Genomic DNA, 57,671 nt, shown 5'->3' with positions numbered 1-57,671 from the left:
AATTACATTCTTCTGGCTTTCGCGCATTGGCGCAGATCCGGCAAGGATGCTACGATTGTTCGGCACAGCGCGTTTATCCGCAAATTAATGGCTTTTATCGTTTGCTGCGATACGACCGGAAACGGCATCCCGGACAAAGGCTGCGCCAATACCGTCGACGATGCGTCTCCTGCCATTCAATACGGCTCGGAACAAGTTTATTTGGGCGTGAAGTCATTGTCCGCGATTCAGGCAGGCATTCAAATTCTGCGGCATGCGGGCGATGCGGACGCTAAGGAATTGGAAGTCTATGAGCAGTTTGCTCAGACGGCTCTTGCGACCATCGAGGAGAAGGGGTGGCTGGAGGATCATTATGCCGTCACGCTGTCGAGAACGATGGACGGAACCGTGGATCCGTGGACGGGCGAGCCAAAGACGGGCGAGCTGCTAGGCTGGGATGCTTATCATATTTATACGGTGAATGGCCTTTCCCTGCTCGATATGGTCGGCCATTGTACCGGCTTGCTGGATGAAAGAGTGCGCCTGGACATGGAAACGGCAACGGGCAAAACGTTGGGCCGATACGGCTGCCGCCATACGAGCTATGAAGACACGGAGAACGAAGGTCAATTTATTCCGGGACTCGCCAGTCATTCGGGCAAAGTAGGCTGGGTGTCCATGAATATGCTCAGGGACATCGCTGCAGCCTACCGGGGGCTAGACCTGTTCCATCTCATAGAGAATTATTGGAGCTGGCAAACGACGACCAATACACAGCAAGTAGCCTTGTTCTTCGAAACATTCTACGGCAACAATCTGAGTTTCTATCCAAGAGGCGTAACCGTGTTCGGGTATTTGGATGCGGCAGCGGGCTTCGTGTACGATGCGGTTGCTGGAAAGCAATCTTTTGCCCCGGTTCGAGGGTCGCTGCAAGTGCCTATTCTGTTGTTCGCCGATTGGGAGAAGGGGACGGTTCCCCTTGTTAAATCTAGCTTTGAAGACGGCCGTTTGACTTATCGCGTCGAATAACGCAAAGAACAGAAGATTGCCATGAACTTCGAAAGATTCCCCACTAGGACCGTGAAACAGCCGTTTATATAATAGAAATATAAACAGAGAAGGAGTGGGACCTATGAATAACAAGACTCTAGAAGCAGCTTCGGTCCAGGTAAAGAAGCCGTTTTCGAACAGGAAACGCAAAACCGGAGAGCTGAGTTTCTTTCAATTCGTGAAGAAAAACAATGCCCTCTATATCATGTTGATTCCCGTCTTCATTTATTTTATAACGTTCAAATACGTTCCTCTGCTGGGCAGCGTGATTGCCTTCAAGGATTACAACATCTTTGACGGTTTTCTCAAAAGCAAATGGGTCGGATTTCAATGGTTTAAACTCATGTATACGAATCCGGAGTATGCCCGATTAATTAAAAATACGCTGTTGATCAGTTTGTACCAGATCGTGTTCTCCTTCCCGGCGCCGATTATTCTGGCATGTCTGCTGAATGAGGTGCGCAATATGGGCTTCAAGCGCTGGGTGCAAACGGTTCTGTACTTACCGCATTTCCTGTCCTGGACGCTCGTCTACGGCTTGGCTTACATGATGCTTTCGGTGCAGAGCGGCCTCGTCAACGGCATGATTGAAGGGTTAGGGGGACATGCATTCGATTTCTTGCAATCGCCTTCAGCGTTCCGGTCCGTCGTTGTATCCGCCGGCATATGGAAGGAGATGGGCTGGAGCACGATCATCTTCCTGGCGGCTTTATCCGGCATTAATCCTTCGCTGTACGAAGCGGCCAAAATAGACGGGGCAGGACGCTGGAAGCAGTTCCAGAATGTCACGTTCCCAGGCATCCTGCCCGCGATTACGATTCTACTGCTCCTCAAAATCGGCAACGTCATGGACGTAGGGTTTGAACAGGTGTACATCTTCTTAAGCCCGATTACGTATGAGGTTGGGGAAATTTTGGATACTTATGCTTATCGTCTAGGCATTATGAACGGTCAATTCTCCATGACAACGGCTATTGGATTATTCAAATCGGTCATAGGTTTTGTCCTTCTCGTGGGAGCGAATAAAATCAGCAAATCGACAACGGGCGAGAGCTTATACTAGGAGGCAGCATATGAAAATCAAACAATCCATGGGCGAGAAAACATTCGACGTTTTCAATATCCTGCTACTGGTAATTATGAGCCTGGTTGCCGTTCTGCCGCTCCTGCATGTCGTAGCGGGCGCGTTCTCTTCCAACAATGCCATCATCCAGTCCAGAGTTTCCTTCTGGCCGGTAGAACCAACCTTGCAGCAATTCAAATATGTCGCAGCCAATGATGCGTTCTGGAAGGCCGGCTGGATGACAGTGAAGGTGGTCGTTATTGCCACGGCTATCAACATGCTATTGACCGTGGTTGGTTCATATCCGCTGTCCAAGTTGTATCTGAGAGGCCGCAAAGCCATTATGCTCTTCATTATTTTCACGCTGGTATTCCAGGCACCCTTAATTCCGACGTATCTCGTCGTGAAGGAATTGCACATGATTAATACCATATGGGCTTTGATAGTGCCGGGAGCGATCAGCGCGTTTAACATGATTTTGTGCATTACGTTTTTCCGCAGTTTGCCCGAGGAGCTCTTTGATGCGGCAAAGGTGGACGGAATGAGCGACTATCGCATCGTGTGGCAGATTGTTGTTCCGTTATCCAAGCCCATCATGGTGACGCTGCTGCTGTTCTACGCGGTTGGCCACTGGAACAGCTATTTCGCGCCGCTTCTGTACATTAACGACCGGTATCTTCAAACGCTGCAAATGTATATTTATTTCTTAATTGCCGCAGGCAGCTCGAATGACATAGCGGCAGCGGTGGCGGGAGATACCGGGGGCAAGCTTTTGCCTAAGGCTCTTGAGATGGCGACGATTGTGCTCGCGACTGCGCCAATCGTGGTAATCTATCCGTTTCTGCAGAAGCACTTCGTTAAAGGAGCTACGCTTGGCTCAGTGAAAGAATAACGCGTTATGTCGACATTATGTCTTCATATATAGAAACATACAGGGTCACACATTAAAAAGGGAGGAATTTTCAAATGAACGCTTCGAAAAAATGGGTCAACGTAGCTCTAGCGGTAACAATGGCTGGCGCTCTCGCAGCATGCGGCAACAATAATACAAACAATGCGAAGACGGAATCCTCGGCAAGCCCCGCAGCAAATACGGACGCAACAGAGGCGCCAAAAGCGCCGGTTAAGATTAGCCTGTTAACGACGGACAATAGCCAACCTGTTCCAGGCGGCAATCCGATGGATGATCCTACGATTAAATATTTGGCTGAGAAAACGAACACGATTCTGGATATTACGTTCTTGCCTGCAGCACAGGCGGAAAACCTGAAAAAGGTTAAATTCGCCAGCGGCGAGCTGCCGGACGTGATTTCCGATTACGGCGTGAACGGTGACTTGTACGCCAACAATCAATTGATTCCCTTGAATGACTATATTGACAAATATGGCCCTAACCTGAAAAAGGTCATTCCGCAAGCGGCTTGGGACGGCGTAACCCGTAACGGTCAAATTTACGCTATTCCGGAATCCGCAGCCGGGGATTCGCAAGTCAATCGCATGTTCTTCGTACGCAAGGATTGGATGGACAAGGTAGGCATTACGGAAACGCCTAAGACACCGGATGAATTGTTGACCCTGCTGCGGGCATTCCGGGACAAAGATCCGAACGGCAACGGCAAGAAGGATGAGATTCCATTGTCCGGCCGAGAAAACTTTACATGGATGGATACGATTCTAGGCATGTTCGGAGCCAACGAGTACGGAGCAACGGTCATTAACGGCGAAGTGGTGCCATCGAACACAAGTCCTCAGATGAAGCAAGCTCTTACTTTCCTCAAGCAGCTATACGACGAGAAATTGCTCGACAGCGAATTCATGACGAATAAACGGAATACATGGGAACAAAAAATTCAAAACGACCAAGTCGGCTTATGGGTCCACGATCCAAATCTCGGCTGGGACTGGCAGGATAAATTAAATAAAGCGCTGCCTGGCAAAGGCGCAGTCGTGGAGCCTATGTTGTCTCCTAAAGCACCGGGCGTGGAACATGCTGGTTTCGGCATTTCCGCTTATAATAAAACGTTTTCCGTTACCAAAAAAGCGAAAGATCCGGAAGCCATCGTCAAGTTCTTCGATTGGCTCGTTACGGAAGAAGGACAGGAATTTGTTACCTTCGGTATTCCGGATGTCACGTACACCAAAGACAGCGCAGGCAAAATTACTTATAACCAGCAAAAAGATACCGACGACAAAACGGCCCTCTGGAGAAGCATTACGTTTAATCTAGCCGGTTGGAATCCAAAACTGAAAAAGGTTCAAGTCGGGGACGAAGCGGTAGCTAAATTGGAAGAGTTCTTCACCGTAGGCAAGCAAGAAGGGCAACCAAACATTCTGTTAGGCGCTCCGACGTTCAAATCTTCGCTGCCTGAGATCGGCGAGTTCGCGGTTCCCGGCACCATGTTTATCGAAACGGCGGCAAAAATCGTCATGGGCGACCAGCCTGTAGATTACTTCGACGAGTACGTGAAAAATTGGAGATCGCGCGGTGGCGACGATCTGATCAAGCAAGCAACGGAATGGTATAACGCGAACGGCAAGAAATAAGGGGAGCTAACAGCTGAAAAGTGAAGACGGATCGTCTTCACTTTTCGTTTATCTCAAAATGTAAGCGTAATCAACAATGGTGGACAATTACATATTGAAGGGATGAATTTATGAAATCCTTACGATTAAAAAGGTTTGTCAGTCAGATTCTTGTTGCCAGCCTGGCGTTTACCGCGCTGAACGGTTCGATCCTTATTCAGCCGCAACCCGCAAATGCGGCGACCAATGCGATTTTCTCCGAAGCGGATGCTTATGTGGACGGGGGGAATCCTTCCGCCAATTATAATGATCCTAACTTCAATTTATTGAGCCTCAAGGAAGATTCCAACCTATCCGTAACAAGACGAGTGTTTATGCGATTCAATTTAAGCGCGCTCCCGTCCGCAAACGCGCTAACGAAAGCGGAAGTGAAAGTGTATGCAAAAGCATCGGCGGCTGCCGTTTCCTTAAACGTGTATGCGGTTGATGATAACGCTTGGGATCAAACGACGATCAACTGGAATAATAAGCCTTCTTACGGAGCGAAAATAGGTACAATCAACGTGGGAACAACGGAGGGTTATTATTCCGTCGACCTGACCGAATACTTCAAGGCGCAGAAATCGCTTGGCATAGCTTCCATTATGATTGCCAATTCGACAAACACCCAAGTTCAAATATACGATACGGAAAGACCGTACGATACGCAAAGACCGAAGCTGGAATATGCATCGGACGATACGCCGCCGGTCTATCAATCTAGCGCGGTCGGAGCAGACTTCAAAGACATTCAATTAACGTATAAAGAAGCGCTTGCGGTGAATGACGGCGTTATCCTGAAAGATCGGATCTATCTGGCGACGGACGGCGCGAACTTTAATCCGCTTGGCGCGGACGACACGGCCGCGATCAGCGGTAACGGCATTCGAGTAAGCCTGCAGCAAGCGTTAAGCGGATCCATGAATAAAATCCGAGTGGCGGGTTCGTCGGTAAAGGATGCCGCCGGCAACATCTTGTCCGCGCCCGTCACGACGGAGGCGCTTATCGGCATGCAGGATGCCAGCGCGCCGGCATTTCTGTCTGCAACGGTTGGTAATAACGGCAAAAGCGTGGCACTTGCTTATGACAAGCCCATCCGCATGGCGGGCACGGCGGATCAACTGAAAGCGAGCATAACGTTATCGCAAGACGAAGGGGCAACGTATGCTTCCCTTCAATCTGAGGATCAGGCAGCTATCAACGGCAATGTCCTGACGATCACCTTTAATCAAGCGCTTATAGGCATTCGGAATAAGCTGAAGGTTGTTTCCGGTGCCCTGCAAGCTACGGGCAATGCGGCACCGACGACGGTTGATACGGTCACGGCGAATTTGAACGGCCTTGAGCAAGGCAGAACGATAACCGCCATGGAAGACGCGAGAGTCGACAGCGGTGCCGCCAACTTGTCCAGCAACTACGGGACCGAATCCGCGATGCTGCTTAAAGAGGGCGGTTCCACCTTCAATCGCCGCATTTTCTTCAAATTTAACGTGGCTTCTCTTGGCATCAATAATTCGGCAAAATTGCGATTGAATTTTACGGATGCGGGCGCTGCGGCCGAACCGTTGACTATATATGCGGTTGATGACGCATGGTCGGAATCCGAGCTTACCTACGCGAATCAACCCCTTTACGGTTCCGCGATTTCCGCGTCCAGCGTAGGGGGAGGAAACGGATGGTATGAATGGGATGTTACTTCCTACGTAGAGCAGCAGAAGCTGGCCGATGGCATCGCTTCCTTCGTCCTATTGGGCACGCCTTCGGTTAATCGGACGGTAAGCGGCAAAGAAAGCGGAGCGAATGCCCCGCAATTGGTCGTCAATTACGATAATGAACCGCCTTCCTATGTGGATAGCGTTGTCGGCAATGAGAACCGAACCATTAATCTGCAATTCAGCGAGAGCCTTGGCAATCGGGCGGCAAGTCCCGCCGCTTTGAAAACCGCCGTTACAATCGCCAGGGACGGAATGAACTTCGCCGCGCTTGAAAGCGGTGATCAAGTAACGATTAACGGAACGAAGCTGACGATTACCCTGGTGGGCCGGTTAAGCGCGCCTGGGGCCAAGGTGCAAGTGGCCGCAAACACATTGCAGGACAGCGGGCAAAACGTACTCGCTTCGGTGGTAACAACGAATGCGCTCGCATATGACGTGACGGCTCCTGTGCTGAATCCCGTTCTTCTAACCGATCAAACCGGCAAGCAATTGACGCTGTCGGCGGATGAAGCATTGCTTAGCAATATGGCTTCAGCAGAAGATTTAAAGAATGCCGTCAAATTTTCCGCGGACGGCACAAACTTCCTGCCATTAGCCAGCGGGGACACCGTGGAGATAGCCGGCGGTAAACTCAAGGTAACGCGGGCGTTGTCTTTAAGCGGGGATTCGAACAAGCTCCTCGTCGCGGCGAATGCGCTCAAAGACGCAGCTGGGAATGTCGTGGCGCAAAGCTACCTATCCGATGCCGTCGCCTCGGATATCAGCTCGCCGCAAATACAATCGGCTTATCCATCGAATTTCAACAAAAAGCTTACAGTTGTTTTCAGCGAGAATGCGTTTAATAATCTGCCTAACGATGCCCAACTGAAGCAAGCTATTCAGTTCTCCGCGGATGGCGGAGCGAGCTACCGCGCATTAGGCGAAACGGACAAGGCGATTCTGAGCGGAAGCACTCTTACCCTGATTTTGAGCGAGCCGTTAAGCGGCAGTCAAAATAAGGTTCGCATTCTGGCGGGTACATTGAAAGACGCGGCCTTGAATGTGACGGCGGATGATTTGACCACGGCTTCCGTGGAGGCTGCCAACACGGTTTACCCTTATCTGCCGCCGCAACAAGCCGATTTGAAGAAGGCCATGTCTGATTCCGCGAATATCGTCTTTGGCAACAAAGATGCGGCGGAAGGCTCGGGGATCGAGCTGAAGGCGGCAAAGGGACTCAGCTTTATTGCCGAGGAAATCGCATCGGGTGACAGGAATCCCGTTTATATCGATCGTTATGTATCGACCGTGAAGAAGATGCTCAATACGCCGACCAACATGCCTAACCTTCAGGGAGGCCTGGATTCGAGATCGCAATCTCCGATGCTGTACAGCATCGCGCTCTTGTGGAATGACCAAGGGGTTATGAGCTTGTTTACGGATACCGAGAAATCCAAGCTGCTGACGTTGTTCAAAGCCGGTTTAATCAGCACGGCGTATACGCTGAATGACTACAATGAGTCAGGGAATCCGCGTCCGGGCGATCGCCTCGCGATGAACGGGGATCCCAACAATTGGAACGGAACAGGCGTAAACTATTGGGAGCCGAATCTGACCATTTTCTTCACTTCGTCTTTTGTTCTGGGCTTGGAGAACGTGAAGGATCTTCTGCAAAATTACGATCATGCCGCATTTATCGCGGAGCTGAAGGCTCAAGGCTTAACCAAAATCAAAGAATCGTTCGAGAAAACGACGAATTTCTCTACGGCAGCGACGGAAGCGGAACGATTGGCGGAAAAGGCGGATAAAGTACAGCGTACGATCAAGCCAAGCAATTGGTCCTTCAAGGGAGTAACCTTGGAGCAATATTTGCAAAATCCGTTTAAGCTCCATGAGGCTTCGCAGCGCAAGTCATGGACGCACTTGGCGCAGGAAGGCGATTATATGGGACAGCTAGGCATGGGGCATGAATTTGACGCGGTTGACTCAAAAGGTTCCCGGCAAAGCGCAAGCTATGTGGTGCTCGGCATCGACCCAAGCTTGCAGAATACGAGACTGATGAACTACTTTGGATTCATGCATGCACCGGGTAACGAAGCGGCAGCAGCCGATATCGTCAAGCTGCAAAGCGTAGGAGTATCCGACTACTACGCGAAGGTTGTAAACGGGTATTTTACCCAATCCTCTTACGAAATCGTAACCAGCTACTTGCCGGAAAACTTCTATATTAACAGCATGATGTCGATGGGTTACTTGAAGCCGGCCCTATTTAACGACACGTTCAACTATGACGGAGCGACGCGCAATCTGGCCGATAACTGGATCATGAAGGAGGGCAGCTGGCAGGCGGTAAATGACAGCATCGTTCCTTATAACACGAAGGATCCCCTCTCGCATATGACGGGCGCCAAGCCCGTGGACGAGAACGAGAAGCTCCTGAAGCAAAGCGATGCGGCGGGAAGCACAGCCATTTATACGAAGAAAACCTATGACAATGTCAGCTACTTCGCTTGGATCAGAGATATGAGCGGAGGAGAAACGGGACTGCTCGGCAGAGTCCAGGACGAGAATGATTTCTATCTCTTCTCTTATAGCAATGGCAAGCTTGCGATTAAGAAGAAGGCAGAAGGTCAATTCACAATGCTCGCAGAGAAACCGATGACTTTAAATGCTGAAACGGCTCATCGACTGCGCGCGGTTATGAACGGGAACAGCCTGGAGCTGTATGTAGATGGTATACCGCAGCTGGCGACGACAGACGCTTCATTCGCCTCCGGCGCCGTTGGTCTCTATACGAATGAAGCCAGCGCCAAATTTGACGGCGTGCTCATTCAGAATGCCAGCGTGCATGCACCGGATTTCCAGTCCATCGCTGTAGGCAATGCCAAGTTGTCCTTAACCTACTCGGAAGTACCGGGAGCGACTGCATACAAAGTCAAATACGGAACGCAATCGGGCCAATATACGAGGACGCTCTTGACGACAGGAACGAACCCCGTCATTACGGGGCTAAATAACGATACAACGTATTATTTCGTCGTTTCGGCGATTGACCCAAGCGGGGAAAGCGCGAATTCTCGCGAGTTTTCTTTAGCGCCTAAGGTGCCTGATGCCGTAACGCCAACCATTACGAATATCATTTCGGATGGCAACCGATTGATCGTCAATTTTACGACCGATCCGAAGAATACGTCTTATACGCTGAAATACGGCCTAAGCCCAGGCAGCTATACGAAAGTGATCGACAACATTTCGACTTCCGGTTATGCCGTGAACGTTCCCGTCTCCCAAGCGCCTTATTACTTCGCAATCGAGGGACGCAACGCCAACGGCGCAAGCAGCCTCTCTAACGAGTGGATGGCCATGGCGAACGCAGCGACGCTGTTCTCGGATGATTTCAACGACGGCGAGTATGCCAGCGATTGGGTTCTTTCCACCGGTTCGCCGGTCATGGAGAACGGTAAAATCAAAACGGCAAACGGCAATCCCGAGCGTCTATGGCTGCCGCAGGGGTCAGACTGGAGCGACTATACCGTCTCCGCGACCTTTACGCTATTGCCGGATGACACAACCAAGGAAGTAGGCTTGCTCGGCAGAGTCAATACGGCTGCCAATTACTATGTGGCGGATTACAAGTACGACAAAACGGCGAATACCGAAAAGGTCATGCTCAGAAGAAAGGTCAATAATGCTTTCCTCCCGGATCTCGCTTTCGACTTCACGCTGAATAAGCAATTGCAGGTGCACAAGATGAAAGCCGTCTTCGACGGCAGTCGCCTGAAGCTGTATATAGACGACGTATTGGCTTATGACGTTACGGATACGTCGTTGACGAAAGGAACGGTTGGTCTGTTCTCCGTTCTGACGCCGGTTTACTTCGACGACTTCCGGGTCGAACAGTTAAACGGCTTAAGCCAGCCCGTGATGACAAGCATGGAGACAAAGGAAGCGAAGACGACGGCGGTATTTGGCCAAGTCGAAGGCGCGCAAGGCTATACCATTAAATACGGTACACAATCGCATGCATATACGAAACAGCTTAGCGTACCGGAGAACCGCTACTCAGGCAGCGAAATTCCAGGTCTTGATGCAGGCACGACGTATTATTTCACGGTGAGTGCAGTGAACGGCGTCTCGGAGAGTCCAAATGCCGAAGAGTATCGCTATACCGTTCCTGCCGTCACTCCATCAACGCCGCCTACATCCGCAACTCCGTCACCGGACAAGGGGAATATCGTTCTGACGCCGGTATTGGCTGACGGCACGGCTCAAGCGAATGTGGACGCGGCGACGCTCATACAAGCTTTCGGGCAAACAGATGCCAATCAGCAAGGACATAAAATCGTCAGTGTGACAATGAGCGAGCTGGCTGGCGCTACTGCCTACAGGTTGGACATTCCCGCATCCGGTTTCCTAAACGGGAATGCGGGCAACGGTAAATCAGACAAGGCCGTAAACCTAATAACCCCATTCGGCACGGTTACCGTGCCGGATAACATGTTCAAAGCAATTGACTTGAAACAAGCAACTGTTGTTGGAATCTCAATCGGATGGGCGGATTCCTCGCTGTTAAATGCCGATGCAAAACGGAAGATCGGAGATAAACCGATCATTGTATTGCAAGCGCTGCTGGACGGAAAAGCGGTTGCTTGGAAAAACAACAACGCGCCGGTAACCGTCAGCATTCCGTATACGCCAACCGCGCAGGAATTGAACCATCCGGAGCACATTGCCATCTGGTATATCGACGGCGCTGGACAGATTATCAAGATGCCGGCGAGGTATGACGCGGCGAGTGGTGAGCTGACCTTTACAACAACCCATTTCAGTTTGTATGCGGTAGGGTACGAAGTGAAGACGTTCAAGGATCTGGACCAAGCGGCATGGGCGAAAGAAGCGGTGGAAGTGTTGACGTCTCAGGGTATTGTAAACGGAACTTCGGATACAACCTTTAATCCGAACGCCAACATCTCGAGAGCGGATTTCCTCCAGCTTTTGATAAAGGCGCTGGGACTTACAGCCGATGTTGAGACGAACTTTGCCGACGTTCATCAAACGGACTATTATTATGAAGCTGCCGGAATAGCTCTGACACTGGGGCTCAGCAACGGCGTAGGCAACGGCCGCTTGAATCCGGCGGAAGATATTTCAAGGCAGGACATGATGGTTATGGTGGAACGAGCGATGCGCCTGGCAGGTAACAATCCGGGCAGCGGCACGTCTGCCGATCTGGCAGCATTCAACGATGCGGCGCAAGTTGCCGATTATGCCAAGAACAGCGTGCAAACGTTGATCGGAAGCGGGTTGGTGCAGGGCTCCGGCAGCCTCCTCCGCCCGCTTGGCACAACCACAAGAGCCGAAGCGGCGATGCTCCTGTATCGTGTGTATAACCAGTAAAGCGGGTAATCAAGGGGATAGTCATATCCCCTTGATTCATTGCAACTTATGAATGCGTTTTCATTTGGGATGAGCCATGGAGGGAGGTGATAGTCGAATCAGTTGAGAACAAGCCACTCTTTCAGGCATGCTGCTATTGATTTAGTCATCCATTTATTTAAAGGAGGCCAATATTTATGGCAATCAAAAGAAAATGGACTTTAGGAATGCTTGGTCTTGTCAGTTCTGTAACGATTTTTGCTTCAGTAGCATCCGCAAGCATCATTGCCAACATTGACGTTGAAGGAGCTTCGATCAATTCCACGAGCTGGGACTTGACTGACAGCGGAGTGACATTCGAGGAGAAAGAGCTGGATCGCAACAACATGGTTATGCCTTATTTCTCGACATGGACGCCATCCGGAACGGGCTCAAGCCTGAAGCTGCAGGCTAATCCATATACAGCCGGCGAGAAGCAGAGGAACGAATATTATGCCGCAAGAAATCAGCCGTTCGGAGAATGGCGGTATAACGGGTTTCAGATCGGAATTCCATCCGACAGCGCGCTGCCGACCAACTGGGTTGTGCTTGATCAATTCCATCAGGACAGCTATTACGTTTCCCCGCAAGGAGCGCTTGAATTGGCAAACGTGAACGGTAAGCTGACCTACCAGTTCAAAATTCGCAATAAAGATTACTACAACATCGACGGCGTCAACGGGCCAAGCGGGAACGCTCTTACCCTATGGTCGCAGGAAGTAACGACGGATCAATTCAACTCTATTGTAATTGGCTTCAAACCCGATGCCAGCGGCAAAGGCGGGGTGAAGATCTGGTACAACGGCACACAGGTCGTCAATTGGACCGGCTACCTCGGCTTCCCGGCAGGCTTTCAAGGCAAAAACTTCATCAATCAATATTACAATTCCTTCGGTATGTACCGAGGAGCACAGAACAATACGATGAAGGTCTATTACGACAATTACAAATGGGGCACAACGTATAGCGATGTGGCTCCTTAATAGTCAGCAATTACAGGCCTAGCAGCAATTAATCGGCTTTTTTTATGCGCAGAAACATCTGACGATCGGCCGTTTCTTTTTGCTTTGAAAAATTCCAGATGCTTAGCTTGGCTTCCGATCAACGGTACTGTTCGGTCTTTTTGTGCTGCATGGCTTTCGAGGGGCTATAGCCCCGTTCCTTCTTGAATTGCTTGCTGAAATAATAAATGTTGGGATACCCGAGCGCGTCAGCCACCTCGCTAACCGTCATTCCGTTCTGGCTCAGAAGTAGCTCCGCGCGTTCAATCTTCTTCTCAATAATGTAGCTTTCAATCGTCTGTCCCATTATTTCTTTGAACTTCGCGGAGAAGTAGCGCGTAGATAAGAATGCTTGCTTCGCAAGGTCTGCTATGCTGCCGGCTTGGGCGGGATTTTCGCGGATCGAAGCGGCAATCTTCGTCATTGTATCGATATGCGGGTTCCGATAACGCGGCACTGCTTGCTCGAGAGATACATATTCTCTTTCAAATTGAATGAGCAGCAGCCGCAGGAGCATCTCGGCTTCTTCCGCGGAGCGATGCGTTTGGAACGACATCACATGAACATACCTGTCCAGGTAAGCCTCGAAGGCAAACGAAGAGATAAAATCGCAGTGGGAAGGGAGGGAGGTTAAATAATGGTGCGCGTTCTCCGTCTCGAAATGCATATAGGTAACGAGTAGGGGCTGGTCGGGATTGTGCCAAGCTTCCACGCGGTCGCCCGGCCGGAACAAATAACATTGATGGCGCTCAACTTTTCTCTCTTCTCCGTTCAGGACGACTCTTCCTTCCCCTCTCCATACGTACCATAGATCGTAATCGTTGAACGGAATATCGCTCCGGTTCCACTTCCACGTGCGTTCGCAGGCCATTTTCCCATACGATTCTCCTAACTTGAACGTAGGTATCAACTCCATCTCCCAATCAGCTCCCATCTATATTGGATTCATCAAATTGTATAAATCGTTTATTGAAATATGACATTTGGATTGTTCGCCATTTACTATACCATTGAAAATAGAAAGCGACAAATTTGATAAATGGTGGTGCATGGGATGAAGAGAAAAATAGACTTGTTAACGCCTCAGGAAATATCGGAACGGCTGTATCGGTATGAAAGCATTTCTAAGACTTATTCGAGTCTTGATGTACTGGGGGAAGAAGAATGGAAGGAGTACAAAGAAGCCGGCTACTTAGCCGTTGATTGCGTGTTGGGGCAACAGGAAGTACAGAATGCAATCGAAGCGCTGATGTCCATGATATTCTCAGATACGAAAGGCGCGGCGATTCAGTTCAGCAAACCTTCAAGCGAGCTGAAGTCTAATGAAGAGAGAGAACTGGCCGTGCGCAAAGTACATCAATTTGTGGAATGTGATGATCGGCTCAGACATGTGGCTTATCATCCGGCAATCTTGCGCGCGGTTGAAGCGATTCTGGGAGAAAAGCCTAGGCTCGTGCAGGATATGGCCTTGCTGAAGCCGCCGCACGGCGGAGGAGAGAAGCCTTGGCATCAGGATATGGCGTACGGAAATCTTGCTTACAATAAACCGGTAGTCGGAGTGTGGATTGCGTTGGACGAAGCCGCGCTTGACAACGGGTGCATGCACGTGCTGCCAGGTTCGCACGCCGACGGGGCAACTCCGCATTATGCCGTACGCGACTGGCAGTTATGCGATACGCATGTTGCGGTAGAGAAGGACGTGGCGGTTCCGCTTCAGTCGGGCGGACTTCTGTTCTTCCACGGCCTGCTGAAGCACGGAACGCCGTATAATTTGTCGCCCAAGCGGCGGCGCGCTCTGCAATTCCATTATGTCGCCGAGTCCGCAGAGAAACTTAGTCCGCAAGAATATAAGCGGACGTTCACAAACGAGATGTCCGGCGCGGAGTGTTGATTGTCCTTCCAGCGTAGATTAATGGAACGATCACGAAGATAAGCGGATTATTTCCGAAGATTGCATAAGCTTTATCATCCAGACAATCGTACGATCAACTTGTAAGCTAATTCCATCTAAGGAACGGGGTTAACAGGTTATGAATGCGAACAGCAATCAACAGGCAGGCATTGAAACAAAACAAACAGCAGGCTGTACAGGCGGGAGAAGTAAGCTAAGAACATCTAGTCCCATGCCTTCAACACCCCACCCATGTACAAACGCGAATTGCATGAAACCATGCTCATTCGCCGCAAAGTAAAAGGATAAGCGTCAAACGGGCGACAAGTGAATGGCTTATAACAAAAGCATTTAGAACATACAAAAAAAGCCCCGGCATGGGGCTTTTTTTGTGTTACAGATAATGGCTATACGGGACAATAGCCGGTTTGCCCGAAACCAAACCTAATATAGTGATAGGAATCTAAAGATCTTTGATTTTAAAAAAAATGCAATCATGTAAAAATATGATCGGAAGAAGAGTTTGGTAAGCAAAAATTGACAACGCTTCCAAGGGGATATATAAAGCGCCATACGAGTAAATGAGCCATAGGAGGTGCGAAACAGCGAACCTGTTACTCATGTAATTATTATGCTAATAGATTCACAGCCATTACGAGGAGGAAACAAGGAATGATGATGAAACAAAGAATAAGAAAAATGACTTCATGCATCTTAGCGCTTACACTCATGGTTTCCCTTATAAGCATTGGTTTTCAGCAATTTAACGGCAAGGTATCCGCAGCCGCGGCAATCTCCCAGAATCATACCTTTGAAACGACGGACCCGAATTTCGGTTACTTTCAAACGGATGCCGAAATAACGCCGGTTCCGTCCATGTTTGCTACGGAAGCTTCTTTCTCCAAGAAAATCGTAAGCGACGATAGCGGTAACCGGTCACTGGAAGTAACCGTTCCGAAGGACGCGCAGGGCAAAACTCGGTTCTACTATGGACCCAATGCAGGCTTGCAAGCAACAGGCAACCGGTTCTCCTTTGAAGGCTCTCTTACATTCAGCAACCAAGCCAAAGAATTCCGTCTGAATGTGATTCCTGGTGACTGGAAGCAAAATCTTCCGATTGCTAAATTTCTGCCTAGCGGAGATATTCAGGTTAAATCGGGAACGATAGCGCAATCGACTTACGTGAAGCGAGGCACCTGGTCGGCAAATACGACTTATAAGGTGAAACTGGATCTCTATAACGATATCAATAAATACGATTTATTTATAACGGACGCGTCCGGGACAACAACGATGCTTGCCAGCGGCGAGCCGCTGATGAATTACGATAGCCACGGTTTTCTGGCAACTGGTGTCGTGTACTACAATATCGAAGCGGTAGGCACCGCGGCGGAGACCGATACAACCGTACGTTACGATAACATAAAGCTTTCATACTCCGATGATGCAAGAGATGCCTATATCCCAGCATCTGATACCAATGTGTTGAGAACGACGACGTTCGAAACGACGGATACGGATTCCGCTATTGCGGGAACGGCTACCGGGTCGGTTATCAATACCAATATTCTGGACGGGAAATCGCCATCCGTAATGAAGATTGTCGAGGACGGCGGCAGCAGATGGGTGGACGTAACGACGACGCAAGACGAACCGGGGGATATCGGCTTCCCGGTATTCGAATCATGGGGAGCGGATACGAAGCACAGCAGCTATACGCTTGAAGCGGATTTCAAGCTGAAGGATGCCAACGCCGACTACTACTTAAGATTAATTGACGGTTCTTGGGGCGTGAAGAGCAATAACCTGCTTATTGCTAGAAACGGCAAAATTTATGCCCGTTCCTCGGCTACGGGTAACGGCGCGTTGGCGGCTAGAGGAACATGGGAAGTAGACAAGGCCTTCTCACTTAAAATGGTCGTGCATGTTGACTCGCTGAGTTATGATCTATATCTTGTTCAGAACGGGGTTACGACCAAGCTTGTAAACAACGAGCCTATACAAAACTCCAATTTGTTCAAAACCAACGGATTAGCAGCATGGATGCTTAATGTAGATGCGGGCACGCATAGCAAATCCACGATCCTGGTCGACAATATTAAAGTATCCGTATCCGATGCAGCGGGAACAGCTCCAATTGTGAATGCCTCCCCCGGGTCCTTAATTGACTCTGCTCCTGTAATCGGCGTTCCGGTCAATTATTATGTCAGCCCTACGGGCAGCGATTCTAATGACGGCAAATCTGTGAATACTCCGTTCCAGACCATTCAAAAGGCAGCGAATCTTACCGCGCCTGGCGATACGGTGTATTTAATGGATGGTACCTTTACGTACAGCGGCGGCAACCGGATGGTCACCATTACGAAATCCGGAGCTCTCAATACGGCAACCAATCAGTCTGCTTATATTACTTACAAAGCGGCACCTGGCGCTCATCCCGTCCTATTCTCCGATAACGCATGGGATGTCATTCTTATTCAGGCTAGTTATATCATCATCGACGGAATCGAAATCAAAGGAAATAACAAGAATCTGACGCTGGCAGATGGTGAGGCAGCCTATAATTACTGGTACGAGCAAACGACGGCAGGCTTGCCTGTAAACTATGGAGACCCTAGGTTTACAAAAGCGAATACGAACGGGATCAACATCAACAGCGGAACCAATCTGGACAATGGCTTGCCGCCAAACCATCACATCACAATCAGAAACAGCATTGTTCATGATCTGCCTGCCGGCGGTATAGGCTCAGCCAATGTCGATTACATCACCATCGAGAATAATCTCGTTTACAACAATGCTTGGTACACGATGTACGCCTGCAGCGGCATCAGTGTACTGGGCGGGGTAGATGTCGATAATCAACTGGGATATAAAAGCATTGTGCGCAATAACGTCGTCCACGATAACCAAACGAATGTGAAATGGAATCAAACAAAGGGTTACTCCGACGGGAACGGCATTATTATCGACTATAACAAAAATACCGGTGCGAAATTCCCGGCGTACAAAGGAAAAACCTTGGTGGAAAACAATATTTCCTATAATAACGGAGGCTCCGGTATCCATTCGTTCAACTCCGCCAATGTAGACATTATTAATAACACGGTTTACAACAATAACCAAAATCCTCATTTGACTTATGCGCAGCTGTTCGCGAGCAGTTCGGAGAACGTTAATATTTTCAATAATATTGTCTACTCGAGAGATCTGCGTCCAGGCGAGACTAAGTATGACATGAATAATGCAAGCGGCAGCGAATTTGTCATCTATGCCAACAACATTTATTACAACGGCGGCACTCCGTCGGTTATGGGAATCAACGATGTGGTAGCGGACCCTAAGTTTGAGTCGCTTGATCCGAAGGATCCCGGCTTCCTCCATGTGAAGTCGGATTCTCCGGCTGTTGATAGAGGAACTAGAACGCTGGCGCCTGCAGTAGATATTGCGCAAGCAGCCCGTCCGCAAGGAGCGAAGACTGACATCGGGGCTTACGAAACGAACTATACAAGCGCAAACCCTATTGGCAATGACGTGACGGATATCGATGCCATAAGACAGTCAATGATTTTCGTTCCGGAAAATGGTCAAGCGATTTACGGTACTCCAGTCATTGACGGAACGTTTGACGATGTGTGGAAAACGGCTCCCGTTCTCAATGTTAACAAATATATCGATAATTCCACGGCCCCGGTAACTTCTGGCGCTACTTCAAAGGTACGCGTGCTATGGGATGAAGATAACCTTTACGTTCTTTCGGAGGTTACGGATCCCGTGCTTAGCAAGAAGAACAAAAATCCTTGGGAACAAGACTCCGTTGAAATTTTCTTGGATGAGAATAACACCAAAACAACCTCTCATCAGGACGATGACAGACAATATCGAATTAACTTCGACAATGAAAAGACGGTAGGAGCGAAAGGCAATATCTCGGAATTTACAAGCGCAACGTCAAAGACTTCAAATGGATATCTGGTAGAAGTCAAGATTCCGTTCAAGACGATAAAAGGCGCGGAAGGAAAAGTAATCGGTTTTGACTCCCAGGTTAATGATGACAACGGCGTAGGTTCAAGAACAGCAACAGCCATCTGGAGCGATAATCAAGGAAACGGTTATTCCAGCACGGCAAGATGGGGCAATGTAACGCTGCTCGCGCAGGGCGCCACTAATCCTGTGGTGACCGAGGTTCAGCCGGTTAACGTTACGACCAAAGCGGGAACCGCGCCAACACTGCCTACTACCGTTACGGTCGTCTATGATAATGCAACGACATCCGCTGCAAATGTAGCATGGGATGCGGTTCAATCTTCAAGCTATGCGGAAGCGGGCAGCTTTACGGTGAACGGTACAGTAGAGGGAACTACAATTAAAGCCGTAGCTAATGTAACCGTCCAGTCGAAAACCATTGAATATGCAATTGCAATAGGGGCTGAACAAAACGGCGGTGCCGGCAAGACTAGAAACGTTACGATAACAGGCGAGAAATCGAGTGAGCTTGCAGGCAAATATCTGATTGTCCAGTTTACGGAAGGAACAGGCGTTAATGCGCATGTGTCTGTTGTCATGATTGCGGCTACTAGCCAAGCAACAGCAATCTCTTATGCCAAAGCAGGGTTAAAGGTAGACGTGTGGCTGGCTAGCGGAATGCCTGCTCTTGCGGATTCCAACCTAGGGGTTACCGTGCACGCGCATGCATCAACGTCGAACTAGACAAGTCGTGAGAGGAGGAAAAAAGGGCACATGACAAAGAATACAATCTCATTGTTAATGGTTGTTATTTTAAGTTTATCTTTGTTTCCTTTGTCGGTATTTGCTAGCAGCGCGATTACAAGCGCTGGATATGCTGACGGAGTGATAGCTATCCAAGGAACGGGCTTTAATGCCGGAACGGCTTACTTGGTCAGAGTAGTAGACACCACGAATAACAGCGTGCAAGCGCTGGAGCAAGCCGTTGCAAGTTCGGAAGGGAAAATTGCGGTTAATATTACGACTGGGGCTTTGTCCAATGTCGATCATTACCTGGTCCATATTAACGAATTAAACGGTGATCTCGCAGCCAGCAAGGAAGTTACAGCTGTGACTGTCACACCGGGTACACCGGATTCCGTTACGCCGCCTACTCCTACTGGTCCCGCGGGAACGATAAAAGTTGCGGTATCCGTAGATAGCAACGGCGCAGCCACGGCAACCGTAACAGACAGCCAGCTTTTGCAGGCTGTCACTGGAGCCGAAGGAACAACAGGGGGCAGCAAGTCTGCTCCCGTCATCATAGAGCTGCAAGCAGACGCAAACGCAAAACACCTATCCCTCGAATTGTCTGCCGCATCTCTCTTGGCTCTCGCGAATAGCAAGATTGAAACGGTGACTGTCAAGGCCGGCGGCGTTACGTTGAACCTGGATAAAAAAGTTCTTGAGGCAATCAAAGGCTCGCTTACAGGCGCAAATGCTTCCGGCAAGGTGCGTATCTCCATCTCCAAGCTGGATGCGGCATCTCAGCTTGCCAAGTATCCTGCACAAGCACAGCAAAGCCTGAAGGACAAGATTGGCGACAGACCGCTGTACAGCTTCGAAATTACGGCAGGCAATCAAACCGTCTCTGATTTTAAAGGCGGTACTGTAGCGCTCGAGCTGTCCTATTACGCGCTTGCCGGCGAGAATCCGCATGCGATTGTCGTCTACTATGTAGACCAGAATGGGAATTTGAATGCGCTTGCCAATAGCCATTACAATCCGACTGCACAAACGGTAAGCTTCAGGACGAAGCATTTTTCAACCTATGCCGTTGGCTATGACGAAAAAACATTCGCCGATGTATCCGAGCATGCGTGGTACAAGGATGCAATTGCATTTGCGGCAGCGAGAGGGATTACTAAAGGGATCAGCCATACTCAATTCGGGCCTGACCTTAAGATAACCCGAGGAGATTTTCTGGTTATGCTGATGAGAACTTACGGCATTGAAGTTGACGCAAGCGCAACAACTAATTTCGCGGATGCGGGCAACACCTATTACACGGCTTATTTGGGATCGGCAAAACAACTAGGTCTGGTGACGGGAGTTGGCAACAATCGCTTTGAGCCGGGAGCCAGCATCAGCAGGCAGGATATGGTCGTCATGATTTACAATGTGCTGGATAAGATGGGCGAGCTGCCGTCGGCTCTTACAGGCGGCAAAACGATCAACGATTATAATGATAGCGCTGAGATCGCAGCCTATGCGTCTAAAGCGATGAAGGTTTTTGCGGAAGCCGGCTTTATAGCGGGAAGCAATGGGAAATTAATGCCGCAGGGCTTCTCCACAAGAGCGGAAACCGCACAAATCTTATACAACATCATGACAAACGGAACGGTTAACCAATAGCGACAGAGGAGGATGTAATCGTGACGGTAAAAAGGTACGACCTCGTTTTGCTCAAATGGCTTTTGATTGCAAGCTGCTTGTGGATGTTAGGTTTGAATATGCCCGCCAAAGCGCATGCGGCATCGCCCGTTACTTACTATGTGAGCGTTGACGGAAACGACAATAATACGGGCTTGGGGCCAGAGCCAACCAAAGCGCTTCGGTATATCCAAACCGCTGCCAACAAGACGAATCCCGGGGATACGGTATACGTCATGAACGGCACCTACTGGGATAACGGGAACCCGATTCTTACGATTACCCGTTCCGGAACGGCCAATGCTTATATTACTTATAAGGCTTATCCGGGGCACACTCCCGTTCTGCGCGTCAGCCAAGGCGCATGGCATCATATTCTGGTAAAGGGAGCTTCCTATATTAACATCGAAGGCTTCGAGATTTACGGGTGGAGCGAGAACTTATCGAATACGGAAGCGTTATCCTATGAGAATACGAATACGCTTGGGAACATCGGCAAATTCAATACGAACGGCATCAGCATCGTGAAGAATGCGGATGTAAGCCCGACGGTGTATTCCTCGCACATCAACGTTCTGAACAACAAGGTGCATCATGCGCCAGGCCAAGGGATTGGAGCGGAAGAGGCCGATTATATCAATTACACCGGCAATACGGTGTATAACAATTGCTGGTTTACGGCTTGGGCGCAAAGCGGCCTCAATATTTTCCACTCCCGCAATACGGACACCAGCACGGGGTACAAAAATTTCGTGTCTGGCAATTTGGTGTATGGCAATCAGACCAATTACAAATGGCAGAATCACGGCGTGTATTCCGATGGCAACGGCATTATTATCGACGATAATAAAAACTCGCAAATTAGCGGAACGCCTTATACCGGAAAAACGATTGTGGAAAACAACATCTCCTATTTGAACGGCGGAGCGGGCATTAATATTTTCAGTTCGCAAAATGTGTATGTCAATAACAATACGACTTATGCGAACTCTCAGAGCACGCATTTGGATTATGGAGAAATCATCGGGAATTATTCGAGCAATGTCTTTGTCGTGAACAACATTTTGTACGCGAACGGAGAGACGGTAAGCAAAGCGAATGATTCCAGCGGTAATCCGATCGCATCGGTCTATTTCAACAGCAATATCTTCTATAACGGCGCTGTTCTCAAAACAGGCACGGGGAATGTAACGACGGATCCGCTGTTCAACAATCTAGCATCGAGAGATTTTCATTTGAAAGCCAATTCGCCCGCTATTAACAGCGGGGATAACGGGTTTAAGGCAGCGCTTGACTTTGACGGTATCAGCCGTCCTGTTGGAGGAACAGTGGACCGGGGAGCTTATGAATATCATTAAGATGTCAAAGTTTGCTGCTATCCGTTAGAAATTCTAAGCTTTAAAGGGCTGTTCCCAATATAACTGGGACAGCCCTTTATGCTGCATTCTACATCATTTGAAATTCTTCCCGGTAATCCTGAATATACCGCCGCATAGTTATCGGCTCCCGTCCGATCAGGCGTTTAAGATCGGGAGTTACTTTTTTGGCAAAGCCAATTTTAGCTGTAAAATAGATTCCTGCCATCACATTAATTTGATCCTGAGGAAGCCCATGAGACTTCCAATAGGCTTTAAAGTCTGCCGCGGAAGGATTTGCATACTGGATAGCCGTTTCCCAGATTTCGGACATCAGCTCAGCAACTTGTAGATAGGTCAAAGCCTCGCTGCCTGTGAGATCATAAGCTTTATTCTCATGGCCTTGTTCCGTAAGTGCTTTAACCGCTACTGCTGCGATATCACGAACATCAATGAAGCTTGTTTTACCATTGCCAGCTGGTACGTATATCCGCCGGTCCTCTCTGATTTCAGCCATATGGGTGGTATTCAGATTTTGCATGAAAAAGCTGGGACGCAAAAAGGTGTACGGGATGGCGGCTTTCAGTATTCGTTTCTCTATTTTACGATGCGGGACGAAAAATAGCGTTTGAGCTCCCAGTAAACTGAGGAACACAATATGCTTGACGCCTTGTTGCTGAGCTTCCATTAATAGAGGCTCGAAATATCGGGGATCGTCAATTGCAGGAGGACGAATCAGAAAAACTCTCTCAATTCCGAATAATGCCTGTTTAAAGGTCTCGGGACGCATCAGGTCGAATTCGATTTGCTCGCCGTATTCAAATATCGGTTCTCCTCCAACTTTGCGGACGGCGGATTTGAAAGGAATCTTCTTCTCATTAAGTTGTTTGGCAACCTCGCTTCCTACATTGCCGGTTACTCCTGTGATTAAAATAGAAGGGTTCAATGGGATCCAATCTCCTTACCACAATAAATTACACCTAAACACTATTATAGCTAAAATAAGAGAAAACCATAAATGACTACTGTTTGTGGGCGGACAAACAACTTGGCATAAGAATTTGACTTACTGGCTCAGGATTGGAGCGAATAAAAGCGTCAATCTCTGCTCTGCTTGGAATACTGTCTTGAGCCCCTAACTTAGTGACGGCTAAAGCTGCCGCAGCGGATGCGAATTTTACTCCTTCACTGAGTGTTTGACCATTCATCCATGTGGATGCGAGTGCGCCAATAAAGGTATCGCCAGCAGCAGTTGTATCAACCGGCTGGACCGAATATGCCTCGAGATGAGTAATTTGCTTGGATTCATCAGCAAATAAAAGACCTTTGCTTCCCATCGTCAAGATGACACGGCGAATACCGTCGAGCAGAAGTTGAGAAATAGCCTGAACAGCATCATCTTCGCTCGAGATAGGAACAGTGGTCAGTAATTCTGCTTCTGTTTCATTAAGAATTAAAGTATGAATAGAACGAAACAAGTCACTTGGCATGGCAAAAGCAGGTGCTGGATTCATCCATACCGGAATTCCGTACTTCTCCGCAATTTGGATAATCGTCTGGTTCAACTCCCATGGAATTTCGTTCTGAAGTAAAATTAATGCGGCATCATGCCATAGTTGAGCGGGGAGATCCTGGGCCGACAAATGTTTGTTGGCTCCTGGAGACAGAACAATATAATTTTCTCCCTCGCTGTTAACTGTAATAAATGCTAAGCCAGATCCGCATTCTTTGGTGGAGACGTTCTCAATGCCTACGCCCTTGTCCTGCAAGGATTGAAGAAGTATCGTTTTATAAGCATCGTTGCCGACGGCTCCGACTATTTGGACACTGGAAGAGGCCATGGCTGCAGCTGCAGCTGCAGCTTGATTAGCGCCTTTTCCGCCAGGGTGATACTGGGTATGCAGCCCTTCGACCGTTTGACCCGGAAGGGGAAAGCTTTGTATTTCATTGACAATGTCCATATTAATACTGCCTACCACATAGATAGATTTCATTAAGAATCGTTCCTTTCGCTTCTATTACTGGCCATTATAAGGCCTGAATCTTGGGATGGGTATGTCCGCCAAGCAATTCACAAGAAATGAGAATGAGTCGCATATTTTGGGAAGAAATTCAGTTCGTTCTCCAATAGACTTGAAGCAAGATAGCATTACACTACTGGAGGTATTTAGATGGCTGGATGGGTTGGTCTAAAAGATTTATTGATCGCGGAAGTGAAGCAGCGCAGCGACGAGGCATGTTTGGTGGATGGATTCCCGGAACGGATCGATGCTTCCGGGGACAGCCAATCGGAGTTAATGAAAATTTATGAAGAATTATGTGCTTTGGAGCCAGAGCAGCCCAATCTTGATGAACCTGATGAACTGGAGGAGATCCGGCGGCTTCGCCCGAACGGACCTCGCCAATTGGACAAAGAGCTCAGTCATGAACAATGGGCAGATAAATTTTATGGCGCATGGCTCGGAAGAGCTATTGGCTGTGCGTTAGGAAAACCGCTCGAGTGGCCTAATTTCATGGCTGGGTCGCATGGCAGACCAGGATGGGAAAACGTGTACTTATGGTTCAAGGGAGCCAATGCTTGGCCGATTAACGGTTATACCCCGGGTCAATCCACAGCAAAGGATGAATTTGGGATCGAACTCGCTGCCTGGGGCTCCGCAAGTACAAGAGAACGAATTTCCTTCATGGAAACGGATGATGATATTCGCTACACTGTGCTTGGATTAATCATGCTGGAAAGAAAAGGTCTTGATTGGGATTCCTGGGACATAGGCAAGCTTTGGCATGAGGTCCTGTCCTATAATCAGGTTTGCACGGCGGAAACACAGTCTTATCTGAATTTCGCGCAAGCCACGTATCATTATGGGGAACAAGGCAGACCGGCAGATTGGACGCAGAAGAAAGAATGGGTCCGCACTTATTTGAATCCATACCGCGAGTTTATCGGCGCACAAATTCGGGCAGACGGCTTCGCTTATGGAGCAGCCGGCCAGCCTGAGCTGGCGGCAGATTTCGCTTGGCGGGACGCTTCTTTCTCGCATGTTCGCAACGGCATTTATGGTGAAATGTTCGTGGCTGCCATGATTGCGGCTGCATTCGTGGAATCAGATCCGGTAAGAATCGTTGAGATCGGGCTAAGCGAAATCCCTGCAAATTGCCGTCTCGCACAAGATATTTATAAAGCGGTGGAAATCGCCCAGAGTACAGAAGATCAGCTCATATTGGTTGAGAAGATTTGGGATGCCTTTAAGCACTACGATCCCGTGCATACGAACAATAATGCTGCTCTGGTAGCGGCATCTCTCGTATTTGCGAAAGGGGACTTCAATAAGGCTATCTCTACCTCGGTATTAGGCGGATGGGATACCGATTGCAATGGAGCGACAGTAGGCTCCATCATGGGCGCATCGCTTGGAGCCAATCAGTTGCCAAGACATTGGGTAGAGCCTCTCCATGATACCTTGTATTCGGCGGTTATTGGCTTCCATCCGATTGCCATTTCAGAGTGTGCCAGAAGAAGTCACGAAGTCTATTTGAAATTGAAGGGACAGCAGAAAGCAGGCCATTAATACGATATGGATTGACGTCCGAGTGAGGGAGCAGGATTCCCCATTCGGGCGTTTTTCAGTTACAATGAGTAAAAGCTGAATCATATCTTAGGAAGGTACGGCACATGATACTGCACATTACATATGAGGATAATGAACTTCCCATTAACAGTTTCAGATGGACGCCAAGCTTCGAGCTGGAGACGCAGCATCACCATCAAAGCTTTGAGATGGGACTATGTCTTTCAGGAAGCGGGCAGTTCTATTTTGGCAACACCGTTTATCCCGTAGTCCCAGGGGATATTTTTGTTGTGAATATACTGGAGAATCATATCGCCCAATCGGATCAAGGCTTTCCTTGCGAGTTTTTATTCCTTAACTTTGATTCGGGGCTGCTTGCCAAGGAAGAGCCTGAGCTAATGGTGCCTTTTCGTTATTATCCGTTTCATTTTCAGAACCGCTTACACGGTAACACCGATAGTATGGAACGTCTGCGGACGATGATAAAGCAAATTTATGCGGAGAAAGAAGAGCGTGCTCCGGGTTATCGGACGGCGGTCAAAAGCCTGCTGATGACGATCTGCGTGGAGCTTCTCCGCATGTCCAAGGAAGAGATCAGCAATACGACATGGCTCGATGGCATGCGAAACTATGAACATATCAGACCGGTGCTGCAATATATGGACGAGCATTACCAGACGGAGATCAGCTTATCCCAATTAGCTTCGTTATTTCACATCAGCGAGTCGCATTTATCAAGATTGATATTGGAAGCAACAGGCAGAAAGTTTAAAAGCTATTTGTCGACGCTTCGCATACAACATGCCAAGCGGCTATTAGCGACGACCATTATGCCGGTAACTGAAATTTGCTACGAATGCGGGTTTCAAAGCATGGCTACTTTTTATCGCAATTTCAAGCAATTTGTAGAAATGTCGCCAGAAGATTATAGGCGCGTCATGCTGACGAAAGTGTGAGGTTGATAGACAAACAGCCGCAGAAGCTAATGCTTTTGCGGCTGTTTGTTATGGTTATATCCTAAGTTATGCTGCCCGATGCATCCCGGTATTCCTGAGGTGTCATTCCGAAATACTTCTTGAACAGCTTAATGAAATAGGGCGGGTTCTGATAACCGATTTTGCTGCAGATCTGATAGATGCGATCATCCGTCTGCTTGAGCAAATAAGCGGCTTTTTCCATCTTGAGACGGATAATATATTCGCTTATATTTTCACCTGTCTCGGTTTTGAAAATTTTGGACAAGTACACCGGATGCATATGGATATGATCGGCAATTTTCTGCAGCGTAACATCCTCAGCCAAATTGGCATTAATGTAGCGCTGGATCTGCTGGATCGAACTGTTTTTGGCGGTTGCCATCGATTGATTCATGTCTTCATAGAACAGCTCTATAACCTGAAGCGCCCACTCTTTCAACTGCTTCACACTAAGAAATGGCTTATGGGAAACGAAGGGCTCATAGGCAGCTCCTAGAAGCTCTTCAAGCAGCTTACCGTTCTTGTGAGCGCCATACGCAAAAGCAGCACCGAGTTGGAAAAATACTTCCGTCAGCTGTTCATGGGAATCCAGGCCGTTAGACTCCATCTCGTTTGTAATGGCTTCAAGCTTGGATAGGGTCATATCTCTTTGACCCATATCCAGAATTTGCATCATGGTGGGGGTCTCGTACAAGCTATTGATGGATCGGATAGACGTACCCGTAGTCAGGTTATCTCCTGTGGTCATGAACATATCCTGATCAGTGCCGACGCTTCGGCGTATCGTTGCAACGCAGGCTTGATACAAGCCGGATACGTCAGTGTCGAATATCCCCCACGAGCTTATGACAACGGAGATTTTCCCTTTAAGGAAAGTCCGTACGTTTTCTTGCAGCTTCAGCATCGTTTGTTCCAATAGAAGAGATAATTGCGCTTCGGAGTCAGGGTAAGCAGCTAATTTCTCGGCTTTGCTTGCTTTCATTTTAATGAGAAGCACCAGATAGTCATAAGAATCTTTCGCTGCTACGAGATCAAAATGTGCACCGAAGGTTTCTTCAGCAATGTTAAAGATGGCATATTCGAACAGGGCTAGGCTGCTGGAATCAAACTTGGAGAACCCGTCCTCCAGTCGAAGGACAGCGATGGCAATGGAGTCATCCCCGTTCATGGGGATACGTAGAAGTTCCAGCTTGGACTGAAGCTCTTCTTTGCCATAGCGCTTACCCTTGATCAGATCGTTAAGCAGGTTAGCCCGCAGCAGAGGGGCTTGCTCTTTTAAGGCAGCATACACTTTTTTCTGGGTCAAAAGCTCTGCCCACTCTGCAGTCAATATATCTTTCATTCGAGCAACGGCTTGTATGATATCTTCGTCGCTTGCCGGTTTAATTAAATATTCCGTGACCTGAGAGGACATCGCTTGTTTGGCATAATTAAAATCTGCATAGCCGGAATGGACGATGCATTTCATCCGGGGATTGGCTTCGCGAATCGTTTCAATCAATTCGAGCCCGCTCAGCTCAGGCATACGAATATCGGTAATGACGATGTCTATAACATGCGTATTGATGACTTGAAGAGCTTCCTTGCCCGAATAGGCACGGTAGACCTGCTCGATTCCGATCTCTTCCCAGTTAATGGTCTCAGCCAGAGAATCGACAACCAGATGCTCGTCATCAACAATGAGTAATTGATACATAGCTAGCCCTCCTTGTTCGTAATCGGCCATACAAGTGATGTTTTCAAGCCGCCCAGCGCGGCTTCTTTCATTTCTATACGTGCATCAAGGCCGTAGTGAAGGAGCAGACGCTGGGCAACATTCCACAGCCCGCATAGGTTGTCTTCATTGTTTGATTTCATAATGCGATGCAGGAGAGCAACACGTTCGTCTAGGTCAAGCCCAACCCCATTATCTTCTACAGACAGCCGGTAGTATCCGTCTTCCTGGCAGCCGTTTACTCGAATCCAGCCCGCTTGTGAGAGGGGAGCTAGTCCATGTATGATGGCGTTCTCAACCAAAGGCTGCAGGATGAGCCGCGGCACTTCAAGTCCTTGCATATTGTCCGAGCATTCGATCTCATAGTTCATTTTGTGCATGCGCAGCTTATGAATCTCCAGATAATTGCGGATGAGCTCCAGCTCCTCCTGAATGGTGGATGTAGGATTCTCCAGTCGGGTGGCATAGCGGTAATAGGCGCCTAGATTCAGCGTCATGGAGATAACCGCGGCCTCGTTGCCCATCTTGGCGCTGTATTGAATAAAGTTCAGGCTGTTGTACAGAAAATGCGGATCAATCTGCGATTGCAGATGCTTAAGCTTTGCCTCCTGCAGCCGGATACGCGATTCATAAACGCTTTCGATTAACTCCTTAATCTGGTGAGCCATCGTGTTGAACTGATTGATCAGGAACTGGAATTCATTTTTTGACGTGTAAGTAATTTGCGCATTATAATCCCCTCGTGTAATTGACCGTACGCTGGAGACTAGCTTCAGGATCGGTTTTTGAACATTGCGGTAAATGAGAAAGGACAGGGTTAAGGCTAGTCCAATCAGGATGGCTAAAGAGCCCATAAAAATCTTGCTGGAACGTGAAATAGGCGCCAATACATCATTGATGGGCAAAAAATCAATTAGGTACCAATTAAGCGAACTGGATAACTGATAGGTGACAATGTATTTCTCGCCGTTGATTTTAACGGTTTCATTGCCTGACTTTGTCAATGCCGACTCATCCAAATGCTTTAACAGGATAGAGACCTTCGACATATCCGAATAACTGTTCATGATGGGAGCAAGTCCTGGCTTATATAAAAAAGGCTCATGAATGCTGCCATTGCTTTTGAAGTTGTTCAGCATTTTGATAATGTTTTGAGTCGGAAACGAAATTTCGGTCAACAGGCGATAGGAGGACACTTCCTTATTTTCCATTAGATTAGGCTCCACGAAATATCTTAGAAAATAAGGCGAACTTCCGTACCTGTAATCCGGGGCCGTATAGGTCCAATCCGTACTCAAATGCTTTTGGAGAAAGGATTCATTATAGGTGATGCTTCCCGTATTGGAAATTGCCTCCTTGGCAGTGGGAGAATAAACGGCAATTTGATTTTCCCATGCCATCGAGGAGCTGTTGAGCTTTAGCTTCTCTTGAATATTCGATACAATTAGGAATTTGTCATAAGGATAATGAACCTCTTCATAGTTGAGGTAAGACCTTACAGTGGAATCCCGTTCCATAATAAGGGCAAATGTAGAGAGTTGGTCAACCATTGTATCCATTTGATTCGTTAATAGCTGCATATTAGAGGAGCTTGATTTTAAGATTTCCTTCCGAACTACCAAATTGCTCGTTTGATTCGTGTAAAAGTTGAGGGCAAGCAACGGCAGAAGTATACCGATTAGAATAAAGTTAAACTTGGCAAATGTGCTGAATCGAAGTGGCATAGATACCTCCCAAGTACATAAACTGCTGATTTATTCGACATAGGCTTATCATATCGGGAAACTTCTACGGATGGAAGGGCAGCGCAAACATGTGGGAACGTTTTATGTAAAGTGATTAAGAAAACATATCGAATCTTAAATTCGTCTTCTATCAGCCGGAAAATGAGGGTGATAAGATTTAAACATAGACAGAAGAAACGACATAAAGGAGCGAAAACTATGCTCGGAAGAAAAGGCATACTGTATGCGATGTTGCTGCCAGGCATCCTGCTAACTTTCATTTTTCACTACATGCCGATGATTGGACTGGTCATATCCTTTCAGAATTTCAAGCCTTGGTTAGGAATTACGGGGTCTGAATGGGTGGGGTGGGATAACTTCCGGACTGTCTTTCAACGGGATGACAGTCTGCAGGTCATCTGGAACACCTTATTCATAGCATGCGCCAAAATTATAGTGAACCTGGTAGTTCCTGTCGTGTTTGCTTTACTCCTCAATGAGGTGCGGCAAGCGCGGTTCAAGAAGACGATTCAAACTCTGGTGTACCTGCCGCACTTTTTATCCTGGGTTATCCTAGGCGGGATCGTCATTGATATTTTATCGTCAAAAGGCATTGTAAACACGGTCATCCTGCCGACATTCGGGATTGATCCGATACTCTTTATGGCTGATGGCAACTGGTTCCGATTTATTGTCATTGCCACGGATTCATGGAAGGAATTCGGTTTCGCCACGATCGTCTTCCTGGCTGCGCTGGCGGGCATTGATCCGTCGCTGTACGAAGCCGCGGAAGTGGACGGTGCAGGACGCTGGAAGATGACCTGGCATGTGACGCTGCCGGCTCTCGTGCCTATCGTAATCGTGGTAGCCACATTGGCGATGGGGAATGTACTTAACGCCGGTTTTGACCAAATCTTTAATCTCTACAATCCGCTAGTGTATGAAAAAGGCGATATTATCGATACTTTCGTCTACCGGGTAGGCCTTCTCAGCAGTCAATTCGGTCTCGCAACCGCTATAGGATTATTCAAATCTTTAATTGGATTCATCATGATCATCTCAGCCTATCAGCTGGCATCCCGATTCGCGAATTACCGCATCTTCTAGGAGGGAGACTATGTATTACAAATCGCGGCCTTACCGGCTATTCTATGCTATTAATATTGTCGTTCTTTCCCTGGTTTCCATTCTTTGCTTGATTCCGCTCATCCACGTGCTGGCTTTATCCTTCAGCAGCGGGGTTGCGGTCGAGACCAATCAGGTGTCGTTATGGCCAATTGGGTTTAATCTGGATTCTTACAGCCGGACATTCGCCGACGGTGCGTTTCTCGGAGCCTTGATGCATTCTGTATTCCGAGTTGTCCTTGGTGTAAGCATCGGTATGCTCGTCACGATCTTGACGGCATACCCGCTGTCGAAAATGGACGGCGGCGCCTTAAAGGGCGGAAAACTCATTGCCTGGTATTTTGTTTTCACGATGCTTTTCAATGGCGGTCTTATACCGAATTATATCTTGATTCAGAAACTCCATTTGATGGATTCGATCTGGTCCTTAGTACTCCCGGGTGCGCTCAGTATTTACAACATGATACTGATGCTCAATTTCTTCCGGACGATTCCGAGAGAGCTGGAAGAAGCAAGCTTGATTGATGGAGCCGGTCATCTGACGACATTGTTCCGGATTTATATTCCGGTTTCGCTGCCCTCCATTGCTACGATCGCGTTATTTGTGACGGTAGGCAACTGGAATGCCTGGTTTGACGGGCTTATCTATATGCACAAAGAGAACTGGCCGCTTAGCACTTTGCTGCAAACGATGATTTCAGCTCCGGATCTAAGTCAGAAATCCGTTTCTGAATCGGAGATCGTGAATTTGACAGAGCGTTCGCTCCGTGCAGCAAAAATCTTCATTGGTGCCTTGCCGATCCTGATCGTGTATCCTTTCCTGCAACGTTTCTTCGTTAAAGGCATCGTTGTAGGCGCCGTAAAAGGCTGATACCTTGGTTTCACGCTTTATTTTCATATAGCATTCATGAAGTTGACAAAAAGAGAGGGGTATTACTATGCGTAAGAAGTTATCAAAAGCAACCGCCATCCTGCTCATTACCACGGTTGCATTCAGTACGCTTGCAGCTTGCTCCAATGGAGGAAGCAACTCGGGCAATTCTCCATCCGAGGCTGGCGACAATGGATTTGCCAAAGGGAAATTTGATTCGCCTGTGACACTGACAACCATCGGCTGTATCAATTCTTCCTACAAATTCAAAGAAGGCGAGTCTCTCGAGAACAACCTGCACACGCAATATATGAAGGAAAATCTGAACATTGATATCAAATACAAATACGTAACCGCTGCCGATCAATGCTCGAACAAGATTCGGCTTGACATGGCTGCGAACGATCCTTTGCCGGATGTGATGTCGATAGCAGATCCGCAATTGATGGCCGATTTAATAGATTCGGGTAAAATGATGGATATTTCCGAGGCTTTCGAGAAGTACGCTTCTCCCGAATTGAAAAAAATGTACAGCGTTGACGATAGCTATTGGGCGCAAGTCGTTAAAGACGGGAAGAAATACGGAATCCCAGTATTGGCCAGAGCGCAGCAGAATGATCCACTTTTGTGGATTCGCACGGACTATTTGAAAAAGATGAACATGGAAGCGCCAAAAACATTTGATGACCTTGAGAAGCTTATGGATGCAATGGTAAATACGGATTTAGGCAAAGGGAAGAATAATCCGCCTCTGGCGATTAGTCTTAAAGGCAATGGAGGCAGCCTCTGGGACGGTCCCGTATCCTGGCGTGGAGATGCAAGCTGGATCTTCGGCGGCTTCGGAGTTATTCCGACTTATTGGAACAAATGGCATGGCGATCAGTTGGAATATGGATCCATTCAGCCGGAAATGAAGGATGCGCTTGCCTTAATGGCAGACTGGTTCAAAAAAGGATATATTTCTCCGGACGTAGGTCTCATTGATGTCGGAAAAAGCGATGAAACATTCCGTACAGGTCAAGCGGGAATCACAGCAGGTCCTGTCTTTACTTCAACCGTAGTACGCAATTATGTTCAGAAAAATGATCCAAACGCGACGGTGTCGCCATTTGAAATTCCAGCTGGTCCATCCGGCAAGGCAGGCCGTCACTTCACGCCAGTGCCGACTGGAGCATTGATGGTGAGCAAAGACTACAAACATGTAGACGCCTTGTTCCTTTATCTGAACAAACTGGTTGAAATCGGGAATCCGGCGTCTGGAAGCGAGTTTGAGAAGGGCTGGAAGGAAGGCTACGACTATGTCATGAAGGATGGCAAAGTTTCTAAATTAGAGGCTGACTTCCCGGACAAGATTGCTGTTAATCCAAGCAAATACTTCTTGACTGGTCAACCGTTAATTGACACGCAATTGGAATTCGATACCCAAATGAAATTCTATAACGGAGAGAAACCTTCTACTCCATACGAACAAAGCTTGTATGACTTGATTCCTGAAAATGAAAGACAAAATCCGAAAACAGTGAACGACTGGCTTGGCGCTAAATTGGTTGCAGATCAAAAATCTGCGTCCATTGCCAACCTGTTCCTTGGACCGCAAACCGAAACGATGAAGTCCAAAGGGGAAGCGCTTAGCAAGATGGAAAGTGAAACGTTCCTCAAAATTATTTATGGCAAAGCTCCAATCGATGAGTTTGATACGTTCGTGAAGAACTGGAAGTCGATGGGCGGCGATAAAATTACGGAAGAAGTAAATGCCTGGTACGAAGCTGTTAACAGTGGCAAATAAGTGATTGAATACAGCCAGCTTATTCAATAGCTGGCTTTTTCTAGGACGCAGGGGGAGTCAATCAAACCTCTGAGTCCTATCTTATGGCAAGGAGTGAAAGCGCTTAATTAGTGCGGTATCCATTTCAAGAAAGGATGATCATAATGAGGAAAATCGGTTTATGGCTGTTGCTGCTTACTCTGGTATTAAGTACGAACTTGACTCCCGGCCTTTCGGGCAAACATGCATACGCTGCTGAGGGGTTCTTGTATGACACGGAGTCGGCATCGGGAGATATGGAGAATGGCTCCGGTCTTACCTGGACGAATGTACAAGCTGCCGTGGCAGGGAATTATATCATTCATATCCATTACAGCAATGCGGAGTCTGAGCCCAGACCGTTCAGCTTAAGGGTAAACGGGCAGAAGTATGCCACTTTTTCGGGGATTCCAACGAGTGAAGAAGACACCTCTGGCGAGAACACGCCAACTGCGATCGTGCTGTTGAATCAAGGCTCGAACACGATTAACCTTTCTCCGGAAAGCGAAGACGGTCCAAAGGTTAATTCGATTGAAGCGATCCCATTCGCGACGATTGTTGAAGCGGAGAATGGAGGAGGTGCTGCTCATTCCGGCGTTACGATTGCCGCCAACTCCGGCACCGCTCCAGGATTCTCCGGCACCGGTTACGCAAGCATTGCTTCAGGCGTTAACGGATACATGTTATACAATAATGTTGATGTTCCCCAAACCGGGATCTACACGATGAAAGTAAGATACAGTCTGGGCAATACGGCACGGCCTTACGCGATAACCGTGAATGGAGAGAGGATTCAAGATGCCAAAGGGGCTTCAACAGGCTCATGGGCGAACTGGCAGTATGAAGAAATAAAAGGAATCCGCTTAAACGCAGGTGCAAACACTTTAAAGATTGAGCGGGTCGGGACGAATGCAACGCCGGTCATCGACAGATTCGAATTTGTTAACGAAGCCATACCCGATCTGGGAGACCAGACATTCCGTACAACGACTTTTGAAGCATCGGACGTGGATCCTGTCATCGCCGGAACAGCAACGGGGGCGACATTAAACTCCGCTCTGATTAGCGGCAGTGCTATCAAAAGCAGCTCCGCCAGCACGGTCAAAATAATCGACAACGAGGGGTCCCGTGTTGCAGAGGTAACAACCCCTACGTCCAAACCAGGGGTTATAGGTTTTCCTTTCCATTCCAGCTGGGTGGCGCCGGTTTCGATGAAGAGTTATACATTGGAATCCCGTTTTCTGCTGAAGGATGAACAAGCCAATTACATCTTCAAGCTGATAAGTGCTTCCGGTATGGAAAGCTCGATCTTTACATTTGGAATGGATAATCAGATCTACGCCCGCTCTAACGCAACAGAGTCAGGCGCAATGGCCGCAAGAAGCAGCTGGAGTATAGATAATTGGTACAAAATCAAACTGATTGTTCATCTGGATACAAAAAGCTACGATATATACTTGAATGATACGCGAATCGTGAACAGTGAGCCTTTGCAAAACAACGCTTACTTAGGCGGGCTCAAGGGTTTCATGATGGAAGTCAAAGACGGCGCGCGGCAGGAAACCAAAATCCTGGTTGATGATGTCCAGTTATCGGGTTCCAATAACCCTGGTACGGCTCCGGTTGTGAACACAGACCCCGGAGCGATCTTTGAAGAGCAGCCTTACATTGGAGAACCTGTTCAATATTATGTCAGCCCCGGCGGACTGGATAACAATAATGGATTAAGCATGACGACCGCTTTCAAGACCATTGCGAAAGCGATCAGCGTTACGAATCCGGGTGATACCGTCAACCTCATGCCCGGAACCTATTCTCCGGTGAACGATGCCAATAATTTCGTGCTTATTAATCGTTCAGGGGCGAGGGATGTCAAAACCGGCGACGAGCATTATATCACTTATAAAGCGTACGACATGAACAATAAACCGAAGCTCCTCCTCCCTCCAGGAGTTAAAGGGGTATGGGACATGGTTGATGTCTCGGCCAATTATATTATTCTGGATGGGCTCGAGATTGAAGGAAACAACCGGAATCTGACGCTAGCGGAAGGGGAAGCCAATTACGAGAGTATTGCAAGCGGAGGTTCCGACTGGTCGACATACGCGAAGACGAATACTAATGGAATCACTCTAAATGGCCATCATCTTGTCGTAAAGAATAGCGAGATTCATCATATGTCCGGTGGCGGTGTTGGCGGCGGCGGAGATTATATCACGATCGACCATAATGACATTTATTCAAACTCTTGGTATTCCTTTTACGCAACAAGCGGCATCAGCTTTATGAATGATAAGGATTACGATAACAATACGACGGATTATAAAATTATTGTCCGGAACAATCTGGTGCATGACAACGAAACCAAGGTGAAGTGGGAAAAGACGAAGGATTATTCGGATGGAAACGGCATTATTTTCGATGTCGATGAAGCTTATAAAGGGAAAAAGCTTGTCATAAACAACATTGTCTATGACAACGGCGGAGGCGGCATTCATGTTTATCGCAGCAATAACGTTCATGTTATAAACAACACGGTCTATCACAACAGCAGAAGTCCTCACTTGAAATATCCCAATATGGATGTGCAATCCGGCGACAATGCCATTTTCTTGAATAATATTTCGATTGCACGGGATGAAGAAGGGGAGTATGCCAATGGCAGCGCGGGCTGGAATAATCTGTTTGCAAACAATTTATATGGCGGTTTAACCCGGTTTCTTGGACAAAACGACAAGGTTGCCGACCCTAAATTTGTGTCCGTAGCCGATGGAACTTATGATTTTCATCTGCAGCAGGATTCCCCGGCTAATGATACGGGCACCCGTACGATGGCTCCAACTGAAGACTTCGACGGGAATGTTCGTCCGTTTGCAGGGGCTGGAGCGAATGCGAGAGTAGATATCGGTGCCTATGAAACGGCGTGGAATAATGCTTCTTTCCTTGAAGATGATACGGTGCAAATTACGGAACCTACCCCGGAAGTGCCGAAAGCCACAACGGCAGCAAAGGGAACGCCGGTTATTGACGGGGTTATCGATGATATTTGGTCTACGACACCAAGCAATCAAGCGCTCTATTTAAGCGACCCGACGAAAGGTTATCCATTGGCAAAGGTGCGATTGCTGTGGGATGAGCATCAGTTATACGTGTTAGCGCAGGTAGAGGACCACAATTTGAATGCCACAGGCGGAAATTTGTGGGAGCATGATTCCATGGAGTTTTTCATAGACGAGAATAATGCGAAAACAGTAACTTATGAAGCAGATGACAGTCATTATCGCGTGAACTATCAGAATCTCAGAAGCGCGGGCAAGAACGCTACCGCTGACAGCTTTACTTCGGCGGCCAAGGTTGTTGACGGCGGCTATATGATTGAAGCGGCTCTTCCTTTGCGGACGATTACGCCAACCGTCGGCACGGTAATCGGATTTGATTTTGGAGCGAGCGATGACAGCAATTATGACGGCATTCGGGATAATGCAACGATGTGGAGTAACCGAAAGCTGAATTCGAATGCATCTACGTCTTTATTCGGAAATGTGACCTTGGCAGCTCCACCGGCGGTGGAGCCTGGAACCGGAACCGGGAGCGGCAATGGCGACTCAGGCGGTGATACGAATTCACAGGTGACGGTACCAGACCATTCGGAAATCGAATTGAGTCCGGCATTAACGGGCAACAAGGCTTCTGCAGAGCTCACCGAGGAGATGCTTCAGGCGATGTTGGCCAAAGCAGCAGCAGATGACGAGGGAAATAAAAAAATAACTGTGCGCATCAAGGAAACGGCGGGTGCACAGACCTATGTGCAATCCATTCCCGCGGTGTACTTTAAAGGAATGCCGGATTCTAATCAATTGGAGCTGCATACGGCATTAGGAACGATCCTATTGTCCGACCAAATGCTGCAGGGAATAGATTTGGAAGGAGCATCGAAGGTTGAACTCAGCATCGGCTCCGCTGACCGTTCCAGACTTTCAACTGAAGTGAAGAGGAAAATTGGCGACAAGCCTGTCATTGATTTGGCCCTATTCGTGGACGGCAAGCAAGTAACATGGAAGAACAAGCAAGCTCCTGTCGTCGTTTCCATTCCGTATAAGCCAACACCGGATGAGATGAAGAAGCCGGAGCATATCGCGATTTGGTATATAGACGGTGAAGGTAAAGTCGTCAAAATCCCTTCGGGACGCTATGATGCGCGCACCGGAATGGTTACGTTCACTACCAATCATTTCAGTACGTTTGCCGTAGGTTTTCAGATCTCTAGCTTTTCGGATCTTGGGCAATTCGGTTGGGCAAAGGAGCCGGTTGAAGTATTGGTATCCAAAGGCATTATTAACGGTACGAGTGAAACAACCTTTGGTCCAGGCAAAAGGATAACAAGAGCGGATTTCATCTCCCTATTGATCCGCACCTTAGGAATAGAAAAAGATATAACTTCAAATTTTGCCGATATTCAAGCAACGGATTATTTCTACAATGAGGTGGGTATTGCCAAGGAGCTTGGGATTGCAAAAGGGCTGAGCGATGGCCGTTTTGGTCCGCGGCAGGAGATCAGCAGGCAGGAAATGATGGTTCTGACTGCAAGAGCTTTGCAGGCTGCGGGATATTCATTGCCAATCGCGGCGGAGGAGAAAAGCTTGGACAGCTTTGCCGATGTTAATCTGGTATCCGAATATGCCAAGAGCAGTATGGCTGCACTTGTGCAAGCTGGAATGGTCCAAGGGGAGAGAGGCAATCTGAATCCAATAGGCTATTCAACCCGCGCAGAAGCGGCCGTGCTGATCTATAGAGTTTATCAACTTCTGAAATAACCTATAAAAAGTCTTGTGCGCAGCAAGAAGTTCACTGCGTGCAAGACTTATTAACTTGAGGTGACTTATGAACAAACCGACAATCCTGCTTCGTTCATCTTGGCAGACTGTGAATATTGGAGATATTGCGCATACTCCCGGCGTATTAAAGCTGTTGAATACTTATATGCCTGAGGCGGGGGTTATTCTATGGGCATCGGATGATTTCAACGAAGAGGTTCTCGCCATGCTCCTCAGACGCTTTCCTGAGCTTCAAGCCGTGCAGGGACGTATTGGCAATGATGGCCGTGCATCCAATCCGGAGCTGCAGAAAGCGGTGGAACAGAGTGATTTTCTGCTTCACGGCTCTGGTCCATTGCTTGTAGGCCATGAGGATGTGAAAGCATACCGGCAGCATACGGGCAAGCCGTATGGTGTCTTTGGCATCACTTATGGCGGTTATAATGAATCGAATTGGCCGGCTATGCAGCAGCTCTTGTCAGAGGCAGCATTCGTCTATTTCCGCGACTCCGTTTCACTGGCGAAAGCCATAGACGATGGCATTTATTGTCCCATTATGAGGTTTGGGCCAGATGGCGCTTTCGCAGCAGATTTAAGAGATGACGCCCGGGCAACGGCCTTTTTAAACGAAAAAGGTCTGGAGGAGGGTCAATTTATTTGCTGTATTCCAAGGTACCGCTATACGCCGTTCTGGACAATAAAGAACGTTTCCTTCGATGAAGACAAGCATGCCTATAATCAAGCGATGAAGGAACATGATCATGTTGAGCTCAGGCAGGCCGTTATCGAGATTGTGAGGAATACTCCCTATAAAGTGCTGATTTGTCCGGAGGATATGACCCAAATGGAACTAGGCAAAGAAATGCTGTGGGATCAGCTTCCGGAGGATATGAAGCCAAAAGTCGTTTGGAGAGACCGATTCTGGCTGACGGATGAGGCCTTAAGCGTATATGTGCGTTCGGCTGGACTGTTCGGCAATGAAATGCATTCGCCGATTATGTGTATTGGCAATGGGATCCCGGCTATCGTATGCACGTTCAAAGAGCAGACCTCCAAAGGATACATGTGGAGGGACATCGGCCTTGACGAATGGCTGTTTGATTTGGATCTGGAACAAGACAGAAATAGAATTGTCCCTGCAGTTCTCCAGTTAGCGATGCACGGGGAGGCTGCCAAACATGCTGCTGCCCAGGCACAGCAGCGTGTGCAGGCACTCCAGCACGAGATGGTGGATACTTTGAAGCGGGCTATAGGTTAACGGAACATGATGATGGACTATGAATTTTTTAACGGTTTTACTCCTCGAATTATAGAGGTGGCTATTCGAAATAAACAGGTATGGGAACAGCTTGACTATCAAATAGCAAGGGAACGGACGGGTGTACACTCGCTTGCTTATGTGTACAGCGGAGAAGGGGTGCTTGCATTTGACGGCGAAGAGAAGTCGATTGGTCCCGGAGACTTATTTCAAATCTGGCCGGGACTCCCTATGCGATTAACCTCCAGTCGTTCGAACCCTCTTCATTTCTATTCCTTTCTGTTTCAATACCGTACGATTCAATGGGAAGGGGGCACTATGCTCAGCCGCGAGGCGTCCGGGAGACTGCCGTTGCAGCTTGGCAACGCAGGGTCCGAGCAGATGGTGCTTGAATCTGTATTTCGGGAGGCCTATGAGCTCTGGCATGATAAAAACAACGGCTATGAATGGCATGTCAAGCTGCAATTGTTAAATGCGATTCAGCTTATCCAGAGGCTAGGAGCCAATCGGGAAGATCATCCGGGTGCGGTGACCGCCGTTCAGAAGGCTATTCAGTATATGAAGCAGTCATTCAAAGAGAATCTTACCCGTGATCAGCTGGCAGAAAGCATTTCCTTGTCCCCGGGCTATTTCTCCGTCTTATTCAAAGCGCATACGGGCATTAGTCCCATACGTTATTTAAACAAAATCAGAATTGATCATTCTAAGCTATTGCTTAGAAATACGGATCTGCCTATTAAAGAAATTGCGGAGGAAAGCGGGTTCGAGGATTCCTTCTATTTCTCCAGATTGTTTCAGAAAGAGACGGGAATGTCCCCAAGAGATTTCCGAAAATCATAAGCTTTGAAGGGCATGGGAATCTGACAATAATCCAGATTCTCATGCCTTTTCTTCATGTACGTTAGAGTCCCCGCATTGTAAAGTAAAGCTAATAAAGCGATTACACTTTTTGCGGGGCAAAGGAGAGGTTCCCATGACTAAGCCGAAAATTATTGATACAGATGTGCATAATGCGATTGCCAAGTCCGAAGATTTACTGCCGTTCTTGCCGAGAGTATGGCATGATTATTGGAAATCGGCCGGAGCGGGCTACGGAGGCGGCTGGCATTCGCCAATAGGCGTATTGCGTTCCGATGCCATACCGCCGGGAGGCGGCTTGCCTGGCAGCGATCCGAAGCATATGCTTGAGCATCATTTTCACAAGTACGGTATTGATTACGGTATATTGACGGGCTCCGGCATTCTGGGGATCTCACTCAATCCTAATCCGGATTACGGGAACGTTGTCGCCAGCGCGTATAACGATTGGCTTGTCGAGACATGGCTCAAGGCCAGTCCCGTCTATAAAGGCTCGATTCTGATTAATCATGCGGATCCATTGGCGGCGGCGAAAGAAATCGACCGTATGGCCGTTAACAAAAACATGGTGCAAGTTATCATGTGCAGCGGTTCGCGGATGCTGTTTGGTCAACGCTTCTATCATCCGATCTATGAGGCAGCCGAGCGTAACGGCTTGCCGGTGGCGGTTCATCCCGGAACGGAAGGAAGAGGCATTGCGGGTGCGCCTACGCCATCCGGTTATCCGACCTCTTACCTGGAATGGCATAATATATTGCCTGCTAACTATATGGCGCATGTCAATTCTCTTGTATGCGAAGGCGTATTTGAAAAGTTTCCATCTTTGAAGTTCGTGGCGATTGAAGGCGGTATCGCATGGCTGCCTCATCTCATGTGGCGAATGGACAAGAACTATAAGGGCTTAAGAGATCTGGTGCCGTGGCTGAAGCGGCTTCCATCCGAATATATCAAGGAACATATTCGCCTGACGACTCAGCCGATTGAAGAGCCGGCCAACAACGAGCATCTGAATCAAATTCTGGATATGGTCGATGCCGGCAGAACCGTCATGTTCTCATCCGATTACCCGCATTGGGACTTTGATAATCCGAAGATGGCGCTTCAGCCGATTCGCAAGGAGCTTCGTCAGCGTATTTTGGTGGAGAACGCGATCGAGCTTTACGGTCTACACGAAGCTCCGCCTGCTGCTGTGACAGATGCTGAAGCGGCTTGCAGCAAGGAGGAGTAGCAAGATGGAAAAAACGCAAAATCGTTACGAAGCGGCGACGGCCAAAGAGCTGCGAAATGCCAAACGATTGATCGTTACAGTCAAGGGAATGGAGATCGGCTTATTTGCGGTAGGCGAGCAGTTTTATGCCTGGCGCAACATTTGTCCCCATGCCGGCGCCCCGGTATGCCAAGGTCCGGTATGCGGGACAAGGCTGCCTTCCCTGGTCTATGAGTACAAGTATGGCAAAGATCAAGAAATTGTCCGTTGTCCGTGGCATGGCTGGGAGTTTGATTTGCTTACCGGGCAGCATTTAGTTGACGAGAAGGTAAAGCTGCGCGGTTATAAGGTTGAGGTGGAAGACGACAAGGTATATGTCGTTATCTAATTTAATATAGACGGAGGGTATACATTGTTGAGCATACATTCAAAAAACAATCCCGTTGATTTTCTTATCATCGGCGGTGGTCCGGCGGGATTGTTCGCTGCTTTCTATGGAGGGATGCGCCAAGCCTCTGTGAAGATTATTGAAAGCATGCCCCAGCTTGGCGGTCAGCTGTCTGCGCTTTATCCCGAGAAATATATTTATGACATTGCAGGGTTCCCGAAGGTAACCGCCCAGGAGCTGGTTGACCGGTTGAAAGAACAGTTAAGCCATTTCGCAACAGACATTGCTCTCGAGGAGAAGGTATTGAATGTCATCAAGCATGACGAGAGGCTGTTCGAAGTTGTTACCGATAAATCTTCCCATTACGCAAAGGCCGTCATTATTACGGGAGGCGTCGGAGCGTTTGAGCCTAGGCGGCTGGAGCTCCCCGAAGCTGCTATTTTCGAAAGTAAAAATTTGCATTATTTCGTAGATGATCTCAAGCGATTTGCCGGGCAGAAGGTGCTGATCAGCGGAGGCGGGGATTCGGCTGTCGACTGGTCGCTGATGCTGGAACCGATTGCGGAGCAAGTGACGCTGGTCCATCGCCGGGACAAATTCCGCGCGCATGAGCACAGCGTGCAGACTTTAATGAATTCCAAGGTTAACGTTCTGACGAATAAGGAAATGACCGGACTGTATGGCGACGCTGGCATCGAAGCCGTGACCCTTCTGGATACCAAGACGAAGGAAGAGGTTCGCCATGAAGTGGATGCCGTGATTGTGAACTATGGATTCGTATCCTCGCTTGGTCCTATTGCAGAGTGGGGAATTGATATTCAGAGCGGATCAATCGTAGTCGATACCCGCATGGAGACAAGTATACCGGGCATTTTCGCCGCAGGCGACATAACAACTTACCCGGGCAAACTGAAATTGATTGCGGTCGGCTTCGGAGAAGCGCCAACCGCGATTAACAACGCCAAGGTTTATATCGATCCGGATGCCAAGCTGTCACCGGGTCACAGCAGTCATATGAAGCGTGCATAAGGAAGTGGAAAGGTGTATGTAATTGCAAACGATATAAAGTCGCCATCCCTGAATCTGCCTGATGGGCAGCGTGTGCCGTTTGATTGGAAAGCAAAGCCTGTCCTGCCGGATGGCTTAACGATTACCGAGCTGCATTGGCATTCGCAGGAGTTGTTAGAGACGGATCATGCCAGGCTGCGAATCACGGTGGCTGTCGATGTCCGGGAAAATAAAAGAATTGAAGTGATCGCCTTGCGTACTAGAAACGTGCTTGGTACGCTGGATATCCGATATGCTCACGTATTCCAGATATTCGAACTGCCTTTAGGACTAAATGAAGCGCTGATCGCATTGAAGGAAGGAGTAGGGCTTCGCATGATAGACGGAGAAGCCCCGCTGTGGTTTTTTGCAGGTAATCCTTCCACGAGCAGCATCGAACCTGTGCATTTGCCGCATTTGATGATAGGAGATGCCAAGACGCCACTGGAGTCGTTCGAGGACAGGTTTAATTCGCTGGCCAGCATACAGCCATTCGGCTGGATGGAAGGCTGCGTACTTGACGGGCTGCTGGACGCTGGATTTAATTCTACCGCTCGCCGGCATTTGGAGCTGTTTGTGAAGAACAACGATCTGGTCTATGAGGATCCAAGAAGCAGACCTTCGGATGGCTGCTTCTACGGCATTGAATCTACGCTGCCGATCGCAATGTTGACGAAGTTAGACCCTACTCATTCTCTGGTAGACTGTGCCGTTCAATTTATGAAAGAGCATACCGACCAGGAGGGGATTATTAAGGACGGCGATACCCTATCCGCGGAAGGCAGCTATACGATTGCGTACCCGTTATCCGTTATCGCCGCGCACCGGGGGGATCGTGAATTGGCATGGCTCGCCTTCAAACAGCTTGAGTTAAGAAGAGCATTGTTATGGGAAGGCGGGGCGTTATATTTAAGAAGGCAGGATGACGGGACGCGAAGCTTCCGTAATTGGGGGCGGGCGTATGCGTGGCATCTGCTTGGGCTTATCCGCACGCTTGAACAATTGAAGGACAAGGAGCTATTGAACGGTGAGCAACTGAGATTCATTGAAGAAGAATATAGCGAAACGCTGCGAAAAGCATTTGAATTCAGAAGCGCAAAGGGGCTTTGGAGCTGCTTTGTTGATGAAGTGGAGAGCGGAGTCGATACTTCGGCTTCTGCCGGAATTGCGGCGTCATTAGCTATTGCTGACCGCATAGGCATTCGCTTATTTAATGGCAAGGCAGATGCAGCTCATACGGCAGCCTCGCTATGTCGTTATTTAACGCCGGATGGGTTGATGACCGGTACGGCACAAAGTAACAAAAACGGCGAAGAGCTTCAACGGAGCGGATATAGGGTTATTTCGCAAATGGCGATGGGGCTGTTGGGACAATTATCAGCGGCGGTTTCACATGAATAGGACGGAGAACGCGGGTTGCTTGCAGCTCGCGTTCTTCCATATGGGTGCACCGCTTTTCAAGCTATAAAAACCATGTTACTATTGTTCGTACAAACGTAATTGGAGTACGACTGCGACAGGCAGCGGAAATAGCTAGAGCGAGGTGGACCATGCAACGAATTAATCGGGATTTACCGATCCCTTTATACTATCAGATTTATCAGCTGTTGGAATCGGAGATTACAGACGGCTCCAGGCAGCCTGGCGATTATTACTCAACGGAAGCCGAGCTTCAGGAAAGATTTCAGGTCAGCCGGGCAACGATACGAAACGCGCTTACGATGTTGGAAAAGGGCGGCCATGTGACTAGAATAACGGGCAAAGGGATTCATCTTGCTTCTGAGAAGGTCAAAGTGGATCTGCTTCACTTGTTAAGCTTCAGCGAGGAGATGAGACGCCGCGGCATGAGTCCGGGTACCAGACTTCTTGGCGCAGACAGAATAACCGCGCCTCATTCGATTGCCGGCGCCTTGCAGCTGAAGGAACACGAAGATTCTCTTGTTATTAACAGGATCCGTACGGGCAATGGAATTCCTATTGTCTATTCCCAGTGCTACTTGTCGGCAACAATCGGAATGACTCCGGAGATGGACTATACAGGATCTCTCTACGAATTAATTCACGTTCAGACCGGCAGAACAGTAAATGAAGCGCTTCATGTGATTGAAGGCGCTGTGCTGGAAGGGGAGGAAGCCGAACTTCTTGAGGTCGCTTCGGGATTTCCCGCTTTAAGATTCCGCAGAACGGCGTTCGACATGGAGGGCAAGCCTCTTGTCTACGAGGAAGGCATCATTCGTGCCGATCAATATTCTTACGAAGTACGTCTTAAGAGAGGCTGAATAGCTGAATATAAAGCCAATAAGGAAAGACAGATTCTATTCTGGTTGCAGAGGAGGATCTGTCTATTTCTTTGTACGTACAAACAAAATAAGATATAGACAAATAAAAAGAAGGCTATTATAATGAACCCGTAACCGATTGTACGTACAAACGAAATAACGAAATAAAAAGGGGAGAATCATGTTTCTAGGTATTGATCTGGGAGGGACCCACATAAAAGCTGTCCTCTTGAATGAATCGGGACAGGTGGTGCATGAGAAGCAATTGGCAACTTGCGCAAGCGAAGGTACAGCTGCTGTAATGGCCAAACTGTCGGCTCTTATTGTCGATGCCGATCGAGGTTTCCCCGGTGAATTGCAGCGAATCGGCCTAGCGGTACCGGGAGTTTTGGATCAAGAACGAAAGCGGGTTGTACTGCTTCCCAATTTTCCGGATTCCTGGCATGGATTTGAATTAAGAGAGCACCTGATGCTAGTGACTGGCCAGGAAGTGGAATTAATAAACGATGCCAGGGCAGCTGCTTTTGCCGAGCTTAATCTAGGCGCTGGCCGCGGGATTTCCGATTTTCTTCTCCTCGTTCTGGGTACGGGCGTTGGCGGAGGGGTTGTTCTTAAGGGAGAACTGATCCTGGGCAGCCGCGGCGTCGCAGGCGAACTGGGACATCAAGTTATTCAACCTGATGGTTTGCTCTGCGGCTGCGGCAACCGCGGCTGTCTTGAAACGATTGCAAGCGGCCCGGCTATTGCATCGGCTGCTATTCGGGTATTGAAGCAAGGTCTGCCAACTCTTATGCGGGAGCTGGTACAGGATGATGTGAGCAAGGTGAACTCCAGCATAGTTGACGAGGCAGCAGTCAGAGGCGACCGGTTCGCCATCGATATTCTGAAGGGAGCCGCGAATGCTCTTGTACAGGCTATTCGCAATGGCATAGCTATCTTGAATCCCGGAGCCGTAATTATCGGTGGAGGCGTAGCCCGATCGGGGTTCTTATTGGATTTAGTGCGCAGAGGTTTGGAGAGCAGGGTAATTCTATTCCCTTCTACTTTAGGCGGCGTCGATGTCGTTGAGGCGGTATTCGGGACGTATGCCGGGGCTGTAGGAGCAGCTGCTTGGGCTATGTCACGAAGAACTAGCTGAATAACCGGAGGTGAGCTACTAGATGAAACAGCAAATGGCAAGAACCGTGCTTGGCGATGTGCCGGCAGACCAATTGGGAATTGTATATGCCCATGAGCATTTAATCATTCAAGGCGGCTTAGGTGTGATGAAGAATAAGGATTTGCTGCTGAATCAGGTCGATTACGCGGTGGCTGAGGTTAAGGAATGTATGCAATACGGCGCACAGTCTTTTGTCGATTATATGCCATTGGACAGTGGACGTCATCCTTCCGCGCTTGTTGATATCGCCAAGCAGACAGGTGCGCACATCATTGCGGTGACCGGTTTCCACAAACCGATGTATTATGACGATCTTCATTGGATTTATCATTATTCCGTTGACCAAATTGCCGAGCTGCTTATCCAGGAATGCGAAGTCGGGATGGACCGATACAGCTACAATGGACCGTTAGTGGAGCGGCTCGATGCTAAAGCGGGCGTACTAAAAGGAGCATCCGATTATAACGTTATCGCCCCGGTGTCCAGAAAGCTGCTCGAAGCGGTGGCAATCGCCCATATTGCCACAGGTGTGCCGATCGCTACCCATACCGAGCATGGCACTTGCGGTCTGGAACAAATCGAGCTGTTGGCGAAGTTTGGGGTCGATCCGAAAAATGTAATTATCTGCCACATGGATCGTAATCCGGATCTTTATCTGCACAAAGAGCTGGCGGCGACTGGCTGTTTCTTGGAGTACGATAATGCCTCCCGCATTAAATATCATCCTGACTCGCATAGCGTGGAGCTAATTCGGGGTTTAATTGAAGCAGGGCATGAGAAGCAGCTGATTCTGGGGACAGACTTTGCTCTTCGGTCTTATTGGAAGGCTTACGGGGGAGGGCCTGGCATGTCGCATCTGTTAGCTTCCTTCGTTCCGCGTTTACGGGCGGAGGGCCTCGGCGACGAACAGCTCAACCTCTTGCTGCGCGATAATCCGGCAAATGCTTATTCTCTAAAAAAAGCAGCGAGAGATGAGGTTGTTTAAAAATGATGAGGTTTGCCAACCAGTATGTTCTTGTTGTCGGGGGTACAGGGGGAATTGGACTTGAAGCCGTCAAACGGTTTATAGAAGAAGGCGCCTCTGTTGCCGTTATCGGTCTGGAAGCGGAAGAGCAGTTCAGTGAGGCTCAGAGAAGTTTGCTTACCCATCCGAATGTCATTTATCGGAAGGCGGATGGAACGAACACATCAGAAATGGATGCTGTCGCTATGGAACTGGAGCAGCATTTTGAACGGATTGATATTCTTGTACACGTTGCGGGAATAAGTGCCAGGCGCTTTGGAGACGGGCCGCTTGATGAATGCTCCGAGGCAGGCTGGGATCAGGCAATGAACATCAATGTCAAAAGTGTCTATCAGAGCAATCGAATAGCCCTTAAGCGAATGCTCCGCCAGGGACATGGCTCGATTGTTAATATTTCCTCGGTTCTTGGCATGGTAGGAACTAGAGCACATTTTACTACCCATGCCTATGCTGCCAGCCGTGGAGCTGTTATCTCGCTCAGCAAGTCGGCAGCGGTCTATTACGCCAAGAGCAACATTCGCATTAACGTGGTTTGTCCGGGATTACTCGATACGCCGATGTCCCAGCGGGCGATTAATGATCCCGTCATTCGCGAGGCTTTAACGGAATTTCAGCCCTTGGCGCCGCATGTGGGTTACCCCAGCGACGTTGTTGAAGCAATTCTTTTCCTGGCAAGCCAGGAATCCAAATTTATTACCGGAATTGCGCTGCCCGTCGACGGAGGCTGGAGCGCCCAATAAATATTCAAATAGGGGAGATTAAGAGAATGACGATTTATAATGAGGAAGCTTATAGCCGTCTGGACAACAACTATATGGATGGCGTGAAGAGAGTGATTGAACGCGTTGAACAGACCCAGATGGATGCCATTAACCAGGCGGCAGAGGTTTGTTTCAACAGCATCAATAGCGAAGGGCTGGTTCATTTGTTCGGAAGCGGGCATTCGCGGATGGCCGTGGAAGAGATGTATCCGCGTTACGGCAGCTTTCCCGGCTTTCATCCCATGGTTGAGCTAGCCTTAACGAATCACCACGCGGTAGTGGGAAGCAATGGACAGCGTCAAGCCATGTTCCTGGAAAATGTAGAAGGCTTCGGTCGTGTCATTGCGGATAATTTCCACTATGGTCCGCATGACAGCATGATTCTTTTCTCTCACAGCGGAGCGGGCAGTGTTGTTGTTGATCTCGCCTTGGCGATGAAGGAACGGAACATTCCCCTTATTGCCGTAACTTCTGTGGGGCATAGCCATCAAAGCCGATCCAAGCACAGCTCCGGCTCCCGATTGTTCGAACTTGCGGATATCGTCATTGATAACGGTGCCGTGCCTGGGGATGCCATGGTTAAGATCGAAGGATTGGACACGCCGGTAGGACCTGGATCTACGATCGGAAATACGATTATCGTCAATTTGATTAAATGCAAAGTGGCCGATAAGCTGACGCAGGCAGGAAAACCGCCGAAAGTCATTACGAGCTCGATTTTTGTTGGAGACGAGGAGTCCAATCGTTTGTTCAATGCTTCTTATGAAGAATACTGGCGGACGACAAGAACAATCTAGCGGAGGAGGAAACAGGCTGTGACGACGATTAAAAAAAACGTTGACGTGCTGGTACTCGGCGGCGGCGCTGCAGGCGTTTGCGCGGCCATCAGCGCTGCCCGCAGCGGACTGAAGGTATTGCTGGTAGAATCGCAGGGTTGTCTAGGCGGCTCTAGAACAGCAACCGGAGTGGATACCTTTTACGGATTTTATACCCCCAAGCAGCAGCAAAGAATTGTTGGCGGAATTCCCTGGGAACTTGCCCAGCAATTATTGAACGCTAATGCGGCATTCGAACGCAGGAATACGTATGGAGCGGGAACCGGAATTACCTATGACGTGGAGCTTTTGAAGGTCGTTTACGAGAATGCGGTGCTGACAGCGGGTGCCGAGCTCTTGTACCATACTTATGCCAGCTTGGTCCATCAGTCGGAAGGTAACATTACAAATGTCGTGCTTGCCAATAAGCAGGGGCTGACGGAAGTAACGGCCAAGATTTATGTGGATACCACCGGCGATGGAGATATAGCAGCCAGAGCAGGCGCTCCGTTTGAGAAATGCGATGCCAATGAGCTTCAATCCTTGTCTACGATTTTCTTTCTGGCTAATATAGATGTTGAAACTGCGCGAACAATCAGTCATGCCGAGCTTTCCGGTAAGATGAAGGCTGCCAACCGATCAGGCGATTACGTGCTGCCGCGGGAAGAAGGCTCCTGGCATGTCACCCCTCATTCCGGAATTATTCAAGCCAATATGGTCAGGGTAAGCGGAATCGACGCCACAGACCCGTATGCGCTTACGCTCGCAGAGGTAGAGGGACGAAAGCAAACTCAGGAGTATGTGCGCTTCCTTAAGGACTGCGTACCGGGATTTGAGAACGGGTCGCTGATTGGCACCAGCCATTATATCGGCGTCCGGGAAACAAGACGTATTACAGGGGAATACCAGCTTACGGAGGAAGATGTTATAGCGGGACGACGGTTTGACGACGGTATTGCCTGCTGCGGGGCTCCGATAGAGGATCATCGCGCCGGAGCGGATACCCGTTGGGTTTATGTGCAGGGCGACGGCTATTATCATATTCCGTTTCGCTCTCTTCTCCCGCAAGGCATCGACAATCTGATCGTTGCGGGTCGCTGCTTATCCGCAACGCATAGCGCCCAGGCCTCTGCCCGCAATTCCGCGCAATGCATGGCAATGGGACAGGCGGCCGGCACGGCGGCAGCGCTTAGTATTGCGCATGGTAAGGCCATAAGACAATTACCCATGATCTTATTATTGAATAAACTTCGTTCGCAGGATGTTATTTTATAGCGTTTGGAAAGGTTGTGTAAAGGCATGAACAAAGTGGGTCATTGGGATCTGGATAAGGATCGTTTGCCGGTCTATCACTATATGGGCGGCTATCCGTTCTTCGCCAAGGATAAAGCAGGTCAAGATGCGAAGCTCCCGGAGGATCCTTGCTTTCTGCTCGGCAACTATCGGGCCACTGTATTCGCGCATGCAAGCGGGATGTATGAGTTCATAACCGGCGAGCGCGGATGGGCCAGGCTGAATCACGCAGGGAAAAACAAAGGATGGAATCAATCCATCCTCCGTATAGCAAGCGGTATTGATCAATCGGCTGCCGAGTATTTATTAGTCGGGGAACATGCCAATCCTTCCATTAAATCGCAATCTCGCTTTGGAGTAGGATATGCCCATTATGGCTATAGCTTTGACGAGCAGGTGGCCGTATCCAAGACCATTTCCATGCAGCCCTCCATGGAGCTGCATAAGGGCAATCCGTCTATGCTTGTTCAACTGAGCTTAAGAAACAACGGTCAATCTCCTGTGAAGGTTAATTATACGGAAAAGCTGCTTGTTCGATACCTGCTGATGAATGATCAATCGGCTGCTCCCGACAAACGTCTTGTGGAGTATCGAAATCAGTTAAGCGTTCAACGCAATCAGACTATCGCGATAGCGGACATTTCTTGCGAGCCGTTAAAGCTGCTTGTATTGCCGGATGATGCAAGGGATAGCTTCACGCATGACGTTGCCCCTCCGTCCGTGTTTATGCATGCGGTTGCAGACCCTTCCCATACAAGCAGGGCAGGCTTCAAGAAAACGGATATCGGGGATGTCTTATTTGCGGAGTTTGAAGCCGAGCTTCTTGCTGGAGAGCAGAAGAACTTCCAATTCATTATCGGTTTGGCCTTTGACCATGCAGGGGACGAGATACAGAATCAAGTCGAACAAATGTTGTCCCATGCTAAGCCGATTAATGAATCAGCGGGTGCTTATGCTCATTTATGGCAACAGGCTCTTCCTGATTTGTCGAGGGAGCAGGATTTAATTCTGCGCTCCGAAATGATATGGAATGCGTATACGCTCGAAGCGATGGCAACGTACAGCCAATACTTCCAAGAAACGTATATCCCGCAAGGCTCCGTATATGCGTATCATCTTGGGCAGAATGCTTCCAATCGAGATCATCTTCAGCATAGCTTACCTCTCATTTATACGAATCCGAAGCTTGCCAAATCCTGTATCCGATATTCGATGAAGCATTCATTAAGTGACGGCGAAATCAAACGGCAGAATATTGGCTTTGGTTATAGCGATCCAGGCGTATATATGGAGAGCGATGCGCAGCTGTACATGTTTATGGCTGTGGCCGAATACTTGAACGTGACGGGGGATTACGCATTCCTTAATGAAAGCATCAGCTATTATCCCGTTGAGCATGACCGCAAAGATGCCGTATTAACGTTTCTCGTCAAGCATTTCGTATACCTAAGAGATGTGGTCGGCAGGGGCAGGCATGGACTGATTAGAATGCTAAACTCCGATTGGAGCGACAGTTTCTTTCATCCTTATTCTCCGAATATTTACTGGAACTTCGCGCAGTCCCATTTAAACACAACGATGGCGCTGGCCGTTATTCCACGGTTATTATGGGAATTAGAACTCTCGAATTCCTTTATAGAGGACAAGGCTCTGCTTCAATCCTTTATTAGCGAATGCAAGGAATACCATGATGCGTTATCCGCTGCTTTTATGACGGATATGCAGGGCAGAACCTTTTCTCCGCGCTGCTATTTATGCGAGGAGGACGAACCTGAGCTGAAGTTCGGCATGGAACATTTATGTATCGAGCCCCAGACTTTTCTGCTGCAGACCGAGAGCTTCCCTGTTGATAGGAAGAAGCAGCTGTATGCCGAGATCAAGGCAAGGGTATTGGATGAAGAGAAATACGGAGCCCGAACAAGAGAGGTTCCTTTATGGAGCAAAGGCGATGGGGAGGATGGGGGAATTTGGTTCTCTCATCAAGGTCCGTTAATCATTGGCCTGTCAAGCTTTGATAAGGAAGAAGCCATTAAACTGTTCAAGAAACTTACTTTTCACCGCTTCGCGGAACATTATCCGGATTATTGGGTAGGTCATTGGACCTTTGCGGACAGCTTGAACTCTTCGGTATCCCAAAGAGAAGGGTTATATCCTTTTTGGGTAGAGGACGCCTTCCAGCCTTATTGCGCTCATGTTCATGCATGGATGCTATTTTGTTATTATAAACTGTTTAACGAGTGAACCGCCGATAAATGAAAACAAGCCCTCCTTTTGCAATACAGCAGAAGGGGGGCTTGTTTTCATACGAAAGGAATCTAACAATTGTCCATAAATACAGATGAAATATACATGTATGCTAGGCCGTCTCTCCATTAGAATTAATCCATAAACATGGGATGAACAGCGGCTGATAATCTAAATGGGGGTATTCAGGATGAATATTACAATTAAAGCGACAGATGATCAAACCATAATAAAAACAAACTTTTGGAATCACATTCACTTCCATCCTACGGATGCCATCGAGGATATTTGGGGCAAGCGCATTCTGGAGAAGGTATCGCAGGATCAGGTTGCCAAGTATGTGCGAATGTATGCCATGCTTGAGGATATTGTTACGAGATCTCCGGGCGGAGAGCTACAGTATGATTTTTCGATGAACGATCACCGGCTTGATTATTTGCTGGGACTCGGCTTCAAGCCGCTCATCTGCTATAACTTCATGCCTCGCGCCATAGCCAAAAATCCGCTGCAGCTGTCCAAGCTGGAACGTTATAAAGGCAAGCGCATTAATTTCTCGGAGCCAGCGGATTACTTGGAATGGCAAGAAGTCGTCTACCAATATGCGAAGCATGTAACCGAACGATATGGCGTTGAAGAGGTAAAGCAATGGTATATGCACTGCTGGAACGAGCCGGATCTTCATTACTGGCTGTCGGATCAAACCTATGAGGTGCACGAGGAGAAGCTCCCCGCTTATTGCCGATTGTACGATCATTTTGCCGCGGGCGTGAAACGCGTGTCTTCCGACATTCGCATAGGAGGCCCTTCGGCTTGTTATAATCGCAGCTTTGTTGATGCCTTCCTTCGTCATACGCGCGAGGGCAGGAATGACGCGACCGGGGAAGTTGGCACGCCTATCGATTTCTTCTCCGTTCATGTTTATTCGATTAACCCGGCTGAGTTCAGCAAAGGCCTGCGGCCAAGCGTAAAAGGAATCGTCGAGAATATATTCCAGGAATACTCCGATATAGCGAAACGGCATGGTTACGGCGATTTGGAAATCATTGCGGACGAATGGGGTGCCGCCAGCAACGGCTTCAGCAATGTCGATCAATTCCCCGATCTGATCTTCAGGGAAACCGAGTATTTCCCGGCCTTCTACGTTCGAATGGTGGATACGTTGATTCGGGAGATGCCCAAACGGCAAATTCCGCTTAGCAAGATGATGATCTGTCTGTCGGGGCAGCATGATCTGGATCGGGATTTCGAGGGGTACCGGAGCTTCTTCACGCTTAATGACTATAAAAAGCCTATCTACAATGGTTACGTTCTTATGGCCAAGCTGGGGGATCGTTTGCTGACACACCAATCGGACCAAATAGAAGCGGGTGTGGGAGTGATTCCGACCAAGGACGATAATGGCTGCTATAAAATCGCCCTTTATCATTCGGATGACGACTTCTCCAAAAAGCTGGGCAACAAGCGGGTCTCGCTCCGTCTGGAAGGCATCGAGGGACGTTACCGGATACGCCACTATCGGCTCGATCATACGCATAGCAATGCCTATACGATGTACAAGGAGCTGGGCAGCCCGTCTCAGCCAACGCAGCAGCAGCGGGAAGCCATTCAGCAGGCAGGGGAATTGAAGCTGTATTATCCGGAGTACACGGCCGATTTACAGGGAAGTTATGAAGAGCATATCGTGCTCACGGGACACGCGGTATCCTTTTTGGAATTAGAGCCGTTGCGTTAAGGAGGATCGTTAAATTGAAATATACTTGGGTGGATAAAGATACATGCATTGCTTGCGGTGCATGCGGTGCAACCGCACCGGACATTTTCGATTACGATGAAGAAGGTTTAGCTGAGGTTATTTACCATGGAGACGGCAATTGTGGAAAAGTAGCAATCGAGGACGAGACGCTTTGCGAGGATTTAATAGATGCACAGGATGGCTGTCCGACAGATTCTATAAAAATTCAAAATGAACCTTTTCATATCGTGTAGTTTAATAATCTCTTCTAATTAAAGCAGATCGAAATCCGTTGCCGGGTGAACATGACGAGATTATCCTCTTCGACCTGTGGGAAGGGGAAGAGCGTACGGTTGCCGCAATATGCGGCTGGTAGAGCCAGATTGGCTCTAATGTTTCATCTTAGGGACAGCTTATGCGGCTGTCCCTAAGATTGTTTCTATTATTTATTTCTTGGCAAGCCGCATAATAATTGCTTCATTGTTGTCAATGGATAATGGAATTCCGTTAACTGATTCATTTGCCTTAACTTCACCGTACCAAACAGAATTTATTTCCCAGCCCTCATGAAGCTGAAGTGTTCCGTCCTGTTTCTCCGGAGAGTAGTTAATCAAGACGAGAATTCTGGAATCTTGCTCGGCGGGATGCTCGGTAATGCCAATATTCGGATTCTCAATCGTAGCTACTCTATGAGAAACAATGGATGACTTTAATATGTTATATATTTTCCAGTAAGGATGCTCCTGAGGCCGGTAGCTCGTTTCTTGCTGCTGAGCCATTGCAAGTTCTATTGGAAGCGACAGGAAATAAATACTGCCTTTCCCGTAGACTGCCTTAGAAAACACTATATTACCATCAGATTCCGTTGCCAGAACTTCACCATGCACAGCCTGGAGCACAAGCCGGAATGCTGCGGGAATCGATAGGTTAACCGATTCATCAGCATCATGAAGCGTGACTTCAGCAGGACGTCCCCTGCGCATCCGATTGAGCACTTTAAGACCCGTTAATTCGGTGAAATTAAGCATATTTGCTCCGTCCATGGAGACATAAAGGGACGATCCTTCGTGAACTTTCTCGAGAAGCTGTTCCCATCGGCGCTTTGGAATGCCCGATACTCCCGTCAAGCTTGGAAGCAGATAGAGAGGGGCATCTTTTAGAGGCTGATCTTCGAATTGATATTCAATATCGAGCCCTGCCTGCTTGGCAAGAATGAAAGAGCCAAGCGCCGTACCCCAGTGATCCTGTTCGGTATTAATGATACACACAGCGTCGATGATTCTAGTCGGCAATGAGGCAATCGGTAGTTCCGAGATCTGCTGTTTGATTCGGGCCATCTCGAGCAATGCCGGCTTAACGCGGCCATCCTCAGTCAATAATCCAAGCTCGCTTTCGCAAGCTACCCAATCATAGGGAGCGTGTTCGAGTTTGGTCTGGTCATTGGCACACCACCATAATAATCCGGGCAATCCATGACTCCATTGCGTCAGCATGCTCGTGCGTGCGAAAGCTGCAGCTACCTCTTCGCTGCATACCATTGGCCCCATCGTGCCCATCTCTTCCGCGAAGCAAGGCTTTCCGCCAATTCCACTGTAAAACAGGCTTTCTGCCGTAGCGTGTACGATAGGACGTATCGTGTTAATCGGGTCGAAGTCGGCATATGGTGTCCAATAAGGATAGGGGTGCGTCGTTAAAATATCGGTTAACTCCCCTTGGTCCTGCATCGTCCAATTCCCTGAGGGAATGAGGCTGTGCATGCCTGAGATAAGCGGCCTGCTAGAGTCGGCGGACTTAATAGCATTGGCAATGGATGATGTCCATAACCAAGCCTCCTCGCGGTTGTTTACTTCTCCCATGACATTGCACTCGTTGCCTAAATCCCAGGCAATAATGGTATCTAATTCTCGCGTATACCTGATGAAATAAGTGACGAATCGACTCTGCCAACGAATGGCATCAGGATCTGTAAGAATAGATCTGCCCTCCAAGGCTGGCGGTACAAATAAACGACCGCTCATCCAGCCAGTGATTAAGCCAACGATAAGCTTGATCTTGTAACGCTCGGCTAATTCAACCAGTTGAACAAACCGTTCCATCATGAGCTCTGACATTCCCGCGCGCCCGGCTTCGGTATCCGGTACATGCTGTTCGCCAAACCGAATGCCTTTGTCCATGCCTTGTGATCCATACAAACGATGAATCGGCTGGAAATCCGGCCATAGCGGGAATACTCGCAATACTTCTACTCCAGAATCGGCAAGAAGACGAAAGTCTCGTTCAACGACCTCGGGTCTCCAGTCGGACCACATTCTGGTGCCGGCATGTGATGCCCAATAGTTGACTCCGAGAAAGAAGGGACTTTGTAATTGCAATAACGAATTAGTGGACATGAAGATAATTCTCCTTTATAACGCTAGTTTCCTCTTCAAAATCATATCGAAAATGACTGCAGCTACGCTATAATAGGGATGATCAAAAATATAACGATTCTATCATGGAGTTGATAGCATGGTGACGCCGGTGTTTGAACAGAATAAAAATCAGAACGGTGGATTTGAGCACCCATTTTATACGGGGAAGCTTGAGACAGAAACGGATGGTTATCACTCCGGCTATCATT

The 57,671-nt window shown here is 48.5% G+C and carries 38 protein-coding genes (2 of these 38 running past the window's edge); 32 read left to right on the top strand and 6 right to left on the bottom strand.

All coding sequences use genetic code 11. From position 1 onward, the window contains the following. From PGL01S_RS01280 to PGL01S_RS01255, 6 genes are all read left to right on the top strand, one after another. Positions 1-1,008: the final stretch of a glycoside hydrolase family 52 protein gene (locus PGL01S_RS01280; RefSeq protein WP_244935479.1), read on the top strand. Its footprint begins 1,170 nt before the window's first position; only the last 1,008 of its 2,178 coding nucleotides appear in the window; the start codon falls outside the window, past its left edge; it ends in the stop codon at positions 1,006-1,008. 103 nt (positions 1,009-1,111) lie between these two features. After that, positions 1,112-2,092, top strand: coding sequence for an ABC transporter permease (locus tag PGL01S_RS01275; RefSeq protein WP_244935475.1), 981 nt, complete (start codon positions 1,112-1,114; stop codon positions 2,090-2,092). A 10-nt stretch (positions 2,093-2,102) separates the two neighbouring features. After that, entirely contained in the window at positions 2,103-2,984 is an 882-nt protein-coding gene (locus PGL01S_RS01270; RefSeq protein ID WP_127490755.1) for a carbohydrate ABC transporter permease, read from the top strand. A 74-nt stretch (positions 2,985-3,058) separates the two neighbouring features. After that, a complete protein-coding gene (locus PGL01S_RS01265; RefSeq protein WP_127490754.1) occupies positions 3,059-4,636 on the top strand; it encodes an extracellular solute-binding protein in 1,578 nt (525 codons plus the stop codon). Between the two features lie 110 nt (positions 4,637-4,746). Next, positions 4,747-11,745, top strand: coding sequence for a CBM96 family carbohydrate-binding protein (locus PGL01S_RS01260; RefSeq protein WP_127490753.1), 6,999 nt, complete (start codon positions 4,747-4,749; stop codon positions 11,743-11,745). Positions 11,746-11,921: 176 nt separating this feature from the next. Continuing rightward, complete coding sequence (locus tag PGL01S_RS01255) at positions 11,922-12,746, top strand: heparin lyase I family protein (RefSeq protein ID WP_127490752.1); 825 nt, start codon at positions 11,922-11,924, stop codon at positions 12,744-12,746. Between the two features lie 118 nt (positions 12,747-12,864). Here the strand turns inward: PGL01S_RS01255 and PGL01S_RS01250 are convergent, their stop codons facing one another. Next, positions 12,865-13,680 carry a helix-turn-helix domain-containing protein gene (locus PGL01S_RS01250; protein WP_164775341.1) on the bottom strand — a complete coding sequence of 272 codons (816 nt, stop codon included), beginning with the start codon at positions 13,678-13,680 and terminating at the stop codon, positions 12,865-12,867. Between the two features lie 138 nt (positions 13,681-13,818). Here PGL01S_RS01250 and PGL01S_RS01245 point away from each other — a divergent pair, with 138 nt between their 5' ends. From PGL01S_RS01245 to PGL01S_RS01230, 4 genes are all read left to right on the top strand, one after another. Then, positions 13,819-14,655, top strand: a complete 837-nt coding sequence (locus PGL01S_RS01245) for a phytanoyl-CoA dioxygenase family protein (protein ID WP_164775340.1) — start codon at positions 13,819-13,821, stop codon at positions 14,653-14,655. Between the two features lie 672 nt (positions 14,656-15,327). Then, positions 15,328-19,365, top strand: coding sequence for a sugar-binding protein (locus PGL01S_RS01240; protein WP_127490749.1), 4,038 nt, complete (start codon positions 15,328-15,330; stop codon positions 19,363-19,365). Positions 19,366-19,395: 30 nt separating this feature from the next. Then, complete coding sequence (locus PGL01S_RS01235; protein ID WP_127490748.1) at positions 19,396-21,015, top strand: S-layer homology domain-containing protein; 1,620 nt, start codon at positions 19,396-19,398, stop codon at positions 21,013-21,015. Between the two features lie 20 nt (positions 21,016-21,035). After that, positions 21,036-22,391, top strand: a complete 1,356-nt coding sequence (locus tag PGL01S_RS01230) for a right-handed parallel beta-helix repeat-containing protein (RefSeq protein WP_127490747.1) — start codon at positions 21,036-21,038, stop codon at positions 22,389-22,391. An 88-nt stretch (positions 22,392-22,479) separates the two neighbouring features. On the opposite strand, the gene PGL01S_RS01225 is transcribed toward PGL01S_RS01230, so the two are convergent. Together PGL01S_RS01225 and rbsK are read right to left on the bottom strand one after the other, a co-directional pair. Further along, the gene (locus PGL01S_RS01225) at positions 22,480-23,334 is read right to left on the bottom strand and encodes an SDR family oxidoreductase (RefSeq protein ID WP_127490746.1); all 855 of its coding nucleotides are present in this window, start codon (positions 23,332-23,334) and stop codon (positions 22,480-22,482) included. 76 nt (positions 23,335-23,410) lie between these two features. Further along, positions 23,411-24,382, bottom strand: a complete 972-nt coding sequence (rbsK, locus tag PGL01S_RS01220; protein WP_127490745.1) for a ribokinase — start codon at positions 24,380-24,382, stop codon at positions 23,411-23,413. A 177-nt stretch (positions 24,383-24,559) separates the two neighbouring features. Between rbsK and PGL01S_RS01215 the strand changes: the two genes are divergently transcribed. Next, positions 24,560-25,957, top strand: a complete 1,398-nt coding sequence (locus tag PGL01S_RS01215) for an ADP-ribosylglycohydrolase family protein (protein ID WP_127490744.1) — start codon at positions 24,560-24,562, stop codon at positions 25,955-25,957. 104 nt (positions 25,958-26,061) lie between these two features. Next, positions 26,062-26,913 carry an AraC family transcriptional regulator gene (locus tag PGL01S_RS01210; RefSeq protein WP_127490743.1) on the top strand — a complete coding sequence of 284 codons (852 nt, stop codon included), beginning with the start codon at positions 26,062-26,064 and terminating at the stop codon, positions 26,911-26,913. 61 nt (positions 26,914-26,974) lie between these two features. Here PGL01S_RS01210 and PGL01S_RS01205 read toward each other — a convergent pair whose 3' ends face one another. Both PGL01S_RS01205 and PGL01S_RS01200 read right to left on the bottom strand, forming a co-directional pair. Then, positions 26,975-28,630: a response regulator transcription factor gene (locus PGL01S_RS01205; protein WP_127490742.1), complete on the bottom strand. Its 1,656-nt coding sequence runs from the start codon at positions 28,628-28,630 to the stop codon at positions 26,975-26,977. Positions 28,631-28,632: 2 nt separating this feature from the next. Further along, a complete protein-coding gene (locus tag PGL01S_RS01200; protein ID WP_127490741.1) occupies positions 28,633-30,372 on the bottom strand; it encodes a sensor histidine kinase in 1,740 nt (579 codons plus the stop codon). Positions 30,373-30,591: 219 nt separating this feature from the next. On the opposite strand from PGL01S_RS01200, the gene PGL01S_RS01195 reads away from it, so the two are divergent. From PGL01S_RS01195 to PGL01S_RS01105, 19 genes are all read left to right on the top strand, one after another. Beyond that, a complete protein-coding gene (locus tag PGL01S_RS01195; RefSeq protein WP_127490740.1) occupies positions 30,592-31,479 on the top strand; it encodes an ABC transporter permease in 888 nt (295 codons plus the stop codon). A 10-nt stretch (positions 31,480-31,489) separates the two neighbouring features. Beyond that, positions 31,490-32,368, top strand: a complete 879-nt coding sequence (locus PGL01S_RS01190; RefSeq protein ID WP_127490739.1) for a carbohydrate ABC transporter permease — start codon at positions 31,490-31,492, stop codon at positions 32,366-32,368. Positions 32,369-32,435: 67 nt separating this feature from the next. Next, entirely contained in the window at positions 32,436-34,154 is a 1,719-nt protein-coding gene (locus tag PGL01S_RS01185; protein ID WP_127490738.1) for a type 2 periplasmic-binding domain-containing protein, read from the top strand. Positions 34,155-34,297: 143 nt separating this feature from the next. Beyond that, on the top strand, positions 34,298-38,986 hold the full coding sequence (locus PGL01S_RS01180; protein ID WP_244935474.1) for a sugar-binding protein: 4,689 nt from the start codon (positions 34,298-34,300) through the stop codon (positions 38,984-38,986). A gap of 67 nt (positions 38,987-39,053) precedes the next feature. Beyond that, the gene (locus PGL01S_RS01175; RefSeq protein WP_127490736.1) at positions 39,054-40,244 is read left to right on the top strand and encodes a polysaccharide pyruvyl transferase family protein; all 1,191 of its coding nucleotides are present in this window, start codon (positions 39,054-39,056) and stop codon (positions 40,242-40,244) included. A gap of 6 nt (positions 40,245-40,250) precedes the next feature. Continuing rightward, entirely contained in the window at positions 40,251-41,084 is an 834-nt protein-coding gene (locus PGL01S_RS01170; RefSeq protein WP_127490735.1) for a helix-turn-helix domain-containing protein, read from the top strand. A gap of 133 nt (positions 41,085-41,217) precedes the next feature. Next, the gene (locus PGL01S_RS01165) at positions 41,218-42,330 is read left to right on the top strand and encodes an amidohydrolase family protein (protein ID WP_127490734.1); all 1,113 of its coding nucleotides are present in this window, start codon (positions 41,218-41,220) and stop codon (positions 42,328-42,330) included. A gap of 4 nt (positions 42,331-42,334) precedes the next feature. Further along, positions 42,335-42,697: a Rieske (2Fe-2S) protein gene (locus tag PGL01S_RS01160; protein ID WP_244935473.1), complete on the top strand. Its 363-nt coding sequence runs from the start codon at positions 42,335-42,337 to the stop codon at positions 42,695-42,697. 27 nt (positions 42,698-42,724) lie between these two features. Then, positions 42,725-43,726, top strand: a complete 1,002-nt coding sequence (locus tag PGL01S_RS01155) for an NAD(P)/FAD-dependent oxidoreductase (protein WP_127490732.1) — start codon at positions 42,725-42,727, stop codon at positions 43,724-43,726. 12 nt (positions 43,727-43,738) lie between these two features. Next, complete coding sequence (locus PGL01S_RS01150; protein ID WP_127490731.1) at positions 43,739-45,145, top strand: glycoside hydrolase family 88 protein; 1,407 nt, start codon at positions 43,739-43,741, stop codon at positions 45,143-45,145. A 149-nt stretch (positions 45,146-45,294) separates the two neighbouring features. Beyond that, the gene (locus PGL01S_RS01145) at positions 45,295-46,023 is read left to right on the top strand and encodes a GntR family transcriptional regulator (RefSeq protein WP_127490730.1); all 729 of its coding nucleotides are present in this window, start codon (positions 45,295-45,297) and stop codon (positions 46,021-46,023) included. 181 nt (positions 46,024-46,204) lie between these two features. Further along, positions 46,205-47,161, top strand: coding sequence for an ROK family protein (locus PGL01S_RS01140; protein WP_127490729.1), 957 nt, complete (start codon positions 46,205-46,207; stop codon positions 47,159-47,161). Between the two features lie 22 nt (positions 47,162-47,183). Then, complete coding sequence (locus tag PGL01S_RS01135; RefSeq protein WP_127490728.1) at positions 47,184-48,167, top strand: phosphotriesterase family protein; 984 nt, start codon at positions 47,184-47,186, stop codon at positions 48,165-48,167. Positions 48,168-48,169: 2 nt separating this feature from the next. Beyond that, positions 48,170-48,946: an SDR family NAD(P)-dependent oxidoreductase gene (locus PGL01S_RS01130; RefSeq protein WP_127490727.1), complete on the top strand. Its 777-nt coding sequence runs from the start codon at positions 48,170-48,172 to the stop codon at positions 48,944-48,946. A 26-nt stretch (positions 48,947-48,972) separates the two neighbouring features. After that, positions 48,973-49,764, top strand: a complete 792-nt coding sequence (locus PGL01S_RS01125) for a sugar isomerase domain-containing protein (RefSeq protein ID WP_127490726.1) — start codon at positions 48,973-48,975, stop codon at positions 49,762-49,764. A gap of 18 nt (positions 49,765-49,782) precedes the next feature. Beyond that, positions 49,783-51,057 carry an FAD-dependent oxidoreductase gene (locus tag PGL01S_RS01120; protein ID WP_127490725.1) on the top strand — a complete coding sequence of 425 codons (1,275 nt, stop codon included), beginning with the start codon at positions 49,783-49,785 and terminating at the stop codon, positions 51,055-51,057. Positions 51,058-51,081: 24 nt separating this feature from the next. After that, positions 51,082-53,316: a GH36-type glycosyl hydrolase domain-containing protein gene (locus tag PGL01S_RS01115; RefSeq protein ID WP_127490724.1), complete on the top strand. Its 2,235-nt coding sequence runs from the start codon at positions 51,082-51,084 to the stop codon at positions 53,314-53,316. Between the two features lie 193 nt (positions 53,317-53,509). Next, complete coding sequence (locus tag PGL01S_RS01110; protein ID WP_164775339.1) at positions 53,510-55,051, top strand: GH39 family glycosyl hydrolase; 1,542 nt, start codon at positions 53,510-53,512, stop codon at positions 55,049-55,051. A 14-nt stretch (positions 55,052-55,065) separates the two neighbouring features. Beyond that, a complete protein-coding gene (locus PGL01S_RS01105) occupies positions 55,066-55,305 on the top strand; it encodes a ferredoxin (RefSeq protein WP_127490722.1) in 240 nt (79 codons plus the stop codon). A gap of 192 nt (positions 55,306-55,497) precedes the next feature. Here the strand turns inward: PGL01S_RS01105 and PGL01S_RS01100 are convergent, their stop codons facing one another. Then, complete coding sequence (locus tag PGL01S_RS01100; protein WP_127490721.1) at positions 55,498-57,441, bottom strand: glycoside hydrolase 5 family protein; 1,944 nt, start codon at positions 57,439-57,441, stop codon at positions 55,498-55,500. Positions 57,442-57,559: 118 nt separating this feature from the next. On the opposite strand from PGL01S_RS01100, the gene PGL01S_RS01095 reads away from it, so the two are divergent. Continuing rightward, positions 57,560-57,671, top strand: partial view of an AraC family transcriptional regulator gene (locus PGL01S_RS01095; protein WP_127490720.1) — the 5' end (the start) only. Its footprint extends 782 nt past the window's final position; 112 of the gene's 894 nt are visible here — the first part of the coding sequence; its start codon is at positions 57,560-57,562; its stop codon lies beyond the right edge, outside the window.

Origin of the sequence: Paenibacillus glycanilyticus NBRC 16618, from assembly GCF_004000805.1 — a bacterium.
Taxonomy (GTDB): Bacteria; Bacillota; Bacilli; order Paenibacillales; family Paenibacillaceae; genus Pristimantibacillus; species Pristimantibacillus glycanilyticus.
The sequence above is the reverse complement of the archived record's forward strand: the minus strand, read 5'-3'. Positions and strand labels throughout refer to the sequence as shown.

Bases quoted from the DNA above. Each gene is read 5' to 3' on its own strand.
- PGL01S_RS01275 (WP_244935475.1), top strand. From the start codon at position 1,112: ATGAATAACAAGACTCTAGAAGCAGCTTCGGTCCAGGTAAAGAAGCCG.
- PGL01S_RS01270 (WP_127490755.1), top strand. From the start codon at position 2,103: ATGAAAATCAAACAATCCATGGGCGAGAAAACATTCGACGTTTTCAAT.
- PGL01S_RS01265 (WP_127490754.1), top strand. From the start codon at position 3,059: ATGAACGCTTCGAAAAAATGGGTCAACGTAGCTCTAGCGGTAACAATG.
- PGL01S_RS01260 (WP_127490753.1), top strand. From the start codon at position 4,747: ATGAAATCCTTACGATTAAAAAGGTTTGTCAGTCAGATTCTTGTTGCC.
- PGL01S_RS01255 (WP_127490752.1), top strand. From the start codon at position 11,922: ATGGCAATCAAAAGAAAATGGACTTTAGGAATGCTTGGTCTTGTCAGT.
- PGL01S_RS01250 (WP_164775341.1), bottom strand. From the start codon at position 13,680: ATGGAGTTGATACCTACGTTCAAGTTAGGAGAATCGTATGGGAAAATG.
- PGL01S_RS01245 (WP_164775340.1), top strand. From the start codon at position 13,819: ATGAAGAGAAAAATAGACTTGTTAACGCCTCAGGAAATATCGGAACGG.
- PGL01S_RS01240 (WP_127490749.1), top strand. From the start codon at position 15,328: ATGATGATGAAACAAAGAATAAGAAAAATGACTTCATGCATCTTAGCG.
- PGL01S_RS01235 (WP_127490748.1), top strand. From the start codon at position 19,396: ATGACAAAGAATACAATCTCATTGTTAATGGTTGTTATTTTAAGTTTA.
- rbsK (WP_127490745.1), bottom strand. From the start codon at position 24,382: ATGAAATCTATCTATGTGGTAGGCAGTATTAATATGGACATTGTCAAT.
- PGL01S_RS01215 (WP_127490744.1), top strand. From the start codon at position 24,560: ATGGCTGGATGGGTTGGTCTAAAAGATTTATTGATCGCGGAAGTGAAG.
- PGL01S_RS01210 (WP_127490743.1), top strand. From the start codon at position 26,062: ATGATACTGCACATTACATATGAGGATAATGAACTTCCCATTAACAGT.
- PGL01S_RS01205 (WP_127490742.1), bottom strand. From the start codon at position 28,630: ATGTATCAATTACTCATTGTTGATGACGAGCATCTGGTTGTCGATTCT.
- PGL01S_RS01200 (WP_127490741.1), bottom strand. From the start codon at position 30,372: ATGCCACTTCGATTCAGCACATTTGCCAAGTTTAACTTTATTCTAATC.
- PGL01S_RS01195 (WP_127490740.1), top strand. From the start codon at position 30,592: ATGCTCGGAAGAAAAGGCATACTGTATGCGATGTTGCTGCCAGGCATC.
- PGL01S_RS01190 (WP_127490739.1), top strand. From the start codon at position 31,490: ATGTATTACAAATCGCGGCCTTACCGGCTATTCTATGCTATTAATATT.
- PGL01S_RS01185 (WP_127490738.1), top strand. From the start codon at position 32,436: ATGCGTAAGAAGTTATCAAAAGCAACCGCCATCCTGCTCATTACCACG.
- PGL01S_RS01180 (WP_244935474.1), top strand. From the start codon at position 34,298: ATGAGGAAAATCGGTTTATGGCTGTTGCTGCTTACTCTGGTATTAAGT.
- PGL01S_RS01175 (WP_127490736.1), top strand. From the start codon at position 39,054: ATGAACAAACCGACAATCCTGCTTCGTTCATCTTGGCAGACTGTGAAT.
- PGL01S_RS01170 (WP_127490735.1), top strand. From the start codon at position 40,251: ATGATGATGGACTATGAATTTTTTAACGGTTTTACTCCTCGAATTATA.
- PGL01S_RS01165 (WP_127490734.1), top strand. From the start codon at position 41,218: ATGACTAAGCCGAAAATTATTGATACAGATGTGCATAATGCGATTGCC.
- PGL01S_RS01160 (WP_244935473.1), top strand. From the start codon at position 42,335: ATGGAAAAAACGCAAAATCGTTACGAAGCGGCGACGGCCAAAGAGCTG.
- PGL01S_RS01145 (WP_127490730.1), top strand. From the start codon at position 45,295: ATGCAACGAATTAATCGGGATTTACCGATCCCTTTATACTATCAGATT.
- PGL01S_RS01140 (WP_127490729.1), top strand. From the start codon at position 46,205: ATGTTTCTAGGTATTGATCTGGGAGGGACCCACATAAAAGCTGTCCTC.
- PGL01S_RS01135 (WP_127490728.1), top strand. From the start codon at position 47,184: ATGAAACAGCAAATGGCAAGAACCGTGCTTGGCGATGTGCCGGCAGAC.
- PGL01S_RS01130 (WP_127490727.1), top strand. From the start codon at position 48,170: ATGATGAGGTTTGCCAACCAGTATGTTCTTGTTGTCGGGGGTACAGGG.
- PGL01S_RS01125 (WP_127490726.1), top strand. From the start codon at position 48,973: ATGACGATTTATAATGAGGAAGCTTATAGCCGTCTGGACAACAACTAT.
- PGL01S_RS01115 (WP_127490724.1), top strand. From the start codon at position 51,082: ATGAACAAAGTGGGTCATTGGGATCTGGATAAGGATCGTTTGCCGGTC.
- PGL01S_RS01110 (WP_164775339.1), top strand. From the start codon at position 53,510: ATGAATATTACAATTAAAGCGACAGATGATCAAACCATAATAAAAACA.
- PGL01S_RS01100 (WP_127490721.1), bottom strand. From the start codon at position 57,441: ATGTCCACTAATTCGTTATTGCAATTACAAAGTCCCTTCTTTCTCGGA.